At 72.0% G+C, this 56,630-nt stretch carries 55 protein-coding genes and 1 pseudogene (1 of these 56 running past the window's edge); 23 read left to right on the plus strand and 33 right to left on the minus strand.

The window, feature by feature from the left end; all coding sequences use genetic code 11:
• Positions 1-519: glycosyltransferase (locus G569_RS49360; protein WP_037497430.1), on the plus strand; the 519-nt coding region annotated here is incomplete at its 5' end.
• A gap of 35 nt (positions 520-554) precedes the next feature.
• Here G569_RS49360 and polX read toward each other — a convergent pair.
• Positions 555-2,303, minus strand: a complete 1,749-nt coding sequence (polX, locus tag G569_RS0117575; RefSeq protein ID WP_028064374.1) for a DNA polymerase/3'-5' exonuclease PolX — start codon at positions 2,301-2,303, stop codon at positions 555-557.
• Positions 2,304-2,330: 27 nt separating this feature from the next.
• On the opposite strand from polX, the gene G569_RS49365 reads away from it, so the two are divergent.
• The 4 genes from G569_RS49365 to G569_RS0117595 all read left to right on the plus strand — a co-directional run bounded on the left by G569_RS49365 (position 2,331) and on the right by G569_RS0117595 (position 7,386).
• A complete protein-coding gene (locus G569_RS49365) occupies positions 2,331-3,086 on the plus strand; it encodes a polyprenol monophosphomannose synthase (protein ID WP_053226535.1) in 756 nt (251 codons plus the stop codon).
• Positions 3,076-3,777, plus strand: a complete 702-nt coding sequence (locus G569_RS0117585) for a stage II sporulation protein M (protein WP_028064375.1) — start codon at positions 3,076-3,078, stop codon at positions 3,775-3,777. Before G569_RS49365 ends, G569_RS0117585 begins: the two co-directional genes overlap by 11 nt.
• Before the next feature lie 39 nt (positions 3,778-3,816).
• Positions 3,817-4,143 (plus strand): thioredoxin, encoded by a 327-nt coding sequence (trxA, locus tag G569_RS0117590; protein WP_028064376.1) that lies wholly within the window; start codon positions 3,817-3,819, stop codon positions 4,141-4,143.
• Between the two features lie 72 nt (positions 4,144-4,215).
• Positions 4,216-7,386 (plus strand): ATP-binding protein, encoded by a 3,171-nt coding sequence (locus G569_RS0117595; RefSeq protein WP_028064377.1) that lies wholly within the window; start codon positions 4,216-4,218, stop codon positions 7,384-7,386.
• On the opposite strand, the gene G569_RS0117600 is transcribed toward G569_RS0117595, so the two are convergent.
• The 6 genes from G569_RS0117600 to ileS are packed head-to-tail and all read right to left on the minus strand — an operon-like array spanning position 7,369 to position 13,169.
• Positions 7,369-7,575, minus strand: a complete 207-nt coding sequence (locus G569_RS0117600) for a hypothetical protein (protein ID WP_157592114.1) — start codon at positions 7,573-7,575, stop codon at positions 7,369-7,371. The two genes, G569_RS0117595 and G569_RS0117600, sit on opposite strands and share 18 nt — an antisense overlap.
• A gap of 46 nt (positions 7,576-7,621) precedes the next feature.
• Positions 7,622-8,215, minus strand: a complete 594-nt coding sequence (locus G569_RS0117605) for an immunoglobulin-like domain-containing protein (RefSeq protein WP_028064379.1) — start codon at positions 8,213-8,215, stop codon at positions 7,622-7,624.
• Between the two features lie 10 nt (positions 8,216-8,225).
• Entirely contained in the window at positions 8,226-8,867 is a 642-nt protein-coding gene (locus tag G569_RS0117610; protein ID WP_028064380.1) for an alpha/beta hydrolase, read from the minus strand.
• A complete protein-coding gene (locus G569_RS0117615) occupies positions 8,864-9,772 on the minus strand; it encodes a VOC family protein (protein ID WP_028064381.1) in 909 nt (302 codons plus the stop codon). Before G569_RS0117615 ends, G569_RS0117610 begins: the two co-directional genes overlap by 4 nt.
• 36 nt (positions 9,773-9,808) lie before the next feature.
• Entirely contained in the window at positions 9,809-10,063 is a 255-nt protein-coding gene (locus G569_RS0117620; protein WP_028064382.1) for a hypothetical protein, read from the minus strand.
• 22 nt (positions 10,064-10,085) lie between these two features.
• Complete coding sequence (gene ileS / locus G569_RS0117625; RefSeq protein ID WP_028064383.1) at positions 10,086-13,169, minus strand: isoleucine--tRNA ligase; 3,084 nt, start codon at positions 13,167-13,169, stop codon at positions 10,086-10,088.
• A gap of 34 nt (positions 13,170-13,203) precedes the next feature.
• On the opposite strand from ileS, the gene G569_RS0117630 reads away from it, so the two are divergent.
• On the plus strand, positions 13,204-13,659 hold the full coding sequence (locus G569_RS0117630) for a hypothetical protein (protein WP_037497432.1): 456 nt from the start codon (positions 13,204-13,206) through the stop codon (positions 13,657-13,659).
• Positions 13,660-13,718: 59 nt separating this feature from the next.
• Here G569_RS0117630 and G569_RS0117635 read toward each other — a convergent pair whose 3' ends face one another.
• The 6 genes from G569_RS0117635 to G569_RS0117660 are packed head-to-tail and all read right to left on the minus strand — an operon-like array spanning position 13,719 to position 18,834.
• Positions 13,719-14,102 carry a hypothetical protein gene (locus G569_RS0117635; protein WP_028064385.1) on the minus strand — a complete coding sequence of 128 codons (384 nt, stop codon included), beginning with the start codon at positions 14,100-14,102 and terminating at the stop codon, positions 13,719-13,721.
• Positions 14,103-14,119: 17 nt separating this feature from the next.
• Entirely contained in the window at positions 14,120-15,418 is a 1,299-nt protein-coding gene (locus G569_RS0117640) for an MATE family efflux transporter (protein ID WP_028064386.1), read from the minus strand.
• On the minus strand, positions 15,415-15,840 hold the full coding sequence (locus G569_RS0117645) for a (2Fe-2S)-binding protein (protein WP_028064387.1): 426 nt from the start codon (positions 15,838-15,840) through the stop codon (positions 15,415-15,417). The genes G569_RS0117640 and G569_RS0117645 overlap by 4 nt, the downstream gene beginning before the upstream one ends.
• Positions 15,837-16,565, minus strand: a complete 729-nt coding sequence (locus G569_RS49370; RefSeq protein ID WP_169542169.1) for an FAD binding domain-containing protein — start codon at positions 16,563-16,565, stop codon at positions 15,837-15,839. Before G569_RS49370 ends, G569_RS0117645 begins: the two co-directional genes overlap by 4 nt.
• Positions 16,562-16,774: a hypothetical protein gene (locus tag G569_RS63820; RefSeq protein WP_028064388.1), complete on the minus strand. Its 213-nt coding sequence runs from the start codon at positions 16,772-16,774 to the stop codon at positions 16,562-16,564. The genes G569_RS49370 and G569_RS63820 overlap by 4 nt, the downstream gene beginning before the upstream one ends.
• The gene (locus G569_RS0117660) at positions 16,771-18,834 is read right to left on the minus strand and encodes a xanthine dehydrogenase family protein molybdopterin-binding subunit (RefSeq protein ID WP_028064389.1); all 2,064 of its coding nucleotides are present in this window, start codon (positions 18,832-18,834) and stop codon (positions 16,771-16,773) included. The genes G569_RS63820 and G569_RS0117660 overlap by 4 nt, the downstream gene beginning before the upstream one ends.
• 36 nt (positions 18,835-18,870) lie before the next feature.
• On the opposite strand from G569_RS0117660, the gene G569_RS0117665 reads away from it, so the two are divergent.
• The 4 genes and pseudogenes from G569_RS0117665 (at position 18,871) to G569_RS66400 (ending at position 20,977) form a co-directional block, all read left to right on the plus strand.
• Entirely contained in the window at positions 18,871-19,710 is an 840-nt protein-coding gene (locus G569_RS0117665; RefSeq protein WP_028064390.1) for an alpha/beta fold hydrolase, read from the plus strand.
• A 23-nt stretch (positions 19,711-19,733) separates the two neighbouring features.
• A complete protein-coding gene (locus G569_RS49375; RefSeq protein WP_053226537.1) occupies positions 19,734-20,207 on the plus strand; it encodes a winged helix-turn-helix transcriptional regulator in 474 nt (157 codons plus the stop codon).
• Between the two features lie 169 nt (positions 20,208-20,376).
• A pseudogene (locus G569_RS66395) lies at positions 20,377-20,692 on the plus strand (DUF4394 domain-containing protein); the annotation flags it as partial.
• 12 nt (positions 20,693-20,704) lie between these two features.
• On the plus strand, positions 20,705-20,977 hold the full coding sequence (locus G569_RS66400) for an anti-sigma factor (RefSeq protein ID WP_371683476.1): 273 nt from the start codon (positions 20,705-20,707) through the stop codon (positions 20,975-20,977).
• Here the strand turns inward: G569_RS66400 and G569_RS49380 are convergent.
• Both G569_RS49380 and G569_RS65990 read right to left on the minus strand, forming a co-directional pair.
• Positions 20,974-22,380, minus strand: coding sequence for an SPFH domain-containing protein (locus tag G569_RS49380; RefSeq protein WP_211233018.1), 1,407 nt, complete (start codon positions 22,378-22,380; stop codon positions 20,974-20,976). The genes G569_RS66400 and G569_RS49380 overlap by 4 nt on opposite strands.
• A gap of 1 nt (position 22,381) precedes the next feature.
• Positions 22,382-22,570: an NfeD C-terminal domain-containing protein gene (locus tag G569_RS65990; RefSeq protein WP_503473924.1), complete on the minus strand. Its 189-nt coding sequence runs from the start codon at positions 22,568-22,570 to the stop codon at positions 22,382-22,384.
• Positions 22,571-22,659: 89 nt separating this feature from the next.
• Between G569_RS65990 and G569_RS0117690 the strand changes: the two genes are divergently transcribed.
• From G569_RS0117690 to mmuM, 3 genes are all read left to right on the plus strand, one after another.
• Entirely contained in the window at positions 22,660-23,988 is a 1,329-nt protein-coding gene (locus G569_RS0117690) for a class II fumarate hydratase (RefSeq protein WP_028064393.1), read from the plus strand.
• Positions 23,978-24,760 carry a GNAT family N-acetyltransferase gene (locus tag G569_RS0117695; RefSeq protein WP_028064394.1) on the plus strand — a complete coding sequence of 261 codons (783 nt, stop codon included), beginning with the start codon at positions 23,978-23,980 and terminating at the stop codon, positions 24,758-24,760. The genes G569_RS0117690 and G569_RS0117695 overlap by 11 nt, the downstream gene beginning before the upstream one ends.
• A gap of 135 nt (positions 24,761-24,895) precedes the next feature.
• Positions 24,896-25,681 (plus strand): homocysteine S-methyltransferase, encoded by a 786-nt coding sequence (mmuM, locus tag G569_RS0117700; protein WP_053226538.1) that lies wholly within the window; start codon positions 24,896-24,898, stop codon positions 25,679-25,681.
• A 9-nt stretch (positions 25,682-25,690) separates the two neighbouring features.
• Here the strand turns inward: mmuM and pdxH are convergent, their stop codons facing one another.
• Genes pdxH through G569_RS0117715 form a run of 3 tightly spaced genes read right to left on the minus strand, consistent with a single transcriptional unit; the run spans position 25,691 to position 29,366 of the window.
• Positions 25,691-26,263, minus strand: coding sequence for a pyridoxamine 5'-phosphate oxidase (gene pdxH / locus G569_RS0117705; protein WP_245602507.1), 573 nt, complete (start codon positions 26,261-26,263; stop codon positions 25,691-25,693).
• The gene (locus G569_RS0117710; protein ID WP_028064397.1) at positions 26,260-27,723 is read right to left on the minus strand and encodes an NAD-dependent succinate-semialdehyde dehydrogenase; all 1,464 of its coding nucleotides are present in this window, start codon (positions 27,721-27,723) and stop codon (positions 26,260-26,262) included. Before G569_RS0117710 ends, pdxH begins: the two co-directional genes overlap by 4 nt.
• Positions 27,720-29,366 carry an acetolactate synthase large subunit gene (locus G569_RS0117715; RefSeq protein WP_028064398.1) on the minus strand — a complete coding sequence of 549 codons (1,647 nt, stop codon included), beginning with the start codon at positions 29,364-29,366 and terminating at the stop codon, positions 27,720-27,722. The genes G569_RS0117710 and G569_RS0117715 overlap by 4 nt, the downstream gene beginning before the upstream one ends.
• Positions 29,367-29,432: 66 nt before the next feature.
• Between G569_RS0117715 and G569_RS0117720 the strand changes: the two genes are divergently transcribed.
• Complete coding sequence (locus G569_RS0117720; RefSeq protein WP_028064399.1) at positions 29,433-30,800, plus strand: SpoIID/LytB domain-containing protein; 1,368 nt, start codon at positions 29,433-29,435, stop codon at positions 30,798-30,800.
• On the opposite strand, the gene G569_RS0117725 is transcribed toward G569_RS0117720, so the two are convergent.
• Positions 30,797-31,252 (minus strand): MaoC family dehydratase, encoded by a 456-nt coding sequence (locus tag G569_RS0117725; RefSeq protein ID WP_028064400.1) that lies wholly within the window; start codon positions 31,250-31,252, stop codon positions 30,797-30,799. The two genes, G569_RS0117720 and G569_RS0117725, sit on opposite strands and share 4 nt — an antisense overlap.
• A 23-nt stretch (positions 31,253-31,275) precedes the next feature.
• Between G569_RS0117725 and G569_RS0117730 the strand changes: the two genes are divergently transcribed.
• Complete coding sequence (locus G569_RS0117730) at positions 31,276-32,139, plus strand: 5'-3' exonuclease (RefSeq protein WP_169542171.1); 864 nt, start codon at positions 31,276-31,278, stop codon at positions 32,137-32,139.
• Here the strand turns inward: G569_RS0117730 and G569_RS0117735 are convergent.
• Genes G569_RS0117735 through mce form a run of 5 tightly spaced genes read right to left on the minus strand, consistent with a single transcriptional unit; the run spans position 32,114 to position 34,703 of the window.
• Positions 32,114-32,473, minus strand: a complete 360-nt coding sequence (locus G569_RS0117735) for a diguanylate cyclase domain-containing protein (RefSeq protein ID WP_084285128.1) — start codon at positions 32,471-32,473, stop codon at positions 32,114-32,116. The genes G569_RS0117730 and G569_RS0117735 overlap by 26 nt on opposite strands.
• A 17-nt stretch (positions 32,474-32,490) precedes the next feature.
• Positions 32,491-33,573 carry a redox-regulated ATPase YchF gene (gene ychF, locus G569_RS0117740; protein WP_028064403.1) on the minus strand — a complete coding sequence of 361 codons (1,083 nt, stop codon included), beginning with the start codon at positions 33,571-33,573 and terminating at the stop codon, positions 32,491-32,493.
• Positions 33,573-34,109 carry a phosphatase PAP2 family protein gene (locus G569_RS49385; protein WP_169542172.1) on the minus strand — a complete coding sequence of 179 codons (537 nt, stop codon included), beginning with the start codon at positions 34,107-34,109 and terminating at the stop codon, positions 33,573-33,575. Before G569_RS49385 ends, ychF begins: the two co-directional genes overlap by 1 nt.
• Positions 34,075-34,296: a hypothetical protein gene (locus tag G569_RS0117750; RefSeq protein ID WP_028064404.1), complete on the minus strand. Its 222-nt coding sequence runs from the start codon at positions 34,294-34,296 to the stop codon at positions 34,075-34,077. Before G569_RS0117750 ends, G569_RS49385 begins: the two co-directional genes overlap by 35 nt.
• Positions 34,293-34,703, minus strand: coding sequence for a methylmalonyl-CoA epimerase (gene mce / locus G569_RS0117755; RefSeq protein WP_028064405.1), 411 nt, complete (start codon positions 34,701-34,703; stop codon positions 34,293-34,295). The genes G569_RS0117750 and mce overlap by 4 nt, the downstream gene beginning before the upstream one ends.
• 25 nt (positions 34,704-34,728) lie before the next feature.
• On the opposite strand from mce, the gene G569_RS49390 reads away from it, so the two are divergent.
• Positions 34,729-35,562 (plus strand): diacylglycerol/lipid kinase family protein, encoded by an 834-nt coding sequence (locus tag G569_RS49390; protein ID WP_169542173.1) that lies wholly within the window; start codon positions 34,729-34,731, stop codon positions 35,560-35,562.
• Between the two features lie 35 nt (positions 35,563-35,597).
• Here the strand turns inward: G569_RS49390 and G569_RS58265 are convergent, their stop codons facing one another.
• Genes G569_RS58265 through G569_RS0117780 form a run of 4 tightly spaced genes read right to left on the minus strand, consistent with a single transcriptional unit; the run spans position 35,598 to position 41,392 of the window.
• Positions 35,598-37,700, minus strand: a complete 2,103-nt coding sequence (locus tag G569_RS58265; protein WP_053226541.1) for an EAL domain-containing protein — start codon at positions 37,698-37,700, stop codon at positions 35,598-35,600.
• A 40-nt stretch (positions 37,701-37,740) separates the two neighbouring features.
• The gene (locus G569_RS49400; RefSeq protein ID WP_053226542.1) at positions 37,741-39,249 is read right to left on the minus strand and encodes an ATP-dependent metallopeptidase FtsH/Yme1/Tma family protein; all 1,509 of its coding nucleotides are present in this window, start codon (positions 39,247-39,249) and stop codon (positions 37,741-37,743) included.
• A 50-nt stretch (positions 39,250-39,299) separates the two neighbouring features.
• The gene (locus G569_RS0117775) at positions 39,300-40,091 is read right to left on the minus strand and encodes a DUF1385 domain-containing protein (protein ID WP_028064406.1); all 792 of its coding nucleotides are present in this window, start codon (positions 40,089-40,091) and stop codon (positions 39,300-39,302) included.
• Complete coding sequence (locus G569_RS0117780) at positions 40,091-41,392, minus strand: M20/M25/M40 family metallo-hydrolase (protein ID WP_037497436.1); 1,302 nt, start codon at positions 41,390-41,392, stop codon at positions 40,091-40,093. The genes G569_RS0117775 and G569_RS0117780 overlap by 1 nt, the downstream gene beginning before the upstream one ends.
• Positions 41,393-41,431: 39 nt before the next feature.
• Between G569_RS0117780 and G569_RS0117785 the strand changes: the two genes are divergently transcribed.
• The 5 genes from G569_RS0117785 to G569_RS58270 all read left to right on the plus strand — a co-directional run bounded on the left by G569_RS0117785 (position 41,432) and on the right by G569_RS58270 (position 49,337).
• Positions 41,432-42,745 (plus strand): replication-associated recombination protein A, encoded by a 1,314-nt coding sequence (locus G569_RS0117785; RefSeq protein WP_028064408.1) that lies wholly within the window; start codon positions 41,432-41,434, stop codon positions 42,743-42,745.
• Between the two features lie 59 nt (positions 42,746-42,804).
• Positions 42,805-44,094 (plus strand): aldehyde dehydrogenase family protein, encoded by a 1,290-nt coding sequence (locus G569_RS0117790; RefSeq protein WP_169542174.1) that lies wholly within the window; start codon positions 42,805-42,807, stop codon positions 44,092-44,094.
• Between the two features lie 192 nt (positions 44,095-44,286).
• Complete coding sequence (locus G569_RS0117795; protein ID WP_037497500.1) at positions 44,287-45,450, plus strand: NAD(P)/FAD-dependent oxidoreductase; 1,164 nt, start codon at positions 44,287-44,289, stop codon at positions 45,448-45,450.
• Entirely contained in the window at positions 45,447-45,686 is a 240-nt protein-coding gene (locus tag G569_RS0117800; RefSeq protein WP_028064411.1) for a (2Fe-2S)-binding protein, read from the plus strand. The genes G569_RS0117795 and G569_RS0117800 overlap by 4 nt, the downstream gene beginning before the upstream one ends.
• Before the next feature lie 186 nt (positions 45,687-45,872).
• Entirely contained in the window at positions 45,873-49,337 is a 3,465-nt protein-coding gene (locus G569_RS58270) for an amidase family protein (RefSeq protein WP_169542175.1), read from the plus strand.
• Here the strand turns inward: G569_RS58270 and G569_RS0117810 are convergent.
• Positions 49,324-50,685 carry an FAD-dependent oxidoreductase gene (locus tag G569_RS0117810; RefSeq protein WP_028064412.1) on the minus strand — a complete coding sequence of 454 codons (1,362 nt, stop codon included), beginning with the start codon at positions 50,683-50,685 and terminating at the stop codon, positions 49,324-49,326. The two genes, G569_RS58270 and G569_RS0117810, sit on opposite strands and share 14 nt — an antisense overlap.
• Before the next feature lie 249 nt (positions 50,686-50,934).
• On the opposite strand from G569_RS0117810, the gene G569_RS49410 reads away from it, so the two are divergent.
• Complete coding sequence (locus G569_RS49410; protein WP_053226544.1) at positions 50,935-53,391, plus strand: CocE/NonD family hydrolase; 2,457 nt, start codon at positions 50,935-50,937, stop codon at positions 53,389-53,391.
• Between the two features lie 78 nt (positions 53,392-53,469).
• A complete protein-coding gene (locus G569_RS0117820; protein ID WP_157592116.1) occupies positions 53,470-54,879 on the plus strand; it encodes a calcium-binding protein in 1,410 nt (469 codons plus the stop codon).
• A gap of 16 nt (positions 54,880-54,895) precedes the next feature.
• Here G569_RS0117820 and G569_RS49415 read toward each other — a convergent pair whose 3' ends face one another.
• The 4 genes in view from G569_RS49415 to G569_RS58280 are tightly spaced (at most 58 nt apart) and all read right to left on the minus strand, a layout consistent with a single transcriptional unit that may run on beyond the window.
• Positions 54,896-55,309, minus strand: coding sequence for a DUF6941 family protein (locus G569_RS49415; protein WP_157592117.1), 414 nt, complete (start codon positions 55,307-55,309; stop codon positions 54,896-54,898).
• Positions 55,310-55,330: 21 nt separating this feature from the next.
• Entirely contained in the window at positions 55,331-55,873 is a 543-nt protein-coding gene (locus tag G569_RS58275; RefSeq protein WP_053226546.1) for a TlpA family protein disulfide reductase, read from the minus strand.
• A complete protein-coding gene (locus G569_RS63825; protein ID WP_028064414.1) occupies positions 55,870-56,253 on the minus strand; it encodes a hypothetical protein in 384 nt (127 codons plus the stop codon). Before G569_RS63825 ends, G569_RS58275 begins: the two co-directional genes overlap by 4 nt.
• A 58-nt stretch (positions 56,254-56,311) precedes the next feature.
• A protein-coding gene (locus tag G569_RS58280; protein ID WP_157592118.1) for a peptidase M6 crosses the window boundary here: on the minus strand, positions 56,312-56,630 show its 3' end. Its footprint extends 2,285 nt past the window's final position; the window shows 319 of its 2,604 coding nt (coding positions 2,286-2,604); its start codon lies beyond the right edge, outside the window; the stop codon is at positions 56,312-56,314.

The raw sequence follows: 56,630 nt of genomic DNA on the forward strand, positions 1-56,630 counted from the left end.
GGCGCGGGCGGCGCGGCCGGCGCGGGCGGCGCGGCCGGCGCGGGCGGCGCGGCCGGCGCGGGCGGCGCGGCCGGCGCGGGTGGCGCGGCAGGGGCCGCGGGCGCGGGCGGCGCGAGCCCCGCGGGCGGCGCCGGGCGGCCCCTTCCCCCCGTGGGGCGGGGGCGCGTGCGGTTCGCCGGGCTCATCCCGCGCGACGACTATCGCGCCCTCCTGCGGCGCGCCCGCGTCTTCGTGTCCGTGCCGCGGCGGGAGGACTACGGGATCGCGCAGCTGGAGGCGCTCGCGGACGGGTGCGTGCTCGTCACCACGGACGCGCCCGGGCCGTACGTCGCCGCGCCGATCGCGCGGCGGCTCGACAATCGGCTCGTCGGGCCGCGGCTCGCGATCCGCGCGGCGCTCGACTCGCCCCGCGCCGACTACGCCGAGCGCGCCGCCGCGGCGCTCGCGCCCTTCTCGCCCGCAGCGGTCGACCGCGTCGTCGCCGACGAGCTCCTCCCGCGCCTGCTCGCGAGCAGGTGAGCCGGTTTGGTCGCGGAAAACGCGACCAAACCGGCTCACCTCGCGCGGGCGCGCTTGCGCAGCGGCGCGAAGTCCTCCCACGAGCGGGTGTTCGCGACCTGGTCCGCCGTCAACCACGCGCGACGGGCGGTCGCGATGCCGTACTGGAGCAGGTCGAAGTTGCGGGCGGAGTGGGCGTCGGAGTCGACCAGCACCATCACCCCCGCCTCGGCGGCAGCGCGGGCGTGGCTCTCGTTCATGTCGCGGCGGTCCGGGGCCGCGTTGATCTCGATCATCGTCCCGTTCTTGGCCGCGGCGGCGATCACGGCGGCCATGTCGATCGCGTAGGGCGGGCGGGTCTCGATCTTGCGGCCCGTGGGGTGACCGATCGCGTCCAGCCACGGGTGCTCGATCGCGGCGATCATGCGCTCGGTCATCGCGGCCTCGTCCATGGCGAACGACGTGTGGATCGAGCCGATCACCCAATCGAGTCGCGAAAGCAGCTCGTCGGGGTAGTCGAGCGAGCCGTCCGGGAGGATGTTGGACTCGGTCCCGGCCAGCACGCGCAACCGCCCTTCCAGGCGCGCGTTCAGCGCCGCGATCTCCTCGATGCGCGCTTCCAAGGCCTCCGGCGTGACGTGGTCGCCGAACCCGTGTGACGCCGAGTGGTCGGTGACCGCGAGGTACTCCCACCCGCGCCGCAGCGCCTCCTCCGCCATCTGGTCCAACGTCTGGCGACCGTCCGAGAGCGTCGTGTGGCAGTGCAGGTCGCCCCGCAGGTCGGACAGCTCGATCAGCCGCGGCAGCGAGCCGTTGCGCGCCGCTTCGAGCTCCCCGCGCCCCTCGCGCAGCTCCGGCGGGATCCACGCGTAGCCGAGCCGCTCGTAGACCTCCTCCTCGGTCGCGCAGCGCAGCGTCTCGCCGGTCTCGCGATCGAGGATCCCGTACTCGGACACGCTCAGCCCGGCGCGGACCGCGGCCTCGCGCAACTGCACGTTGTGCGCCTTGGACCCCGTGAAGTGCTGCAGGACGTTGCCGAACTGGTCGGGCTCGACCACCCGCAGGTCGACCTTGACGCCCGAGTGGGTCTTCACGCGCGCTCCGGCGTCCCCCGAAGCGGCGACGCTCTCCACCAATTCCAGCTCGGACAACGTGGCGATCAGCGCGCCCACGTCGTCGGCGGTGGCGATGATGTCGATGTCCTTGGCCGTGTCGCCGCGCCGGCGAACGCTGCCCGCGATCTCGACCCGGTGCGCCGCGGGGTGGTCGCGCAGCGCGCCCGCGATCTGCTCCGCCACCGGAATCGCCCGCGACAGCAGGATCCGGGGCGCGGGACCGCCGCCCTCGTCCTGCTCGGCCAGCACCCGCAACAGGTTCTCCTCGACCTTCTTGCCGAGCCCGCGGATGCCGCGGATCTGCTCCGCCTCGGCCGCCTCGCGCAACTTCTCGAGCGAGTCGATCCCGAGCTCGTCGTACAGGAGCTTCGCCCGCTTGGCCCCGAACCCCGGCAGGTGCATGATCGCGATCAGCCCGCTCGGGAACTTCGCGCGCAGCTTGACCGCCGACGGGATGTCGCCCGTCTCGTCGAGCGCGATCAGCTTCTCCTCGAGCGTCTTCCCGATCCCGGGCACGGTCGTGACCTTGCCTTCGCGGGTGAGCTGCATGATCGACACGGAAGCGTCGCGCACGGCCTTCGCCGCGGTGTGGTAGGCGATGACGCGGTAGGACACCGCGCCGTCGAGCTCGTACAGGTCCCCCAGCTCGTCGAAGGCGGCGGCGATCTCGGCGTTGGTCTTGGTGGCCATGGGTCCTCGTTAACCTACGCGCCCTCAATGGCCGACGGCTCCGTCTGGGTGATCCTGCCGACTTACAACGAGGCCGAGAACATCGAGGCCGTCGTCGGTGGGATCCGCGCCGCGGCACCCGAGGTGAAGATCCTCGTGGTCGACGACAACTCGCGCGACGGGACCGGGGCACTCGCCGACCAACTCGCCGACGACGTCCTGCACCGCCCGGGCAAGCAGGGACTCGGCCGCGCCTACACGGCCGGCTTCGCGCGGGCGCTGAAGAACCGCGCCGAGTACGTCTGCGAGATGGACGCCGACCTCTCGCACGACCCCGCCGACCTCCCACGGCTGATCGCGCCCGCGCAAGAGGGCGCCGACCTCGTCCTCGGCTCGCGCTACGTCCACGGCGGCGGCGTCGAGAACTGGGACCTGACGCGCCGCTTCATCTCGCTCGCCGGCTGCGAGTACGCCCGCCGCGTGCTCGGCGTGCAGATCCGCGATCTCACCGGCGGCTTCAAGTGCTTCCGCGCCGCGACGCTGGAGCGCATCAACGCGCAGACGGCGGGCGCTCAGGGCTACGCGTTCCAGGTCGAGCTCACCTACCGCACGCTCTGCCTCGGCCTGCGCGTCGCCGAGGTGCCGATCCGCTTCCGCGAGCGCCGGCTCGGCGAGTCCAAGATGTCCGCGCAGATCGCCCTCGAGGCGGCCTGGCGCGTTCCGGCCCTCCGCTACGGGCCGCGGCGGTGGCGTCCGCTGGAGGCGGACGGCCTGCCTGCCGATCCATTGACACATGAAGGCTGAAGAACTGGCGGTCGTCCAGGGCTGGGACGACACGCGCGCCACGCTGCGGCGCTGGAACGCGAATCCCGGCCCTGTGGCGCGGAGCTGGGCGCTCGGCTCGCTCGCCGTGACCGCGACCCTGCTGACCCTGACCTGGATCGTCGCGGCGACCACCCGCGCCGACCCCACGCAGTACGGCTATCCGGGGCTGACCCGCCCGGCCTTCTGGAGCGACTTCTTCTTCCTGCTCTACCGCAACGGCCTCGTGCTGGCGCTGCACGCGGCCGCCTGTGTCGCCGGGTTCATCGCGGGGTCGCAGCTGCCGACCGCGGCCAAGGACTACTCCGGCCTGGTGCGCAAGGTCCACGACCGCGCCGGCACCGCCGCGATCGCGTTCGTCGCCGGCGCCACGCTGTTCTCGCTCGGCACCCAGGCCTACGCGCTCGGCAACGGCGCCGCGTCGCTCTCCGCGCGCCTCGACGTCTCCCCCGCGGTCCTGCTGATCGCGCTCCTCCCCCACGCGCTGCCGGAGCTGTTCGCCCTCTTCCTGCCGCTCGCGGCCTGGTCGCTGGCGAGCGCTCGCGGCGCCTGGGACGAGCTCCTCGCCGCGACGTTCGCGACGACCGCGGTTGCGGTACCACTGCTGGTATTGGCCGCGGCGATCGAGACCTGGATCACCCCTGACATCCTCCGCTGGGTCTACCACCACTAGCTATACTTTTTGAAGCGACCCGACTGAGGAAGGACCACCATGGCAGGCAAGATCACCGACGTCTCAGACAACAGCTTCCAGGCCGAAGTCCTGGAGAACGACACGCCGGTGCTGGTGGACTTCTGGGCGCCCTGGTGCGGCCCGTGCCGCGTCGTCGCCCCCGCGCTCGAGGAGATCGCCGAGGCGCGTGACGACCTGCGGATCGTCAAGCTCAACGTCGACGACAACCAGCAGACCGCCGCGCAGTACCAGGTGCTGGCCATCCCGACGATGATCCTGTTCCGCAACGGCCAGGAGGCCAAGCGCATCCAGGGCGCGATGCCCAAGAAGCGCATCGAGGCCGAGCTGGAGCCCGCTCTCGCTTAATGACCCTGCCGCCGGGTAGGTTCCCGGCGGTCAGTGAGCCGTTGGTCCATTCATCTGTGTGGCGAGCTCCGCGTGGAGCTCGCTGGTGCGCGCCGTGACGCGCAGCTGCGCGGGCGCCAAGGCCGGCTCGCGTTCGCCTATCTGATCCTGCACCGCGCGCGTCCCGTCCGCCGCGACGAGCTGATCGAGGCGCTGTGGGCGCACGAGGGCGCCCCGCCGAGCGATACCGCGCTGGCCCCGGTGCTCTCGCGACTGCGCCGCGCGATCGAGCCGGCGACGCTCGAAGGGCGGGACACGCTGCGGATCGTGTTCCCCGAGCCCGTGTGGGTGGACGTCGAGGCCGTCGGCGAGCTGATGATGCGGGCGCGCGACTCGGACGACATGGAGCTCGCGCTCGAGGCGGCGGCGCTGGCCGAGCCGGGGCTGCTGCCGCACGTCGACGCGGATTGGCTCGCCGCGCCGCGCTCGCACCTCGAGGACCTGCGGATCGAGGCGCTCGAGCTCGCCGCCCGCGCGGCGCTCAAGCGGGGACGCGGCGCATTGCCGGCGGCGGAACGGGTGGCACGCGCCGCGATCGCCGCCGCGCCGTTCCGGGAGTCCGCACGCGCGGCGCTGATCGCCGTCCTGATGGCGCGCGGGAACGTCGCCGAGGCCGTCCGCGCGTACGACGAGATCCGCGTGCTGCTGCGGGAGGAGCTCGGCACGACGCCCGGCCCCGAGCTCGTCGCGCTGCACGAGCGGATGCTCGCTCCGGCGCCTGTCGCCGCGCCGAAGCCGAACGGGCTGCTGGAGCGCGAGGACGAGCTGGCCGAGATCGGCGCCGCGCTGGGGCGGGTGGCGATGGGCGAGGGCGGCGTACTGGCCTTCGAAGGCCCGGCCGGGATCGGCAAGACCCGGCTGCTCGGCGTCCTGCGCGAGCGGGCGCTCGACGCCGGCGCGGAGGTGCTCGACGCCCGCGCGGGCGTGCTCGAGCGCGAGTTCGGCTTCGGCGTCGTCCGCCAGCTGTTCGAGGCCGTGGCCGCCACTGAGCCCCCGCCCGCCGGCGCCCGCGCGGTGTTCGGTGAGTCGCCGTCCGGCGACGGCCTGTTCGCCGCGCTGAACGCGCTCTTCCAGTACACGGCCACGCTCGCCTCGCGACGCCCGCTGGTCCTGTGCGTCGACGACCTGCAGTGGAGCGACACCGCCTCGCTGCGCTTCGTCGCCTACCTCGCGCGGCGGATCGCGGGCCTGCCGGTCCTCGTGGCGACGACGATCCGCACCGGCGAGCCCGACTCGGACGAACTGCTGCTGGGCGAGCTCGGCCAGGACCCGGCGACGGTCGCCGTCCAGCCGCGGCCGCTGACCGAGGACGGGACCGCGGGGATGGTCTCCGACGTGCTCGGCGACGCCGACGAGGCGTTCGCCGCCGCGTGCCTGGAGGTGACCGGCGGGAATCCGCTGCTCTTGCGCCAGCTGCTGACGGCGCTGGCGGTGGAGAAGGTCGTGCCGGACGCGGCGCACGCCCAGTCGGTGCGGGCGATCGGGCCGCGGGCCGTGTCGCGCACGGTGCTGTTGCGGCTCGCCCGGCTTCCGGCGCCGGCCGCCGCGGTGGCGCGCGCGGTCGCGGTGCTGGGCGAGCAGCCCGGGCTGCAGGCGATCGCCGGGCTGGCGGGGATCGACGAGGCCGCCGCCGCGGAGACGATCGACGCGCTCGTGCGGGCGGAGATCCTGCGCGCCGACGAGCCGCTCGGCTTCGTCCACCCGCTCGTACGCGACGCCGTCTACACCGAGCTGCCCGCCGCGCGGCGCGGGCTCGAGCACGCCCGCGCGGCGCGGCTGCTGGCCGAGCTCGACGCGTCGCCTGAGCGGGTCGCGGCGCAGCTGATGGCGGCGCCGCCGCGCGGCGACGCGTGGGTGGTGGAGCGGCTGCGGGCCGCGGCGGCGATCGCGATCGAGCGCGGCGCGCCCGAGGCCGCCCTGTCGCACCTGCAGCGCGCGCAGGCCGAGCCGCCCGCGGCTGAGCTGCGCTCCGAACTCACCCTGGAGCTCGGAACGGCGGCCGAGTTCGTCCGCGGCACGGCGGCGGCCGTGGCGCTCGCGCAGGCCCACGCCTCGCTCACCGACCCCGAGGCACGTGCGATGGCGGCCCTGATGCTCGCCCGCACGCTGCTGTTCATGGAGAACCCGGTCCGCGCGGTGGCGGTCGTCGACGCGGCGCGCGCCGAGCTGTCACCCGAGCAGGCCGACCTGGACCTGGCGCTGCGCGCGGTCCGGGCCGTCGGCGCGTTCTTCGGCTTCTCGGACCCGTCGAGCATGGCCGAGCTGGAGGCCTGGCGGGCGGGACCACGCTCTCAGGGTCCGGGGGCGAAGACGCTCACTGGCATCACCGCGCTCGCCGTCGCCGTGCAGAACGGCCCGGCGGAGGAGGCGGCGGCACTCGCCGCGGAGTCGCTCGACGGCGACGAGATGCCCGAGTTCGACCGCGGCACGTTCACCGTCACGCCCGCGACCGCGCTCGCGCTGGCCGAGCCCGCGCGCGCGGAGCCGCAATGGCGGCGCTTCCTCGCGCTCGCCGCTCGGCGCGGGTCCGTGCTCGACGCGATCGGCGCGGATCTGTGGGGCGGATGGTCGGCGATCTGGATGGGCGACCTGGTGCGCGCGATCGAGCTGCTCGAGCGGGCACAGGAGGGTGAGGCGCTGTTCGGCAGCGCGGGCAACGCCCACATGGCGTACTCGTCCGCGTTCCTGGCCCTGGCGTGGCATGAGCGCGGCGACCGCGAGCGGGCGTGGGCGGCGCTGCGGCACGCCGGCGAGCCGGGTGGCTCCTCCGACGGCAGGCGCTTCTGGATGATCAGCCACGCCGAACTGCTGCTGGGCGACTCCGCGTACGCGCCGGTGCGCGAGATCGCCGACGAGCTCGCGGCGACGCGGCCGCCCGGCACGCATCCGATCTTCTCGCCGTGGCGCAGTCTGCTGGCACGGGCGGAGGACGATCTGGAGACTGCGTCGCGCCTCGCGGGCGAAGAGCTGGAGCTCGCTCGCCGCAGCGGGGCGCCGTGGGTCGTGGGGCGCTCGCTGCGGCAGCTGGGAGAGCTGACGGGCGACGGCGACACGTTGCGCGAGGCGGTGACGCTGCTCGACGGGACGTCGGCGCGGCTGGAACGGGCCAAGGCGCACGCGGCGCTGGGCGACGCGGCGACCGCGCTGGCGCTGGCCCGCGAGTGCGGGGCCGACGGGCTCGCGGCGTCACTGCTCGCCCCCTGACGGCGCCGCCACGCGGGCCCCCGCCTCTCCGGGCGCTGCCCCTGAGGCGATGATCGCGTCGAGCGCCGCCAGCAGCTCGACCCACCCGCTGAACGGACGCTCCGGCTGGCCATCCGTGGCCGCGCGGCCCTCGACGTCCCCACCTGTGACGTGGAGGTCGAGATCGATGTGGAGCGTTCCGTCGGCCATCGTGAGAGGCATGGTGCCTCCCGGCCGTTGCCGCGATGTTGCCGCGCTAGGCGGTCACGTCGAACTCGGCGGCAACACCGTCGATCAGCCGGAATCGTCCCGGCTCGACGTCGGCGGGGATCCGCGCGGTCTTGGCCCGCGTGCCGCCGGGCGCGACGGCGAACGCGACCGCCGGGAAGACCCACGGAAGCGGCACGGCGGCCCAGGTGCCGTCGGCCGCCTGGCGCTCCAGCCGGTACGAGAGCCCGGTGAAGCTGCAGTCCTTGCCGGTGTTCTCGAAGTCGTACGGCAGCGTGCCGCCGCGCTGGACCGTCGCCGCCTTCAGCGTCAGCGCGGTGGTCTTCGCCGTCGCCTGGACGCAGTCCGTCCACACGCCGTCGATCCGGTGCTGCCAATGCCGGCGGCCGGCGCTGACGCGGAGCGCGTGCCGGCCGGCCGGGATGCGGACCGTGAACGTGCCGGTGCGTAGGGTCTTGCGCTTGATGGTGCGCATGACCGTGCCGGCTGTGGTCACGCGCACGAGCGTGGCTTTGACCGGCTGGTCGGAGGCGATCCGCACGGTGACCCTCGTCCCCGGGTTCACGACGTCCGCCTTCGGGAAGGTGACGATCGCCGCGGCCGCGAGGATGAGGGGCAGCACTACTTGACGTCTACCCGGAGACGGCGCGGGCGTACAACCAATCGATCACACCCGGCACGTGCGAGGGGTCGATGTGGTGGGCGGCGCCGGACTCCTGATAGGTGACGTCCATGCCCGCGTCGGTGAGCAGGTCACGGGCGTCGCGGGCGAAGTGGACGTCCATGATCGGGTCGTTGCGGCCGTGCGCGATCGTGACGCGGGTGTCGCGCGGGATGTCCGGGTGCCAGCCATCGACCGTCGGGATGAAACCGCTGAAGGCCATGATCCCGGCCGGCGCGGGGCGGTCCGGCCCGAGACCGAGCGAGTAGCTCATCACCGAGCCCATGCTGAAGCCGCCGAACACCGTGTTCTCCGGCGTGGTGCCGGTGCGCTCCCAGGTCTCGTCATGGAACTGCGCCAGCGCCTTGTACGCCGCGTGGAACGTGTCGGGGTCCGGGAAGCCGACGCGCGGGACGACGTACCAGTGCTTCCCCTGCCAGCCCGGGATCTGGAGCGGGCCGCCGGGGGTGACGACGTGCAGCCGGCGCTCCGGATCCAGGACGTCGGCGAGGCCGAGCAGGTCGTGCTCGTCGGCGCCGCGGCCGTGGTGGAGGACCAGCAGGCCCTCGGGCGTTCCCGCCGCGGGCCGCTCCCGGTAGACGAGCGCGCTCATGCCAGGACCCTCGGGTTGTTCACGGGACGCAGCGTGGACTCCAGCTGCGCGCGCAGGTGCTCGTGCTGCTTCGGGAGCTTGAGCGCCTCGCCGAGATGGTCGGCGTCCTCGTCGACGGCGAAGCCGGGGCTCAGCGTCGCGATCTCGAACAGCACGCCGCTCGGAACGCGGAAGTAGATCGACTTGAAGTAGTCGCGGTCGCGGACGTCTGTGACGAAGCCGCCCGCTTGCGCGATCCGCTCCTGCCAGGCGAGGTGGTCCTCGTCGGTCGAGGCCCACGCGATGTGGTGGACGCTGCCGGCGCCCTGATGGTCGTTGTGGGTGGGTGCGTCGTAGGCGAAGCGGAACCTGCGGTCGGAGCCGTTGAGCACGTACTCGCCGCCGCCCTCGGACGTGAAGCCGAGCAGGTCGGTGAGGATCGTGTCCTCGACGCTGTGGAAGGCCGCGTAGGCGCGCGCACCGTGTAGGCCCTGGATCGCGTGCTCCTCCGGGACGTCCGGATGGGTCGCGACCAGCGGCGCGTTGCCGAGGTCCGAGATCAGCAGCTCGAGCTTGAGCCCGTCGTAGTCCGCGAAGCGCAGCACGCCCGGCTCACGAGACGTCGTGCATCCGGCGAGCCGCTGCTCCCAGAAATCGAGCGCCGCCTCGTCGGCGACCGCGAGCTGCAGCGTGTGGATCGATCCCGCGCCGGCGCGGCCCTTCGCCGCCCCGGGGAACTCGAACCACGTGAGGATCGAGCCGGGCGCCCCGGTCTCGTCCCCGAAATAGAGGTGATAGGCCTGCGGCTGGTCGAAGTTGACCGTCTTCTTGACGAGCCGGAGGCCCAGGAGATCCCCGTAGAACGCCGCGTTCTGCTGTGCGTCCCCGGTGATCATCGTGATGTGGTGCAGGCCAGTGAACTCCATGGCCTGAAGTGTAGCGCTAGTTGATTGCGCACGCAACTACTTCACGTCCACCTCCCTCAGAACCGGCCCCCAGCCCGCCTCGGTCGCCTGCTCCCACCCCACCGAGGGCGCATGGTCCACGCCCTGCGGACACCGCCCGGCGTTGCGGATCCGGAGCGCGAGATCCTGGCCCGGGTGCAGGACCGGCTCGACCGTCACCTCCGGCTCGACGCGCGTGCCGCGCTCGCAGGTGATCTGCGGCGGGTTGGCCGGCGGCAGCGCGGCGAGCGCGAGACCGAGAGCGAGGAGCATTCGCTCAGTATGTCGGCGCGCGTCACGTTCGTGACACTGCGATGTGAAGCGGGAGGCCTTCGATCTTCACCGGCTCGACGCCCGCGGCGCCGTCGTAGGCGACCGAGGTCGCAAGCGTTTCGCGGGAAACGTAGGCCTCGTGCTCGCGGGCGGCGTCGAGCAGGCCGGCGTCGCCGCCGAGGACGAGCGCGATGCGGTCCTCGACCTCGAGGCCCGCGGACTTGCGGGCGTTCTGGATCGCGTGGACGATCTCGCGGGCCAGGCCCTCGCGCTTCAGGGTCTCGTCGAGCTCGAGCTCGAGCGCCACCGCGTGGGAGCCCTCGCGCTCGAGCTGGTAGCCGTCCAGCGGCTTCATCGCGAGCATCAGGTCGTCGGTGTCGAGCTCGTGGTCGTGGCCGTCGATCGAGATCCCGACGCGGCCGCCGTTGCGCAGGGCGTCGGCGACGTGGGCGGGGTCCAGCGCGGCGACGGCCGCGGCGACCTGGGGCATCGACTTGCCGAAGCGCGGGCCGAGGGCGCGGTAGTTGGGCTTGACCTCGTAGGAGCCGAGCTCGTCGGCCTGGCTGACGTACCGGAGCTCCTTGACGTTGAGCTCCTCCAGCGCGACGTCGGCGAGCCGCTCGATCGCGGCGCGCTCGGACCCCGCGGCGACGACGACCGCGGCGCGCAGCGGCTGGCGGACCTTGAGCTTCGCTTGGCCGCGGGCGGCGAGCCCCAGCCGGACCGTCTCGCGGACCGTCGCCATCGCGAACTCCAGCGACTCATCGCGCTCGCCGGCCTTCGGCCAGTCGCAGAGGTGCACGGAGCCCTCGGAGCCGTCGAGGTTGTCGTAGATCTCGTCGGCGATGAACGGGGTGAACGGCGCGAGCAGCTTCGTCACCGTGACCAGGCAGGTGCGCAGCGTCGAGAACGCCGCCGGGTCGCCATCCCAGAAGCGGCGGCGCGAGCGGCGCACGTACCAGTTCGAGAGGTCGTCGACGAACGCGGCGATCGCCTGGCCGGCACGGGTCGCGTCGAAGGCGTCGAGTCGCTCGGTGACCGTCTGCACCGTCGCGGCGAGCCGCGAGAGCGCCCAGCGGTCGAGGTCGTTGGCGGGCTCCACGTCGGCGGGCTCGACACCGTTGACGTTGGCATACATCACGTAGAAGCCGTACGTGTTCCACAGTTGCAGCAGGAACTGCCGCAGCGACTCGCCGACGGTGTCCGTGTCGAACTTGTAGCCGTCCCACGGCGTGTTGATGAAGAAGTACCAGCGGAAGGCGTCGGCGCCGTGCCGGTCGATGACGTCCCAGGGCGCGACGACGTTGCCGAGCGACTTGGACATCTTCTTGCCCTGCGGGTCGGCGATGTGGCCGAGGCAGAGCACGGTCTTGTAGGAGCTCTGGTCGAAGAGCAGCGTGGAGATCGCGATCAGCGAGTAGAACCAGCCGCGGGTCTGGTCGATCGCCTCGCAGATGTAGTCCGCGGGGAACTGCTCGTCGAACTTTTCCTGGTTCTCGAACGGCGCGTGCCACTGGGCGAACGGCATCGAGCCCGAGTCGAACCAGACGTCGATCACCTCGGGGACGCGCCGCAGCGGCTCGCCGCCGGTCGGCGACGGGATCACCACGTCGTCGACGTAGGGCCGGTGCGGGTCTTCCAACGTGACGCCGCTCAGCTCCTTGAGCTCCTCGAAGGAGCCGACGGCCAGCGCCTCGCCCGCCTCGTTGCGCCAGATCGGCAGCGGCGTGCCCCAGTAGCGCTCGCGCCCGAGCGCCCAGTCGACGTTGTTCTCCAGCCAGCGGCCGAAGCGCCCGTGCTTGATGTGCTCGGGATGCCAGTCGACGGTCTCGTTGGCCGCCAACAGCCGGTCCTTGACCGCGGACATGCGGATGTACCAGGTCGGCTTGGCGTAGTACAGGAGCGGCGTCCCGCAGCGCCAGCAGTGCGGGTACGAGTGCAGCAGGCGCTCGGAGCGGAACATCCGCCCACGCGCCTCGAGGTCCTTGATCAGGTCCGGGTCGGCGTGCTTGACGAAGACGCCCTCGTACGGGCCGATCCGCTCGTCGTAGGTGCCGTCCGCCCGCACGGGATTGATCACGTTCAGGCCGTTCTCGGCGCCGAGCCGGAAATCGTCCTCGCCGAACGCGATCGCGGTGTGGACGATGCCCGTGCCGTCCTCGGCCGAGACGAAGTCCGCCGGCAGGACCGTGTGGCCCTTCTCGCCGTACTCGCTCGCCGGGATGAACGGGAAGGGCGGCTCGTAGCCGGCGCCGACCATGTCCGCGCCGGTGAAGCGATCCGTGACGACGGCGCCGTCGCCGAGCACCCGCGCCACCAGCGCCTCGGCGAGCACGTAGCCCTCGCTCGACCGCACGTACGTGAGGCCCGGATCGACCGCGACGGCCGCGTTGGAGACCAGCGTCCACGGCGTCGTCGTCCAGACGAGCAGCACGTCGCCCGCGCGCAGGGCGCCGGCGGGCGAGGTGACCGGGTACTTGACGTAGACGCTCGGGTCCTCGACGTCCTTGTAGCCCTGCGAGACCTCGTGGGATGACAGCGACGTGCCGTCCCGCGGGCAATAGGGGACGACCTTGAAGCCCTCGTACAGCAGGTCCTTGTCCCAGAGCTGCTTGAGCGCCCACCAGACGGACTCGACGTAGGGGGTGTCGAGCGTGCGGTACGGATCGTCGAGGTCGACCCAGTAGCCGATGCGCTCGGTCAGCTTCGTCCAGTCCTCGAGGAACGTGAAGACCGACTCGCGGCACTTCTGGTTGAACTCCGCGATCCCGTATTCCTCGATCTGCTGCTTGTTCTCGATCCCGAGCTCGTTCTGGACGGCGATCTCGACGGGCAGCCCGTGGCAGTCCCAGCCGCCCTTGCGGTAGCTGTAGAAGCCCTGCATCGTCTTGTAACGCGGGAAGATGTCCTTGAAGACGCGCGCCAGGACGTGGTGCGAGCCGGGCCGGCCGTTGGCCGTGGGCGGGCCTTCGTAGAAGACGAACGGCGGCGCGCCTTCGCGGCGGCGCATCGACTCGTTGTAGATGTCGCGCTCGCGCCAGCGCTCGAGGATCTGCTCTTCCAGCTGCGGGAAGTTGGCGTCTTTAGGCAGGGGACGATGCGGCATCGCGAGTGAGTCTAGGTAACGTCGAGGGATGCGTATGGGCCGAGTGCTGGCGCTCGTGGCGGGAGCACTCGTGTTCTTCATCGCCGCCTTGGGCCTCGCGGTCTACTTCACCCGCGACGAGGACAACCTGCAGGCCGACAACCTGCTGGCCGAGAACTTCACCAAGGCGGTGACGCAGGCGCCCGACAACGGCAACGTGGTCGCCTTGCCCGAGCTGGCGCGGTTCGACTGGGACCGCGTGCTGATCGTCCAGCCCGGGACGTCACGCGACGCGATCTCGCAAAGGCTCGGCCGCAAGTGGACCGGCATCGACACCGTCGACGGCGGCGAGCTGCTGCTGTTCGTGCACGACGGCAAGGTCGTGCGGTTCGCCGACTATCGGGGTTCGAACACGTTCGAGGGCTTCGAGCAGCCGTTCGCGGAGATTCCGCGGGAGGAAGCGACCTTCACGGTCCGGGACCGCGTGGTGAGACCAGGGCCGAGCAGCTAGGCGCCGAGCGTTCGCGCCTTGAGGTCGGATGATCGGGGTGGGGCGGTGGGGATGCTGCCTTACCGTTTCCGGTGTGCTTTGCGCGCGGCCTTCTGCGCGTGCGTCTTCTTGCGCGCCTTGGCCTTGGCCTGCATCTTGTGCTTGTGCGGACCGGCGTCGCGCAGGCGCGGGCCGGCCAACTCGGGCTCGCCGACGGCACCGCGCGCGTCGCGCAGGATGAACCAGCCCATCACCGCGAAGCCGATGATCAGGACGCCGCCGACGATGAACAGGACGTTGCGGCCGGTCGAGCCGTCATCGGCCGTGGTCGTCTGAACGGCCGGGGTCGGAGTCTCGACCGGGTCCCCGGGGGGAAGCGAGCCGAAGGCGCCGCCCTGCGCTCCCGCCGCGGCGGGGAGGGCGAGGACGAGGAGAGTGGTGATGAGGGCGATGCGACGCGTCATGGGCGGGGAAAGGGTAGTCACGCGGGCGCGCCTGTCAACGCCCAGCGCGATCCGGCGAACCGAATGCCGCACGTAACTAGACGAACGGCGATCAGCGCGACCAGGCCCCACCACACCCCGAGGATGCCCCAGTCGTTGTGCAGCGAGAGCAGGACGATCGGGATGTAGACGGCCGCCGCGGCGATCATGCCGTACATCAAAAACCGTGTGTCACCAGCGCCGATGAGAATCCCGTCGAGCGCGAACACCGCGCCGTTGAACGGCATCATCAGCGCGAACAGCGGCCAGATCTCGTGGGCCTTGGCGACCACCGCGGGATCGTCGGTGAACAGCTTCGGGACGAGATCGCCGAGCGCGAGCAGGATCACACCGAACAGTGCGCCGATCGCGACCGACCAGCCGATCATCCGCACCGCCGCCTCACGTGCCTCCCCCGCCGCGCCCGCACCGAGCATGCGCCCGACCATCACCTGCCCGGCGATCGCGATCGCGTCGAGCAGCAGCGCGAGGAAGACCCAGAGCTGGAACGCGATCTGGTGCGCGCCCAGCGACGCCGCCCCGATCCGCGCCAGCACCGCCGAGCCGAGCAGGAACGAGCCGGTCAGCGCCGTCGTGCGCACGGCGATCTCGGAGCCGATCCGCATCAGCGGGCGCATCTTGTCCGGGTGTGGACGCTCCAGCCCCGCGCGGTACTGGACGACGAAGAACGCGGCCGCCATCCCCGCCTGCGCGATCACCGTTCCCCACGCCGAGCCCTTTAGGCCCCAGTCGAACCCGTAGACGAACAGCAGCTCGAGGGCGACGTTGACGGTGTGGGCGGCGAGCAGGACGTACAGCGGCGTCCGCAGGTCGCCCATCCCGCGCAGGTAGCCCTGGGCGGCGCTGGCGAGGATGAACAGCGGGCCGCCGAGCGCCGAGATCCGCAGGTAGAGGACGGCGCCGTCGGCGACCTCGCCCTCGCCGCCCATCAGCGACACCACCGCCGGCGCCAGCAGCTCGATCAGCACGAGCAGGACGAGCCCGATCCCCACGCCGAGCCACAGGGCCTGCGACCCCAGCGCCGTGGCGTCCTGGTCGCGGCCCGCGCCGTGCAGCCGCGAGACCTGCGCCGTCGTGCCGTAGGTGAGGAAGTTGAAGATCGTGAACGCGGTCGACATCACCGTCGCCGCGATCGCCAGCGACGCGAGCTGCGTGGTTCCCAGGTGGCCGACGATCGCGGTGTCGACGAGCACGTACAGCGGCTCGGCTGCCAGCGCCCCGAGCGCGGGCAGGCCGAGCAGGAGGATCTCGCGGTCGTAGCGGGAGCGGAGCCTCATAGCTCGAGCACCGCCTCGATGATCGGCTTGTAGCCCGTGCAGCGGCAGAGGTTCCCGGCGAGCGCGTCGCGGAGCTCCGGCTCGGTCGGGTCGGGATGCTCCGCGAGGTAGGCGTCGAGCGTCATCAGGAACCCGGCGGTGCAGAACCCGCACTGGAGCGCGTGGTGCTCGTGCAGGCTGCGCTGGAGCCGCCCTGGCGCCAGGCCCTCGATCGTGCGCACGTCACACCCGTCGGCCTGGACGGCGAGCATCAGGCACGACCGGACGGGCTCGCCGTCGACCTGCACCGTGCACGTGCCGCAGACGCCGTCCTCGCACCCGACCTTGGTGCCCGTCAGCCCCTGGTCGCGGATGAAGTCGCTCAGGAGGGTGCGGGCCTCGACCTCGGTCTCGTACGTCGTGCCGTTGATGCGCACCCTCATCGGCGACCCGCCTGTTCGAGCGCGCGGCGGGTGACGTCGGCGACCAACGCGCGCCGGTGGTCGCCTTCGACCAGCTCGGCCGCGATCTCGCCCGCCTCACGCGCGCTCGCCCCCGCCCGCACCGCCGCCTCGGCACGAGCCGCCCGCCCGGTCCCCAGCAGCGCGATCGCCACATGCCCCGGCGCAACCACCACCGCCGCGCCGGCGTCCGGGAACACCCCCCGGGTGCGAGCGAACTGCGCGTACCCACAGCGCGCGGCCTTCGGCATCGGAGGCACCTCAATTTCTAAAAGCAACTTAAACGGGAGCAGGCCGTCTTTCTGTTTGGGGTGGGCGTCGAGGGCCGCCAAAGCCGCTGGTAGAGCCGCGCGCGGGTCGTCGTGCATGAGCGAGCCACCGACCGTTCCGCGCGTGCGGGTCGCAGGTGTGCCGACGTGGGCGGCGGCCAGCGCGAGCAGCGGCCAGCCCTCCAAGACGATCGCCGAGCGCAGCAGCGCGGCCTGGCGAACGGTCGCGCCGAGCGACAGCGCGCCGTCGCGCCGCCGGATGACGCCCAGCCCCGCGTGGTTGATGTCGACGAGCCGCGAAGGACGGACCTCGCGGGCGTTGAGCAGCGGCATCAGCGACTGCCCGCCTGCCAGCACCCGCGCGCCCTCGACCGCCAGCGCCTCGAGGGCCTCGTCGACCGACCGCGCGGCCACGTATTCGAACGCCGCGGGCTTCACGACCACCGACTCGCGGGGACGAAGCGACCGAACACCGGCGGATCGAGGACGACTCGGAGCACCGGCGGGGCGTCCTCGAACGGGCCGTCGGCCGAGAGCGTCACCGACCGGCGACCATGCACGCGGTACGTCGCCGTCCCGGCGTCCTCGTCGACCTCCTCGAGCACGATCGCGCCATCGGCGTCGCGCAGTTGGGTCGGCCACCTCACTGCATCGCCCGCCAGACCTTCTCGGCGGTGAACGGCGGGTCGACGCGCCGCCCGCCCAGGGCGTTCGCGACCGCGTTGGCCACGGCGGCGGGCGCGCCGATCGTCCCGGCCTCCCCGATGCCCTTCGCGCCCAGGGGGTTCAGCGGCGACGGATTCTCCACGAACGCGGTCGAGAACTCGGGGATCTCGGCCGCGGTCAGCAGCGCGTAATCGAGCAGGCTCGACGCCGGCGCCTCCTCGGTGAGGACCGCGCCGAGGCCCTGCACCGCGGCCCCGATCACCTGCCCTTCGGCCAGCATCGGGTTGACGATCCGCCCCGCGTCGTCGACCGCGACCAGCCGCCGGACGCGCACCGCACCGGTGGCGCGCGTGATCTCGACCACCGCCACGTAGGCGCCCGACGAGAACACCTGCGGAGCCTCGAAGCGCGCGTCCCCGGGGCCGCCGGCGAGCAGGTCGTCGACCGCCGCGGCGACCGCCGAGCCGCCCATGACCGTCGTGCGCGCCGCGAACGAGCCCACGCCGTCGGCGAGCGCGTCCGTGTCCCCGGTCACGACCCGCACGCGGGACGCGTCCACGCCGAGCCGGCCCGCGGCGATCTGCGCGAACAGCGTGTGATGCCCCTGCCCGCTCGGCACCGAGCCCACGCACACGACGAACTCCTCACCTGAACGCCGCACGGTCGCGGTCTCGTACAGCCCGCCGCAGCGCGCCACGTAGAGCGCGACGCCGACGCCCGTCAGCACCTCGCGCCGCTCGACGGCGGGCGGCGAGGACCAGGAGTCCGGCGACCGCCGGTCCTGCGCGTCCGGCGCCGCCGTCCAGGAGGCGCCCGGGGACCGCCGGCGCGTCCGCGACAACGCGACCGCCAGGTTCAGGCAGGACTCGTAGTCGCCCGAGTCGTACGTCCAGCCGAGCGCGGTCCGGTGCGGGAACGACCGCACCAGGTTGCGCCGGCGCAGCTCGAGCGCGTCGATCCCGAGCTCGCGCGCGGCCGCGTCGATCGTCGTCTCGATCAGGTACGTCGCCTCCGGCCGCCCCGACCCGCGGTACGGCGCCGTCGGGACGCGGTTGGTCCGCGCGCCGGTGACGATCACCTCGACCGCGGGGATGTCGTAGCTGCCGCTCAATCCCATCGCGGTCGTGTGCGGCGGGATCGCGGTGCTCGGGAGCAGATAGGCGCCGAGGTCGGCCAGGATGCGCCCGCGCAGCCCGAGGATGCGGCCGTCCGCATCGAGCGCCAGCTCGACGGACGCCCGCTGCCCGCGCCCCTGCGGCGCGCACAACAGGTTCTCGCGCCGATCCTCGATCCACTTCACCGGCCGCCCGAGCTCGATCGCCCCCAGCGCGACGACCGGCGTCTCGACGGGCAACGTCCCCTTGGACTCGAACGCGCCGCCGACGTCCGGGACGATCACGCGGATCACGTGCGCCGGGAGGCCGAGGATCTGCCACAGCTGCGTGCGCGAGCGGTGCGCGCTCTGCGACGACGTCCAGACCGTCAGCCGCTCGTCCTCGCGCCGGGCGATCGCGCCGCGGGTCTCCAGCGGGCTCGCCACCAGCCGGGGGATGACGTGCTCGGTCCGGACCACGTGCGCCGCCCGCGCGAACGCGCCCTCGACGTCGCCCGCCCGCTGCTCCCAGCGCGCGAGCTCCTCCCCCGCGCGCGGATCGAGCACCGGCTCGAGCACCTCGTAGTCGACCTCGACCCGGTCGAGCGCGTCCTCGGCCTCGGCGCGCGTCTCGCCGACGACGACCGCGACCGGCTGGCCCTCGTAGCGGACCTCGTCGCCCGCCAGGACCGGGTGCGGCGCGTCGGCCACGATCAGGCCAGGCGGCGGGTCGACGCGAGCCGGGACCGCGAGCCCCACCAGGTCGGCCGCGGTCCACAGCGCCCCGCGCACGGCACGGACCCGCGCGTGGGCGTGCGGACTGCGCACGAACGCCATGTGCAGCATCCCGTCGAGCCGGATGTCGTCCAGGAACTGTGTGTGTCCGGACAGGATCCGCTCGTCCTCGCGACGGCGGACCGGCCGGCCGATCGACCCCGCGGCGCCCACGACATCGAGACTACTTGTGGGAAGCTGCGGCCCGCAGTGAAGCTTCGGCTGTACCACCACTCCGATGGCGCACGGATCGCGTATCGCGAGGCGGGGACCGGACCCGCGCTCGCGCTGTTGCACTCCAAGGGCCTCACCCACCGCGAGTACGAGCCGATCGTCGACGAGCTCGCGCGCCGCTACCGGGTCGTCCTCCCGGACCTGCCGCTGCACGGGGCGTCCGAGGACCGGCCGACGCACCCGTACTCACCCGACTGGCTCACCGAGGTGGTCGCGGGGTTCCTGCTCGACACCTGCGGCCCGCGCCCGCTCGTGGCCGGCCACGGCGTCGGCGCCCAGCTGGCGCTGCGCTCGATCGCCGCCCACACGACCACGCCCGCCAAGCTCGTGCTGCTGCCGAACCCGATGCACACCAAGCCCAACCGCGGCGGGCTGGAGAAGACAGGGCGCATCGTGGTGCGGGCGGCCGCCGTCCCCGGCATCGACCGCCTGCTGGCGCGGACGGCGGCCCTCGCGCTGCGCCCGAGCCACGGCGACAAGCTGACCGTCACCGACGCCCCAGGCGCCCGCGACCTCGTCCGGCACGCGCTGATGGACCTCGGCGGCAACGGCAACCGCGTCCGCTCCTGGGCCAAGGCGGCACGTCGGTGGCCGCGCGGCGCGCAGCGTGACCTGATCGACGCCTACCCCGGCTTCGCGTTCCCCGTGCTGCTGCTGTGGGCGGATGAGGACCCGTTCCACCCGCTCGCGATCGCCGAGGAGGCGCTCGACCTCCTCCCCGACGCGCAGTTGCGGATCCTCAAGCGCACCGGCTACCTGATGGCCTACGACGATCCGGTAGGTCTGGCACGCGAAATTCTTGCCTTTTGTGGGTGAGGAGATCGTTATCGTTTAAGGAGATGTACGAGCTGGACCGGCCGATGACGTGCTCGATCGGGCGCGCCATGGAGATCCTTGGCGAACGGTGGACGTTCCTGATCCTGCGTGAGTCGTTCTACGGCGTCCGCCGGTTCTCGGACATCCAGCGCAATCTCGGGATCGCACGCAACATCCTCTCCACCCGTCTGCAGACCCTGGTCGGCGCGGGAATCCTCGTTCGCGTCCTCTACCAGGAGGAGCCCGAACGCTACGAGTACCGCCTCTCCCAGGCCGGGAAGGACCTCTATCCGGCGATCGTGACCCTGATGCGCTGGGGCGACAAGCACCTGAGCGGCGAGCTCGGGCCGCCGGTGCTCCTGCGCCACAACCCGTGCGGTCACATCGCCGAGCCCACGCTGGTGTGCTCGCACTGCCGCGAGGAGCTCGACCCGCACGAGGTCACGCCCGAGCGCAGCGACGTGACTGAAGGCGCGTCGCCGCTCACCGAAGCATGAACCTTTCGTGAGCCCCGCCCCGAACTCGGGGCCATGTTCACCTCCCCACTGCGCCGCGCCGCGGCGCTCGCCACCGTCCTCACCCTCTCCGCCGCCCGGCACGGCCGCCGCGAAGACCACCCACGGCCAGTCGCGCGAGTTGTTCGCGACGACCGACTCCAATCAGCTGGTGCAGTTCGAGTCCAAGCGGCCGGACCGGATCGAGTCCTACCGGACGATCACCGGGCTGCCCGCGGGCGTGACGCTCGCCGGGATCGACTTCCGCCCCGCCACCGGCGACCTCTACGGCGTCGGCTCGGACTCGGTCGTCTACCGCCTCAACGATCGCCGTGGCCGAGGGCCCGGCCTTCACCCCCGGCCTCAGCGGGCGTTCCTTCGGCGTCGACTTCAACCCGGTCGTCGACAAGATCCGGGTCGTCTCCGACGCGGCCCAGAACGTGCGCCTGAACGTCGACGAGGGCACGCTGCTGAGCGCCGACAAGCTGCTCAACCCCGGGATGCCGCGCATCGTCGGCGCCGGCTACGCGAACATCGACCGCCAGCCCGACCCGCGCCCGAGAGGTCTCTACGAGCTGTGGTTCGTCGCGCCGGACGATCGCCCGGGCCGTCCCCACCGGGTCTCGGCCGGGACGTTCCATCCTGACGCGAACGGCCGCGGCGAGGTCCGCCTGCTCGCGGCGGCGGACCCCAAGGTCTACCCGCGCCTCTCGGTCACCCTCCAGCCGGCCGACGGTGACCCGCGCACCATCGGCCCGGAGGTCCTGCGCTAGGCGGACTTCTCCTCCGGCTTGGCGCCGTTGGTCGCGGCCTTGCTGGTGCGGGCGAGCGCGCTCTGAGCCATCTCGAGCGCCGGGCCGGCCTGCCCGATCACCTGGGCGATGATCTCCGAGATCCCCTGCGCGCCGTTGAGCACCGTGAGGTTGTCGACGTGCTTGAAGGACTCGGCGGCGGCGCGGACGATCTCCGGCAGCTGCTCGGCGATCTGCTGGCCGATGACCGCGTCGGCTTCCTTCTCCAGGGCCTCGGCGCGCTTGGCGATCGACTCCGCCTCGGCCAGGCCCTTGGCCCGGATCGACGCGCCCTCGGCCTCGCCCTTGGCCTTGGTGGCCTCGCCCTCGGCGATGCCGCGCTGGGTGGTGATGCGCGCCTCGGAGGCGCCGATCTGCTCGATCTGCTTGGCCTTGGCCGCCGCGGCGAGCTCGACCTCGCGCGCCTGCGCCTCGGCGATCGAGATGCGGGCGACCCGCTCGGCCTCCGCCTGGACCTGCTTCTCGTAGGCGGCGGCGTCGGCGGGCTTGCGGACCTGCGTGTCCAGGCGCTTCTCCTCGCGCTCGGCCTCGAGCTCGGCGACCGCGGTCTCCTGCACGACGACCTGCTTGCGCGCCTCGGCGTCGGCCAGCGGGCCGGCCTGGGCCGACTGCGCGGCCTGCTTGTCGATCTCCGCCTGGTAGGCGGCGCGCTTGATCTCGGAGTCGCGGCGCGCGGCGGCCTTGAGCGCCTCGGCCTCCTGCTCGCGCTCGGTCGCCTCACGATCGGACGCCGCGGCGGCGATCCGGGCGCGCATCTTCACCTCGGCGGCCCGCGGCTCGCCGAGCGCCCGGATGTAGCCGGTCGGGTCGATGATCTCCTGGATCTGCAGCGAGTCGATGATCAGGCCGAGCTTCTGCATCTCGTCCGCGCTGGCGTCGCGCGTCGCCTGGGCGAGCTCGTTGCGGTTGGCGATCAGGTCCTCGACCGAGAGCCCGCCGATGATCGAGCGCAGGTGGCCGTGGAAGACCTCGCGGACGAGGTCGTGCATCTGACCGGACTGCGCGTCGAGGAAGCGGGTGGCGGCGTTCGTGATCGAGCGCCCGTCGTCGCCGACCTTGAAGATCGCGACGCCGCGTACGCCGACGGGGATCTTCTGGGAGTCGACGCCTTCAACCTCGAGCAGCGCCTTGTCGGCCGACATCCCGAGGTACTGCGCCTTCTGCATCACGGGCACGACGAACGCGCCGCCGCCCGTGACGATCTTGAACGTGCGATCGGCGACCGCCGCGCCCTTGACGCCGAAACCGGTGACGATCAGGGCTTCGTCAGCGGCCGGCACCTTCCACAACACCTTGAACAAGATCGCCAGAACGAGCGGGACGAGCACGATGACGGCGATGACCACGATCAGCGTGGTGTTCACTTCAGGTCTCCTGTGTGAGGGGGGTGACGAGCACGAGCCGAGGCGGTTGGTACTCGACCACCACGACCTCGGTGTACGGCTCGATGGATCCGCCATTCACGTCGCGGGCGAGGAATGCCTCCACGCCGCCCCTTATCGCGACCATGACCTCGCCTGTGCGTCCCGGTGCGATCCCCCCGGTGGAGGTCACCCTGCCGAGGCAGCCAACTGGCGATGAGGCGATGGACAATGCAGCGCTAGCGTAAGGGAACCGGAACCGAATATGTCGCGGAGGAGCCCATGAGCGTGCAGGACACCCCGACGGAGCTGTGGGGCGGCGAGACCACGAAGGCCGTTGCGAACTTCCCTGTTTCGGGAGAACGCGTCCCGCTGCCGGTCGTCCGCTGGCTCGGGCGCATCAAGGGCACCGCGGCACGGGTCAACGCGGAGCTCGGGCTGCTCGACGCGGAGCTGGCCGAGAAGATCGCGGCCGCCGGCGATGAGATCGCCGAGGGCAAGCACGACGCGCAGTTCCCGATCGACGTCTTCCAGACGGGCTCGGGGACGTCGTCGAACATGAACTCCAACGAGGTCATCGCGACGCTGTCCGGTGCGCACCCGAACGACCACGTGAACATGGGGCAGTCGTCCAACGACGTCTTCCCGTCGGCCGTGCACCTGGCCGCGCTGGACGAGGCGACGAACACGCTGCTGCCGGCGCTGGCGCAGCTCGAGGCGTCGTTCTCGGCCAAGGCCGAGGCCTACAAGGACCTCGTGAAGTCCGGCCGCACGCACCTGATGGACGCGGTGCCGGTGACGCTCGGGCAGGAGTTCGCGGGCTACGCGGCGCAGATCCGCCTCGGGCAGAAGCGGATCGCCAACGCGTTGCCGCAGGTCGCGCAGATCCCGCTCGGCGGCACCGCCACGGGCACCGGCCTCAACACCCACCGCGACTTCGCGGCGAAGGTGCGCGAGAAGCTGTCGGCCGACACCGGGCTGACCATCTCCGCTCCGGAGGACCCGTTCGAGGCGCAGGGCAACCGCGACGCGCTGGTCGAGCTGAGCGGCGCGCTGAAGGTCGTCGCGGTCTCGCTGACCAAGATCGCCGGCGACCTCGCGCTGATGGGCTCCGGCCCCCGCGTGGGCATCGGGGAGATCTTCCTGCCCGAGCTGCAGAAGGGCTCGTCGATCATGCCGGGGAAGGTCAACCCGGTCATCCCGGAGGTCGTGCTCCAGGTCTCCGCGCAGGTGATCGGCAACGACACGGCGATCACGGTCGGCGGCCTCCAGGGCCAGTTCGAGCTCAACGTGCGCATCCCGCTGATCGCCCGCAACCTGCTGCAGTCGATCGCGCTGCTGTCCTCGACCGCGAAGATCTTCGCCTCCAAGTGCGTGGACGGGATCGAGCCGAACCTGGCCGGCCTGGAGAACTCGGCCGAGGGCACGCTGGCCGTCGCCACCGCGCTGAACCCATTCATCGGCTACGACCGCGCGGCCGCGATCGTCAAGGAGGCCTCGGCCTCCGGCGGGACGCTGCGCGAGGTCGCCCGCAAGCACGGCGTCGACGAGGAGACCCTCGACAAGGCGCTGGACCTGCGCAAGATCGCCGCGGGAAGCAGTGCTTCCTGAGCTGGAGCGCTACTACGACGCCGCGCCGCGCTTTGCGGCGCGGGTCGAGGAGGTCGGCCCGTTCTCGCTGTTCGTGGGGACGGGCCCGTGGAAGTACTACGTGCGGCCCCGGCTCGGGCTGGAGCACACGTACACCGCTGACGAGGTCCGGGCCGCTCTGGCGCGCAAGCGCGAGCTCGGCCAGCCCGAGAGCTTGGAGTGGGTGCACGAGACGACGCCGTCGCTGCTCGCCGCCGCCCGCGACGCCGCCCTGGACGTCCTCGAGGCGCCGTTGATGGTGCTCGACCGTGGCTCGTGGCGGGCGCCCGAGCCGCCGCCCGGCGTGACGCTGCGCGTGCTCGACGCCGACGACCGTGAGGCGCTGACGATCTCGCGCGCGGTCCAGGACGTCGGCTTCGGCGCCGAGGGGACCTCGGCGGGACCTGAGGGCCGCGGCGAACGCGACGCCGCCGTGAACGACAAGGGCCTCGACTGGCTCGTCGAGCGCACCCGCGCCGGGCTGACCGTCACCGCCGTCGCCGAAGGCGAGTTCGGGATCGTCGCCGCGGGCGCCCATCAGCCGGTCGAAGGCGTCACCGAGGTCGTCGGGATCGCCACGCTGCCGATCGTCCGCCGTCAGGGCATCGGCGGCGCGCTCACCGGTGCGCTGGTCGAGGACGCGATCGCTCGGGGCGTCGAGACCGTGTTCCTGTCCGCGGGCAGCGAGGACATCGCCCGCGTCTACGGTCGCCTGGGCTTCAAGCGGGTCGGCACCGCCTGCATCGTCGGGTGACGCCCGCCACCGCCGCCCTGTACCGGTGGGCGTACGCGCGGGGCGCTGTCGGGCACTACCCGACCTACCTGTCCGTGTTGCAGCTGTGCGGCGTGGCGTTCATCCTGGCGGGAGTGCTCACCGTGGCGGTCCGACGTGCTGCTCCACGACCTGCTGGCTAGCGGTCGCCGCATCCAGCTCGACGGCGGGCTGTCGACCGCGCTCGAGGAGCTCGGCGCCGACCTCGACGACCCGCTCTGGACCGCCCGCATCCTCCGCGACCAGCCGGAGCTCGTCCTCGCCGCCCACCGCGCGTTCGTGGACGCGGGGGCGGAGGTCGTCATCAGCGCCAGCTACCAGGCGCCCTTGGAGCTGCTCGCCGAGAGCGTGCGGATCGCCCGCGCCTCAGGGGCGCTCGTCGCCGCGAGCGTCGCGCCGTACGGAGCGTCTTTGGCCGGCGGGCAGGAGTACACCGGCGACTTCGACGTCCCGGCGGGCTGGCACGAGCGCCGCGTCGCGGCGCTGATCGAGGCGGGTCCGGACTTCCTCGCGATCGAGACCCAGCCGCGCGCCGACGAGGCGGCCCACATCGCCTCGCTCGTCCACGACCTCGACTGCTGGGTGACGTTCACGTGTCGCGACGGCGAGCGCACCGGCCACGGCGAGCGCATCGAGGACGCGGTAGGCGCCGTCGTCGCCCACGACAGCGTCGCCGCGGTCGGCGTCAACTGCACCGCGCCGGAGTTCATGGACGAGCTGCTGAACCGCATCAGGAGCGTCACCGACCTCCCGCTCGTCGCCTACCCGAACGCGGGCCGCGCCTACGACGCGGCGACGAAGACGTGGAGCGGCGCCGCGCAGACGTGGAGCGGCGCCGCGGCGCTCGTCGGCGGCTGCTGCGGGATCGGCCCAGCCGCGCTCAGCGAACCTAAAGGGGCCTGACCCCTTTAACTAAGGCGAGAGGCGGGTGGAGACCCAGCCGCCCTCGGCGCGGGTCCAGAGTTCGCGGTCGTGGAGGCGGTTCGGTTGGCCTTGCCAGAACTCGATCGCGCTCGGGAGGAGCCGGAAACCGCCCCAGTGCGGCGGTCGGGGGACCGTTGCCGGGTACGACGCGTCCAGCTCGCGCAGGCGCGTCTCCAGCCACTCGCGGTCCGGGATCACCTCGGACTGGCGGGATGCCCAGGCGCCGAGCTGCGACCCGCGGGAGCGGGTCGCGAAGTAGGCGTCGGACTCCTCGGGCGAGAGCACCTCGACCGGGCCTTCGAGGCGCACCTGGCGGTGCAGGGGCTTCCACAGCACCGCCAGGGCCGCGCGGGGGTTGGCGATCAGCTCGCGGCCCTTGCGGGACTCGTAGTTGGTGAAGAACTCGACGCCGCGGTCGTCGATGCCCTTGAGCAGCACGAAGCGCACCGCCGGCATGCCGGAGGCGTCGGCCGTGGCGAGCGCCATCGCCTCGGGCTCCAGAACGCCCGCGGCGACCGCGCCCTCATACCAATGGCGAAAGAGCTCGAGCGGTTCGCTCACATCGCCATTGCAACATATTTGGTCTCCAGGTACTCCTCGATGCCCTCCTTGCCGCCCTCGCGGCCGAAGCCGGAGGCCTTGACGCCGCCGAACGGCGCCGCGGCGTTGGAGACCAGACCCTGGTTGAGCCCGACCATGCCGGTCTGGAGCTTCTCGACGACCCGGAACGCCCGCTTGATGTCACTCGTGTAGACGTAGGCGACGAGGCCGTACTCGGTGTCGTTGGCGGCGGCGATCGCCGCCTCCTCGTCGTCGAAGCCGACGACCGGCGCGACCGGGCCGAAGATCTCCTCCTTGAGCAGGCGCGAGTCCGGTGAGACGCCCGCGAGCACGGTCGGGTCGAAGAAGTAGCCCGCGCCGTCACGCTTGGTACCGCCGACGAGGACGCTCGCGCCCTTGCCGGTGGCGTCGTCGACCAGCTCGGCGACCTTGTCGCGCTGCGTGCCGTCGATCAGCGGGCCGACCTTGACGTCGTCCTCGACGCCGCGCCCGACCTTCATCGCGCCGAGCTTCGCCGCCAGCTTCTCCGCGAACTCGTCGGCGACGCGATCGGCCACGTGGAAGCGGTTGGCGGCCGTGCAGGCCTCGCCGATGTTGCGCATCTTGGCGATGATCGCGCCCTCGACGGCCGCGTCGACGTCGGCGTCGGCGAAGACCAGGAACGGCGCGTTGCCGCCGAGCTCCATCGAGGTCCGCAGCAGGCCCTTGGCGCTCTGCTCGACGAGCTTGCGGCCGACCTCGGTCGAGCCCGTGAAGGTCAGCTTGCGCAGCCGGGGATCGTTGACGATCGGCGCCGACACCTCACCTGAGGAGGACGCGGTCAGCACGTTCAACACGCCGTCCGGCAGCCCCGCCTCCTGGAAGATCTTCGCCAGCGCGAGCATGCTCAACGGCGTCTGCTGCGCGGGCTTGATGACCATCGTGCAGCCGGCGGCGATCGCGGGGCCGATCTTGCGCGTGCCCATCGCGGCCGGGAAGTTCCACGGCGTGATCGCGTAACACGGGCCGACCGGCTGCTTCATCGTGATCAGCCGCCCGATGCCGGTCGGCGCGGTCCCGAAGCGACCCTCGATCCGCACGGCCTCCTCGGAGAACCAGCGCAGGAACTCCGCCGCGTAGGCGATCTCGGCCTTGGACTCGGCCACGGGCTTGCCCATCTCGAGCGTCATCACGAGCGCGAGGTCGTCCACGTTCGCGACCATCGCCTCGTACGCGCGGCGCAGGATCTCGCCCCGCTCGCGAGGCGGGTGGACCGCCCACTCGTCCTGCACCGCGCACGCGGCGTCCAACGCGGCGCGCGCGTCGTCGGGCGTCGCGTCCGCGACCGAGGCGATCGCGTCGCCGGTCGAGGGGTCCTCGACGTCCAGCGTCGCGCCGCCGGAAGCGTCGCGCCACTCGCCGCCGATGAACAGCTGCGTCGGGACCGCGTCGACCGCGGTCCGCTCCTGCGTTGCGCTCATACGACCACCGTTTCCGTTCCGAGTTCCTCTGAGATCGACACGTCCAGCGAGTAGTCGATGGGTACCACGATCAGGCTGGGAAGGTCGAGCGAGAGTGCATGTCGCAAGTGCCTGCCGAAGTCCTCGACGGACTCACAGCGCCAGGCCGGCATCCCGAAGGCGTCCGCCAGCTTGACGAAGTCTGGATTGGTGAAGTCTGTACCGAAGTGGCGGCCGAACTTCTTGTCCTGCTTCCAAACGATCGAGCCGAATTGGGAGTTCTCCCAGATGACGTTGACGATCGGGGTCTTCAGCCGCACGGCCGTCTCGAGCTCCTGCACGTTCATGAGGAACCCGCCGTCGCCGTTGACGGTCACCACCCGCCGGCCGGGGTACACGAGCTTGGCCGCGATCGCGGTCGGCAGCGCGATCCCCATCCCCGCCAGGCCGTTGGCGATCAGCACCGTGTTCGGCTCGTGGGCGGGGAACATGCGGGCGATCCACAGCTTGTGCAGCCCGACGTCGGAGATCAGCATGTCGTGACGGCCGAGCGCCTGCCGGATCTCCCACAGCGCGCGGGGGGGTTGCATCGGGAAGGCGTTGTCGGTCTTGGCCGCCTCGAACCGGCCGAGCACGATGTCGTCCAGCCGCGAGCGGGTGACGGTCCGCGGCGAGTGGCGGAGCTCCTCGGCCAGGCGGCTGAGGATGTGATAGAGGTCGCCGATCAGGTCGATCTCGGTGATGAAGTGCTCGTCGACCTCTGACGGGACGCTGTCGATGCAGACGATCTTCTTGTCGCGCTTGGGGTTCCAGTTCGACGGCGAGTGCTCGACGAGGTCGTAGCCGACGGTGATGACCACGTCGGCGTCCTCGAACCCTGCGAGCGCGTAATCGCGCGACTGCAGTCCGACGGTGCCGAGGGCGTGGGGATCCTCGTAGTCGAGCGCGCCCTTGCCCATGAACGTCTCGGCGACCCCGATCCCGGTGGCCCGCGCGAGCTCGCGCAGCGCGCTGGCCGCACCCGCGCGGGCGACCCCGTTGCCGGCCAGGATGATCGGGTTGATCGCGTTGCCGATCAGCTCGGCGGCGGCGAGCAGGTCGGCGGCGCTGGGCTCCAAGCGGCGCGTGTGCGTGGGGGCGGGCAGCGGCTCGGCGTCGAGCGTGTCGCCCATCACGTCCTCGGGCAGCTCGATGTGGGTCGGTCCTGGCTTGGGCTCCTGCGCGACCTTGAAGGCCTTGCGGACGACCTCGGGGATCACGCCCGCCGCGTTGACGCGCGTGTTCCACTTCGTCACCGGCTTGAACATCGAGACGATGTCGATGTGCTGATGCGACTCCTTGTGCATCCGCTGCAGGTCGGCCTGCCCGGTGAGGGCGACGAGCGGCGAGCGGTCCAGGAACGCGTCCGCCACGGCGGTGATCAGGTTCGTCGCGCCCGGGCCGAGCGTGCCCAGGCAGACGCCGGCGCGGCCGGTGAGCCGGCCGTACATGTCGGCCATGTACGCCCCGCCCTGCTCGTGCCGCACGGGCACGAACCGCACCGAGGAGTCCTGCAGGGACTCATTCAGGTCGAGGGTCTCCTCGCCCGGTATGCCGAACACGTACTTGACGCCCTCGGCCTCCAGGCACTCCACGAACAGGTCAGACGCTTTGCGAGAACTCAATGTCCGCAACTCCTCCCCTCGGGACGTGTCCGGCTAACTTAGATGGCGCGCCGCACCGCTGATCCTATGACCCGCTTGCTGACGATCATCACGGCGACGCTCCTGCTCGCCGCCGCGCCCGCCCAGGCCGCGAAGACCACCTTCACGATCAAGGGCGCCGGCTTCGGCCACGGCGTCGGGATGAGCCAGTACGGCGCCATGGGCTACGCGGAGCACGGCTGGTCCGCGAGCCAGATCCTCGCCCACTACTACACCGGCACCGCGCCCGGCACGACCGACCCGAACCGGAAGGTCCGTATCGAGCTCGTCGACGACACGCGCTCGGCCTCGTTCTCCGGTGCCAAGCAGGCCGGCTCGCGCAAGCTCGATCCCACGAAGACCTACACGGTCAAGCGCCGCGGGCTCACGCAGGTCGACCTCTCGAGCGGCGGGAAGAAGCTGGCGACGTTCACCGCCCCGCTGCAGGTCGCCGGGAACCCGGTGACGGCGCTCTCAGGCGTCGGGACCTATCGCGGCGTGCTCGAGTTCACGCCCACGTCGTTCAAGGGCGTCTCGGTGATCAACAGCGTCGGGCTCGACGACTACCTGCAGGGCGTCGTCCCGGCCGAGTCGCCCGCCTCCTGGCCGGCTGAAGCGCTGAAGGCGCAGGCGATCGCCGCCCGCACCTACGCGATCACCACGGCCAAGAGCGCAGAGTTCGACCACTACGCCGACACCCGCTCGCAGGTCTACAAGGGCATCGGGATCGAGACCGCCTCGACCAACGCGGCGGTCGCCGCGACGCGCGGCCAGATCGTGACCTACAACGGCCAGCCGGTCGTCACCTACTTCTTCTCGACCTCCGGCGGCAAGACCGAGGACGTCGAGAACACCACGCTCGGCAACGAGCCGAAGCCGTGGCTGAAGTCCGTCAACGACGAGTACGACAGCGTCTCCCCCCGGCACCGCTGGACGGTGAAGCTGACGATGAAGGCCGCCGCGAAGAAGCTCGGCCCGCTCGTCAAGGGCTCCTTCAAGGGCATCCGGGTCACCAAGCGCGGGGCGTCGCCGCGGATCATGAGCGCCGAGGTCGTCGGCTCGCGCGGCGTGACGACCGTCAACGGCGCGACGCTGCGGGCCCAGCTCGAGCTCTTCGACACGTGGGCGTACTTCACCGCGATCAAGGGCGAGAAGGCTCCGGAGACGGACGCGTCCGGCGGCACCAAAGCCCCGCCGCGCTCGTTCTCGTTCGTGGCGCCGAAGGTCGCCGGCGTCATGCGCGGGACCGTGATCGGCGGCGGCGCCCACGGCACCGTCCAGGAGCGCCGCGACGGGCGCTGGGTCGACGTCGGCGACATCAGGACCCGCGGCGGCGCCTACGAGTACCCCGCGACGCACGCGGGCGTCTACCGCGTGGTCTTCGCCGGCGCCTTCGGGCCGGCCGTGCGGCTCTAGCCGGTGTAGACCCGGACGACGCTCGCCGCGACGCACACCGGCTTCTCGCCGCCCTCGACCTCGAAGGTCGTCTCGAAGACGATCTGCGCCCCGCCCGGCACGTCGGTCACTTCCGCGACCTTCGGCGACGAGCGGACCTTGGAGCCGACCGGGACGGGCGCGGGGAACCGGACCTTGTTGAGGCCGTAGTTGAGGGCGAAGGCGAAGCCCTCGAGCTTGAAGATCTGGTTGTTGAGGTACGGCAGCAGGCTGAGCGTGAAGAAGCCGTGGGCGATCGTGCCGCCGAACGGGGTCTCCTTCGCGCGGTCGACGTCGACGTGGATCCACTGGTGGTCGCCGGTGACGTCGGCGAAGGCGTCGACGTCCTTCTGCGTGATCTGGTGCCAGTCGGAGGTGCCGAGGGTCTCGCCTTCGGCGGCCTTGAGCTCTTCGAGTCCGGTGATCGTCCGCATGGCGGGGCACCATACTTCGCGCCGTGCCTGCTCCGCTTCTGTTGTGCGACACCCCTGGACTGCTCTACCGCGGCTTCTTCGCGCTGCCCGACTCGATCAAGGGCGCGGAGGGCCGCCCGGTCAACGCCCTCGTCGGCTCGGTGAACATGACGCTGTGGTGCATCGAGAAGTACGCACCGCGGGCCGTCGTCATGTGCTTCGGGCAGGAGTCGGCGACGTATCGGACCGACGCCTACCCCGACTACCACGCGGCCCGGCCCGAGATGCCGGACGACCTCGCGTGGCAGTGGGAGCGGGCGCCGGCGCTCTACGAGGCGCTCGGCTGGACCGTGCTCGGCCACGAGTCGCTCGAGGCCGACGACCTGATGGGCTCGTTCGCGGCCTTGGAGACCGAGCACGGCGGGCAGACGCTGATCCTCACCGCGGACCGCGACATGTTCCAGTGCGCGAACGACAGCGTCACGATCCTGCTGCAGAAGGCGCGCCAGCAGGGCCCGGACGAGGTCGGCCCCGACCAGGTGCGCGAGATCTACGGGATCGACCCGGCGCAGGTGCCGGACTTCATCGCGCTGCGCGGGGACCCGTCGGACGGGCTGCCGGGGGCCAAGGGGATCGGCGCGAAGACCGCCGGGGACCTGCTGCGCCGCAAGGGGGACCTCGACCACGTGATCCTCGGGGCGATCCGCGAGACGCCGTCGGTCCGCAAGGCGCTGATCGAGCAGGCCGAGCAGCTGCGCACGTTCAAGGACATCGCGACGCTGCGGATGGTCGCGCTGGAGCGGCCGGAGGATCGGCCGACCGACTACGCGGGCGGTTCTCGAGCCGCGGAGGAGCTCGGGATGGGCCGGCTGTCGAAGCGCCTCAGCGACGCGGCTCAGCCCGGCTGAGCAGGTCATAGGCCGTGTCGCCCACCCAGTGGGCGGCACCGACGGCGATCGGCGTGTCCGACGCCGCGGAGATGCGCTGGGCGGCGCGCTCGGCCCCCGCGCGGTCCGTGGCCGGCAGCAGCGCCAGCAGCTCGTCCGCCTCCCACCGCACGAGCACGTCGGCGTCACGCAGGATCGCGGCCAGCAACGGGGCGATCTCGTCCGCCGTCCCGAGCGGGACGACGATGCGGACGAGCGCGAAATCGCGTCCGTACCGCACGCCTTCGGCGACCAGGCGGTCGAGCAGCAGCCGACCCACATCAGGGCCCGGCAAGACGAAGGGCCGTCGCGTCACGGCGCGACCCTACAGGCCTACGGTGTGAACTTCACGGTGAGGACGTCACCGTCGGTCATCAGGTAGTCGCGGCCCTCGAGGCGCAGCGTGCCCTTGTCGCGAGCACCCGCGTAGCCGCCCGCTTCGACGAGGGCGTCCCAGCCGATCACCTCGGCGCGGACGAAGCCCTTCTGGATGTCCGTGTGGATCTGGCCCGCGGCGTGCCAGGCCGTCAGGCCCTGGCGCAGATGCCAGGTCTGGGCGGGCTTGCCCTCGCCGGCGGTGAAGAACGCGATCAGGTGCAGGAGGCCGAACGCGCCGTTGACGACGCGGTGCAGGCCGGACTCGCCGATGCCGAGCTCCTCGCGCATCGCCGCGGCCTCCTCGTCGTCACCCAGGTCTGACAAGTCGGCCTCGATGCGGGAGGAGATCGCGACCGCGGCGGCGCCCGTGGCGGCGGCGTGGTCGGCGACGACGCTCGGCACCGCATCTTCGCCCTCGTTGACGTTCGCCACGAACAGGACCGGCTTGCCGGTGAGGGGCGACAGGTTGCGAAGCGCGTCGGGCGCGTCCTGTGGAGTCGGGACGGTGCGCGCGGGCTTGCCGGCCTGCAGCGCTTCGATGATCTGGCGCAGCCAGGCCTCCTCGGCGACGGCCGCGCGATCGCCGGAGCGGGCGTCGCGGATGACCTTCGCGTGGCGGCGCTCGGCGGTGTCGAGGTCGGCGAGCAGGAGCTCGGTCTCGATCGTGGCGATGTCGCGCGCCGGGTCGACCGAGCCCTCGGGGTGGATGACGTTGTCGTCGGTGTGGGTGCGGACGACGTGCAGGAGCGCGTCGCACTCGCGGATGTTGGCCAGGAACTTGTTGCCCAGGCCCTCGCCCTTGGAGGCGCCCGCGACGAGGCCCGCGATGTCGTGGAACTCGATCGTGTCCCACACGATGTTCGACGCTTTGACCGTGGCCGCGACCTGCTCCATCCGCTCGTCCTTGACGGGGACGACGGCGACGTTGGGCTCGATCGTCGTGAACGGGTAGTTGGCCGCTTCCGCCCCGGCCTGGGAGAGCGCGTTGAAGAGGCTCGACTTGCCCGCGTTGGGCATGCCGACGAGGCCGACCTTCATCATCGGCCCAGGCTCCCGATCGCGAGGCCGAGCGCGGCGCCGGCGGCGACGTCACTCGGGTAATGGACGCCGAGGTAGAGGCGGGAGAGCCCCATCGCGGCGGCCGCGATCTGCAGCGGCGCACCCGGGATCAGGGCGCCGAACGCGCGCGCGGCGGCGAACGACGAGGTCGTGTGGCTCGACGGGAAGGAGAGTCCGGTGGGTGTGGCCATCAGGTGCGGGAGGTCCTCGATCGCCGGGCGCTTGCGGCCGACGGCGAGCTTGATCGTCGTGGAGGTGGCGTAGGCCGCGCCGATGGACGCGGTGGCGCGCAACCAGCGACGGCGGCGCCGGCGGTCCACTAAAGCAGCCGCGGCGCCCGTCGCCAGCCAGATCCCGCCGTGTTCACCGAGGTGCGAATAGCGGCGGACCCACGTCACCGTCTCCGGTGTGTGGGCAAGCAGCCGCACCCGCCGGTACAGGGCGAGGTCGACCGCATTGAACTGGACCCGCCAGGCGGGCTTAGAAGCCGATTCGGTGCTCGTCGGATTCAACACGCAGGTAGACGACCTGGCCCACATCGACGAGGACCGCGCCGTCGGAGGCGTCGACCTCCACCCAGCGCTCCTTGCCCTCCTTGAGCGTGCTGTTCAGGTTGGCGAGCGCCTCATCGGTGAGGCGGAGTGACAGCACCTGCCCGCCCTGGAACCCGACGGCGGTGCGACGTACGGCGTTGGAACTCAATGTGCCTCCACGGGCTGGACGAGCTCGGTCAGGACACCGCCGGCAGTGGCGGGATGCAGGAACGCGACCTGCGTCCCCCGGATACCGGTGCGCGGCGTCTCGTCGATCAGCCGCAGACCGTTGTCGCGCGCCTCTTGCAGCGCGGCGGCGACGTCCTCCACCTGGTACGCGACATGGTGGAGCCCCGGCCCCTTCTTCGCCAGGAAGCGCCCGACGGGCGTGTCCTCGCTCAACGGGGAGAGCAGCTCGACGTGGCTCTCGCCGACGTCGAGCAGCACGGCCTCGACGCCCTGCTCCGCGATCGTCTCGCGATGCACGAGCGGCATGCCGTAGGCCCGGGTATGGAGCTCGATCGCCGACTCCAAGTCGGCGACCGCGACCCCGATGTGGTCGATGCGGCCGAACACGGCAGCGAGTGTATCTTCGGGCGGCGTGCGGATCGCGTTAGTGGCCAATGAGAAGTCGGGCCGCGGCCTGGACCCTGCGCGGCTGGCTTCGCTGCTGGGCGGGGCGGAGGTCCTCGGCCTCGACGAGCTCGACCGGATCGACGCGGACCGCGTCGTGGTGTGCGGCGGGGACGGGACGATCGCCCCGGTCGCCGACCGGGCCGGGGCGATGGGAGTGCCGCTGGCCGTGATCCCCGGCGGGACGGCCAACGACTTCGCCCGCGCGAACGGCATCCCCTCCGACCTCGAAGCGGCGGTTCGACTCGCGGCCTCCGGGACGCGGACGCGCGCGCTCGAGCTCGGCCGGCTGAGCACAGGGCGCCCGTTCGTCAACGTCGCCAGCGCGGGGTTGTCGTCCGTCGCCGGCCGCCGGGCACAGCCGCTGAAGTCCCGCTTCGGGCCGCTCGCCTACGGGCTCGGCGCGGTCCGCGCGGCCGCCTCCGGCCGCCCGCTCCCCGTCCGAGTGCGCGTCGACGGCTCGGACGCCTTCACCGGCGACGCCTGGCAGCTCATGGTCGCCTGCACCGGCGCGTTCGGCGGCGGCTCCGGCATCGGCACCGCCGACGCGACCGACGGCGAGCTCGACGTCGTGATCGTCCCGGCGGGCTCGCGGGTCGCCTTGGCCCGGCGCGCGTGGGGCCTGCGGACGCGCACGATCGAGCGCCAGCGGGCGGTGTCGCACTTTCAGGGCCGCGTGGTCGAGGTTGCGCTGCCTTCCGGCGCGGAGCTCAACGTGGACGGGGAGTTCGTCGATGGCGGGCTCGAGCGGGTGACCGCGCGGGCGGGGGCGTTCGAGTTGGTGGTGCCGCTCTTGCCGTGATCGGCGTGAGGAACGCCGACAACCGCTCGCGCGCGCTAGGCGACCGCGACGCCGTCCGCGCCCGCGCGCTTCACCGAGTCCAGCGCCACGCCCGCTCGCAGGACGACCGCTTCGCCCGACTCGCCCGACGCACCCACCGCGACGCCCACGGAGACGGTGCGGCCGATCCGCAGCGGGGCCTGGGCGCGCAGTTCCCATCCGATGTGCTCGGCCGCGGAGGCGCGGCGTGGGTCCAGCGTCACGACGAACTCGTCGGCGCCGATCCGGAACGCCTGGGAGCCCGGGGGCATCAGCTCGCGCAGCAATCCGGCGGTGGCGCGGAGGACGTCGTCGCCCGCGGCCTGGCCGCCGACGTCGTTGACGTCGGCCAGGCGGTCGACGTCCACCAGGACGATCCCCGCCTGGTCCGGCAGCGGCGGCAGGGAGGCGCGCAGACCGGTCAGCGGGTCGCGGGAGACGCGCTCGCGCAGCTGGGTGAGCATCGACGCCATCCGCAGCCCGGACGCCGCCTGGAGGGCGAGCAGCTCGAGCAGCTCGACGTCCTCGATCACCGGCCGGCGGTTGCCGCGGTCGGCGACGAGGATCAGCCCGAGGCGGTCGCCCGCGAAGCTCAGGGGGAGGACGATCAGCGAGCCGACGCCGGAGCGGCGCAGCACCTCGTGGCCGACGAACCCGCGGCCCGCGGTGTCGCCGACGGTGTAGCTGGAGGTGCCTTCGTTCACCCAGGACGCCATCGCCGCGAGCTCCTCCGAGGCGAGCTGGCTGAACGCGACCCCGAACGGCCCTTCGGCGAGGTGCGGGTACAGCGCGCCGTGGCCGTCGGCCAGGGCGATCACGCCGGACTCGAAGCCCGAGAGCTCCAGCGCCGCCGACAACGCCTCACGCACGACCCCCTCCGGGTCCTCGGTCGACGCGAGCCGGACCGCGGTGCGCGCCAGTCGCTGCGCCGGGGAGGCGGCGCCGACAGCGCCCACGTCCTCCAACCGCGCGCTCAGCAGCGCGGCGCAGCGCTCGATCTCGGCGACGGTCGCGGTATCGATCGCGGTCAGCGACTCCGCGTCCAGCACACCCACCACGTGGCCGGCGACGACGAGCGGGAAGCAGACCTCGGCGCGCACGCCGGGGACGGCGGGCAGGTAGTCCGGCGCCTCGCCGACGTCCTCGACGATCGCGGCCCGACCGGTGCGGTAGACGCGGCCGACGATCCCGGTGTTGGGCGAGAGCCCGTCGTAGACCTGCCAGAACCCGCGCACCGCCTGGCAGCGCAACCGGCCCTCCTGCCCGAGCAGGACCGCGGGGAGGAGGCCGCGGCGCGCCAGGTGGTCGACGATCGCCTCGCTGGCGTCGCGGGCGGTGCAGGCCTTCTCGAGGTCGCGCTCCAGGCGGCCGGAAACCGTCACGGGACACGGCCTCGCGGGCGTCGCGGGCTGCTCGCGCGGCCACGCCTCGCCGGGACGACCGAACAGCCACCCCTGGCCGTAGTCGATCTCCATCGCGCGCAGCGCCTCGAGCTCCTCGGCCCGCTCGACGCCCTCGGCCACGACCCGCGCGCCCACCTCACGCGCGAACGCGGCGGTCGCGCGCAGGACCGCCTCGCGCGTCGTGTCCTGGTCGACCCCCGCGACCATGCCGCGCGAGAGCTTCAGGAAGTCCGGCCGGATGTCGGCCACGTACTCCAAAGACGTGAACCCGGCCCCGGCGTCGTCGACCGCGACCAGCGCGCCGCGGGCGATCCACGGCCGCAGCCGCTCACGCAACAGGGTGTGATTGAGCACGGTGTCCTGCTCGGTCAGTTCGATGACCAGGCGCGACGGTAGCTTGCCGGCGAGCTCGAGCAGGCCCGGGTGGCCGAGTGCCTCGGGCGAGAGGTTGACCCACAGCAGCCGCCCGTGGGGCGGGACGCCGGCGGCGGCGATCGCCCGCCAGCACGCGACCTCGATGTCGTCGCGGATGCCGGCGCGGGCCGCGGCGGCGAGCGTCACGTCCGGCGGCAGCGCGACCAGGCCCGGCGGCGTGGGAAAGCGCGCCAGGCCCTCGTAGCCGATCGTCTCGAGATCAGAGAGCCGGACGATCGGCTGGAACACGGCGCGGATGGCGCCGGGTTCCAGCAACACCCTGAAGTCGTCTGCGGCGCCCATCAATCCGGATGATCGGCCGCAGCGACTTCATCTGAACCACTCAGGAACCGTGTTGGACGTTCGTTTGGGCGGCTGCGACGCGCAGATGGACCCGACCCTCGCCGGGAAGCTCGACGCCCTGCATGAGCCGCTTGATGTCCTCGCCGTCGAGGACCTCGTGGTGCAGCAGCGCGGCGGCGATCGCGTCCAGCTGCGCGCGGTAGGTGGTGATCAGCGCGACCGCGCGGCGCATCGCCTCGTCGGCGAGGTGCTGCTGCTCGGCGTCGCGCAGCTCGCGTGTGCGATCCGACAGCGCGCCGCCCTCGGCGAGCAGCTGGATCGCGCTGACGGAGGTCCCCATCGCCCACTCGTGGATCATCCGGCGGGAGGTCTCGGCGACCTTGAACAGGTCGCTGGACGCGCCGCTGGTGATCGAGCCGAACACGATCTCCTCGGCCGCGCGCCCGCCCAGCAGCACGACGAGCTCGTTCATCAGCTCCGAGCGCGTCGAGAGGTGGCGGTCCTCCTCGGGCAGGTGGAAGACGTAGCCGAGCGCGGTGCCGCGCGGGACGATCGAGACCCGGTGGGTCTTCGTGGTGCCGGGGAGCAGCTCCGCCAGCAGCGCGTGGCCGGCCTCGTGGAACGCGACGACCTGGCGCTCGTGCTCGTTGAGCGCGTGGCCGTTCTCCATCCCGACCATCACGCGCTCCAGCGCGTAGTCGAAGTCCTGCTGCTCGACGCGCGGGCGCATGCCGCGGGCCGCGGCGATCGCGGCCTCGTTGGCGATGTTGGCCAGCTCCGCGCCGGTCAGGCCGGAGGTCGAGCGGGCGATCTTCTCGAAGTCGACGTCCTTGCCGATCGGCTTGTTGCGCGTGTGCACCTCGAGGATCGACTTGCGGCCCCCCACGTCCGGCGGCGAGACGAAGATCTGGCGGTCGAAGCGGCCCGGGCGCATCAGCGCGGGGTCGAGCTTCTCCAGCAGGTTCGAGGCCGCGATCACGACGACGTCGCCGGAGGAGGCGAAGCCGTCCATCTCGACCAGCAGCTGATTGAGCGTCTGCTCGCGCTCGGAGTTGTTGTCCGAGCCGCGGACGGCGCCGACCGCGTCGATCTCGTCGATGAAGACGATCGCCGGCGCGTGCTTGCGCGCCTCGGCGAAGAGGCGCCGGATCCGCGCGGCGCCGAGGCCGGCGAACATCTCGACGAAGCTCGCCGCCGACTGCCCGAAGAACTTCGCGCCGGACTCGTTGGCGACCGCCTTGGCCAGCAGCGTCTTGCCGGTGCCGGGCGGGCCGTGCAGGACGATGCCCTTCGGGACGGTCGCCCCGAGCTTGCGGAAGCGCTCAGGATCGGCGAGGAAGTCGACGACCTCGCGCAGCTCGGCCTTCGCGTGGTCGACCCCCGCGACCTCGTCCCACTTCACGGAGCCCGCCGAGTCGGGCGTCAGCTCCATCGGCTTGGTCTTCGGCATCAGCTTCATCGTCCGCCACAGGAAGAAGACGATGAGGGCCATGAAGACCAGCGGTCCCCAGGTCAGGAGGTTGTTCGAGATGTGGTCCCACAGGCTCATGTGCGACCAAGTATCGCCACGCCTGCGGGTTTGACTAGAGGGTCTGGACCCTAGTTCGAGTCTTCCACCCTCAGTATTTCGGCCAGAGCCGCTCGGCCGACCTCCAACTGGGTCTCGTTCGGCTCACGCGTGCCGATCAGCCGCTGCAGCTCGTAGCCCGGCTTCTTCAGCGCGCGGGTGACCGGCGAGTCGGCGTGGCGCTCGGTCCACGCGAAGACCTCGACCGCCGCCGCGGTGGACGCCAGCGAGACCGCGCCGCCCATGATCGGCGTCGGCCGCTCGACCGTCCGCTTGAGCAGCAGCGTGCCCGCCAGGTTGGCCGCGAGCATCGGCGCCATCAGGTGCGAGCCGCAGCGCTCGTGCTCCTTGAGCGCATCGCGCGCGTCGTCGTCATCGGCCTCGTAGGCGGCGATCGCCTTGTGCTCGACGCCGTGGTAGGCCGCCAGCTCGCCGCCGCGCAGCGCGAACAGCGCGGGCGCGAGGGCGATGAACGCCGACGCGACCTCACCGGTCGCGCCCGGCGCGCGGCGCCGCAGCAGCGTGCCGGCGATCGACGCGCCCGCGGCGACGCCGAGCACGCTCGGCTGCTCGAACGCGAGCTTGGCCTCGGGCAGGCCCTTCTTGACCAGCGGGATGACGGCGAAGGCCTCGCCGAGCCGGAACAGCCCGCGCAGGCCGGGGATGTCGTCGGCGATCGTCACGCGCGGCTTGGGTCCGGAGGCGACCTTGACGTCGCCGGACTTCGTGCGCACGGCGGCCGCCCAGTGGGTCGGGCCGTGCACGAGCAGGCCGTTGCGCAGGGCCATCCCGCCCAGTCGCAGCTTGTCCTTGGGGACGGGCATCAGGTCAACAGCCTCCCGGGCAGGTCGTGGAAGAACGCGGCGGCGAAGCCGAGGTCGCGGACGTCGATGCGCTCGTCCTTGGCGTGCATCAGCGGCCAGGTCTCATAGATCGTCTGGTGGCGTTGCGGGAAGAAGCCGTACGCGACGCAGTCCGGGAACGCCGTCCGGAACCAGCGGCAGTCGGTGAACGCGGGCAGGACGGTGGGGACCGCCTCGGCGCCGGGGTCGTTCTCGGCCACCCAGTCGCCGATCGCGTCCATCAAACGCGACTCGACGGGCGAGCGGTTGCCGGTCACCTCCTCGGTGAAGGTGATCTGGACGTCGTCGTCCTGGAGCACCTCGCGGGCGCGCTTGCGAGCGACATCGACGCCCATCCCGGGCGGGACGCGGCAGTCGACCCGCACGCGGGCACGCGCCGGGATCACGTTGATCTTCTCCCCCGCGGACACGATCGTCGGCGCGAACGTGCAGCGCATCGCTGCGTCCAGCAGCGGCGCGAGCCGAGGCTCGGTGTCCGCGACGAGCTGCAGCGCCGCCTTCGGCTCGGCGGGGTCGCCGCCGAGCGCGGTGACGAGCGCGCTCGTGGCCTCCATCAGGTCGTAGCGGGGCCGGTTGGAGCCGAGACGCGTGATCAGCGGAGCGAGCTCGAGCAGGGCGTTGCGCGCGAGCGCGGGGACGGACGCGTGCGCCGCGGTTCCGGTGGTGTCGACGTTGAAGCGGAACGTGCCCTTCTCGGCCACGCAGACGCCGTAGAGGCGGCGGTCGCCGTAGGGCATGATCGCGCCCGCCCCTTCGTTGAGCAGGTAGTCGACGCGGCTCAGGTCCGGGCGGTTCTCGGTGATCCACTTGGCGCCGAGCTCGCCGCCGGTCTCCTCGTCGGGGACGGCGATCACCTTCAGCGTCCCCTTGAACCGCGCCCCCGCCCGCGCGAGGCGTGCCGCGGCGACGGCCTCCGCGGCCGTCTGGTTCTTCATGTCGATCGTCCCGCGGCCGTAGAGGAAGCCGTCGCGGATCTCGCCGCCCCACGGGTCGGCGCTCCAGTCCTCGGCGTCGGCCAGCACGGTGTCCACATGGGAGAGGTAGCCCAGGACCGGGCCGTCTTCGCCCCCCTCGTATCTCGCGACGAGGTTCGGGCGCTCAGGCGACGAGCCGTCGAGCTCGACCTCGAGGCCGGCGTCGGAGAGGTAGCTCGCCAGCCACTCGATGCACGCGCGCTCGTTGCCGGGCGGGTTGACGGTCTTGAAGCGGATCAGCTTCGCCAGGACCTCCGCGGTCTCGTCCTGGAGGTCCTCGGGCCGCATCACTAGAGCGTAGTGGCGGGCGCTCCATACTTAGCCGCCATGGGACGGCTGTTCGACGTGCCCGACGAGCCGCCCGGGCGCCCTGAGCCCCCCGCGGCCGACCTGCCGCTGGCCGCGCGCATGCGCCCGCGGACGCTCGAGGACTTCGTCGGCCAGACCCACCTGCTCGGGCCCGCGAGCGCGCTGCGGACCGCGATCCAGTCGGGCGAGCCGCACTCGATGATCCTCTACGGCCCGCCCGGGACCGGGAAGACGACGCTCGCGCGGATGTCGGCCGAGTACGCCGACGCCGCCTTCGAGGAGCTCTCCGCCGTCGAGGCCGGGCGCGCCGAGGTGCGCGAGGTGATCGCGCGGGCGAGGGAACGGCGCCGCGGCGGCCGGCACACGATCTTCTTCCTCGACGAGATCCACCGCTTCAACAAGGCCCAGCAGGACGCGCTGCTCCCCGCGGTCGAGGAGGGCCTCGTCGTGCTCGTGGGCGCGACGACCGAGAACCCGTACTTCGAGGTCAACTCCGCCTTGCTCTCGCGCTCGCAGGTCTACGAGCTGCAGGAGCTCACGCAGGAGGAGATCGCGGGGCTGCTGCGGCGGGCGCTGGACACGGTCGGGCGCAGCGTGTCCGACGAGGTCATCGACTTCATCTCGGGTCGCTCAGGCGGCGACGCGCGCTCGTCGTTGAACGCCCTGGAGCTGGCGCTGGACACCGCGGAGCGGACCGGCCAGGAAGTGACGTTGGCCGACGCCGAGGACGCGATGCAGCGCAAGGCCGTCCGCTACGACAAGGGCGGCGACCAGCACTACGACTACATCTCGGCCTGGATCAAGTCCACCCGCGGGTCGGACCCGGACGCGTCGCTGTACTACCTGGCGGCGATGCTCGAGGGCGGCGAGGACGCCCGGTTCATCGCCCGCCGGATGGTGATCCTGGCGAGCGAGGACATCGGCAACGCCGCGCCGCAGGCCCTGCAGGTCGCGGTGTCCGCCGCCCACGCGGTCGAGCACGTCGGCATGCCCGAGGCGCACTTCGCGCTCGCGCAGGCCGCCGTCTACCTCGCGCTGGCGCCGAAGTCCAACGCGAGCGGCACGGCCTTGTCCGCCGCCCGTGCCCACATCCGCCAGCACGGCGCCGGAGCGCCGCCCGCCGCCCTGCGCGACGCCCACTACCCGGGCGCGAAGGCGCTGGGCCGCGGCAAGGGCTACGACTACCCGCACGACCACCCCGGCAACGTGAACGACCAGGAGCACATGCCCGCGGGCCTGGAGTCGGTGCGCTTCTACGACCCGGGCGACACCGAGCCGACGATGCGCGAACGGCTCGCGGCCGCGCGCGCGGCGAGGCGGCGCGATGCTTGAGGTGCGCGGGTGGGCGGGCGCGGCGCGGCGCGGCGACGCGACGCACGCGGGGCGGGCGCGTGGCTGAGCCCCTTCAGGTGCGCGCCCCCGCCAGCGGCGCGGTGCTCGGCAGCGTCGCGCCCGTCGACCTCGCCGAGGCCGCGCTCCAGGCCAAGGTCGCGCAGCCGCTGTGGTCGCTCGTCCCCGTCGCCTCGCGGGCGCGCTACATCCGCCGGACCGCGGTCGCGATGCTCGACGAGCTCGACGACCTCGCGCGCCGGCTCGCGGACGAGACCGGGTGGCCGAAGCGTCACATCGTGCTGTCGGAGCTGCTGCCCGCGGTCGAGGGCCTGCACGCGCTGGCGTCCGACGGGCCGCGCGCGCTCGCCGACCGGCGGCTCGCGCCGCGCGCGGCGCTGCTGACCGGCCGCAGCACGCGATTGGTGCAGTCCCCGGTGGGCGTGATCGGGCTCGAGGGCCCGTCCGCCTCGCCGTGGGCCGAGCCGGCGCTCGAGGCCGCCGCCGCGCTGCTCGCCGGCAACGCGGTGCTGCTGGCCGCCGGCGCGCCGCTCGCCGCCCAGCGCCTGCGACAGGTCTTCCTGCGCGCCGGGCTGCCTGGCGAGGTGCTGGCCACGGTGCCGGGCGCCGACGGCCTCGATGCGGTCTGCCGCCGCGTGCACCGCCTCCAGCCGCCCTCGCGCCGCGGGACCCTGCTGGTGCTCGAGGGCGCGCCGAAGGAGCAGCTCGTCGAGGCCGCGCTGTGGGCCGCGTTCGCGGGCTCAGGCCACCACCCCGCGGCCGCCGGGCGGCTCGTGGTGGTGGAGGGCGCGGTGCCGGGGCTGGTCGAGGCGCTGCGCAAGGGCTCGGCGGACCTGACGGTCGGGGACCCACAGGCCGAGGACACCGATATCGGCCCGGTCGCTCCCGACACGTTCGCGCAGCCGCAGATCCTCGACGGGATCAGCGCCGACGACCCGCGCTTCACGCACCCCGAAGGCCTGACGCTCGCGGTGGTCGAGGTGCCGGACGCCGACACCGCCGTCCGCGTTGCCGCCCGCGACGGCCGGGACGGCCCGATCTCCGTCTGGGCCCGCGACCGCTACAAGGGCGAGCGCGTCTCGCGCCGCCTGCCGTCGCAGACGACCTGGTTCGGCCGCCACGGCCTCGCGCCCACCGCGGTCGAGGTGCGGATCGCCCGCCACGTCGTCGCGCGCCAGCTGGAGTGGCGCGCGCCGTGGGCGCCCGGGACGCCGAGCCTCGAAGCGAAGGGCGTGCCGTTCCTCACCGCGCTCGCCGAGTTCCGGCACGGGCGCGAGTCACGTCGCTGGCCGGCGCTGAAGGAGCTGGTGAAGACTCGGCGCAACCGGTGAGTGGCGGGGCCCCTCCGCTCACACCACTCACCGTCGCGCACACACCCCTCTGCGTGGACCCAGGGTCCCCCTTGCCCGGCATTCTCCGTCTCCCCGGAGAGCCCCTCAATGGCGATATGTCGAAGGGCCACGGGTCGTCTATGCAGCGATTGTCGGAAGGCAGCGCAGTGATGAGCCCCTAGGGTGGGATTCATGGGTCGCAGTCCTGACGTCGTCGTCGTTGGAGCCGGCGTTGTCGGCGCGTCGTGCGCCTATTTCCTCGCCTCGGCCGGCGTGCGGGTGCGGCTCTACGACCGCTCCTTCATCGCCTCCGGGAGCTCCGGATCGTGCGAGGGGAACGTCCTCGCCTGGGACAAGGAGCTCGAGCGCGAGCTGCCGCTGGCGCTGCGCTCGGCCGACCTCTGGCAAGGCCTCTCCGAGCAGCTCGACGACGACTTCGAGTACGACCGCAAGGGCAGCGTCGTGGTCGCCGAGACCGACGACGAGCTGCTGGCCTGCGCGGAGCGCAACCGGGTGCTCGCCGGCCTCGGGGTCGAGGGGATCGTGCTCGACGCCGACGGGCTGCGCCGCGAGGAGCCCTACGCGGCGCACGACCTCCCGGGCGGCGTCCTCTATCCCGGCGACGCGCAGCTCGAGCCGCGGCTCGCGACCGCCGCGCTGGTCCGCGGCGCGGTCGCGCGCGGAGCGGAGCTGTGCACCGACGTCGACGTCACCGCGATCGTCCGCGGCGCCGACGGGCGGGCGACCGGCGTCGAGACGACCGCGGGCCGCGTCGGCGCGGACATGGTGGTCGTCGCCGCGGGCGTGTGGACGCCGAAGCTGCTGGCGACCGCCGGACTGTCGGTTCCGGTCACGCCCCGCAAGGGCCAGATCGTCGTGCTCGAGCGCTCGCCGGTCGTGTTCCGGCGCAAGCTGAGCGAGGCGGGCTACGTCGCCGCCGTCGAGGCCGACGACGCGGAGCTGCAGATCGCGATGGTCGTCGAGTCGACGCCCTCCGGCACCGCGCTGCTGGGCTCCAGCCGTCAGCACGTGGGCTTCGACCGCACGGTCGAGCTCGGCGTCGCGGGCGCGATCGCCCGCCGCGCGGCGCGTTTCTTCCCGATCCTCAACGACGCCCGCGCGCTGCGCGTCTACGCCGGCCTGCGGCCGCTGACGCCCGACCACGTGCCGATCATCGGCCCCTTCCACGACGCGCCGAACATCTGCGTCGCGACCGGCCACGAGGGCGCCGGCATCGGCCTCGCCCCCGCGACCGGGGAGCTCGTCACCGCCTGGCACACCGGCGCGCCCTCGCCCGTGCCGATCGAATGGTTCTCGCCCGACCGCTTCGCGCCCGTCGAGCTGGCGGCGTCGTGATCGAGCTCACCGTCGACGGCCGGGCGCTGAACGCGCCCGCCGGCCAGAGCCTGGCCGCGGTGCTGCTGAACGCCGGCCAGACGGTCCTGCGCGACAGCCCCGCGGGCGACCCGCGCGCCCTCTATTGCGGCATCGGCGTCTGCCAGGAATGCCGCGTCGTCGTTGACGGTGTCGTCGTGCGCTCCTGCGTGACCCCGGTCACCGCGGGCATGCGCGTGACCACCGGTCACACATAAGGGGTCCGCTGACGAATACCGGTACGCCCGATGCGGCGCATCCGCAGCGCCTCGTGCCACCCACGCTGCTCACGTCCTAGAAGGACGCATCGCGAGCGCGGGCGACCCGAGCCACTGGCGGCTGCACCACCTCGGTCGGACCGACCATTCGTCAACGAACCCCGGGCACAGCGAGAGGGGGAATCGATGGGTCGTATACGGACCGCGGCGATCGCCGCGGCGCTCGTCGTCGGGGTAGGGGCGGCGCCTGCACAGGCCGCGGTGCCGGATCTGGAGCGGACGTCGGCGACGGAGCTCGCCGCGATGCTCAAGGCGGGTCAGCTGACGAGCGTCGAGCTGACGAAGGCGTACATCGACCGCATCGCCGCGGTCAACCAGCGCGGGCCGGCGCTCAACGCCGTGCGCTCGCTCAATCCGAACGCGCTCAAAGAGGCGCGGGTGTCGGACCTGGCGAGAAGGACGCACAGCGTGCGCGGGCCGCTGGAGGGACTGCCCGTGCTGCTCAAGGACAACATCGACGTCGCCGGGATGCCGACGACGGCGTCCTCGATCGTGCTCGAGCACTCGGTGCCCGACAAGGACGCGTTCGTCGTTCAGCGGCTGAAGGCCGCGGGCGCGGTGATCCTCGGCAAGGTCAACCTGACCGAGTTCGCCGCGTGGGTCTCCAACAACCAGTCCAGCGGCAACGGGTCGCTGCACGGTCAGGTGCTCAACCCGTACGACACGTCTGCGGACCCGGGCGGCTCGAGCGCCGGGTCCGGCGTCGCCGCGGCGTCCGGCCTTGCCGCTCTGGTGCTCGGCTCGGACACCGAGGGCTCGATCCTCTCGCCCGCGACCCAGAACGGCGTGGTCGGCATCCGGCCGACGACGGGCCTGTGGAGCCGCACCGGCGTCGTGCCGATCTCCGAGTCCCAGGACACGCTCGGCCCGCTCGTGCAGACGACGAGCGACGCCGCACTGCTGCTGAACGCGCTGACGGCGGTCGACCCGGAGGACCCGCACACCGCGGACACGGCGCAGGTCGCCGGCACCGACTACACCGCCGGGCTCACCGCGAACGCCCTCCAGGGCGCGCGGATCGCGGTCTCGAACTCCACGAACGCGCAGTACGTCGCGGCGCGCAACGCGCTCCAGAGCCTCGGGGCGACGATCGTGCAGATCAACATCCCGAACTTCGCGACGGCGCAGTCGCTGCAGACCCGCGAGTTCCGCCGCGACCTCAACAAGTACCTGTCGCGGCTGCCCGCGAACGCCCCGATCAAGAGCTATGACGAGGCCAACGCCTACTTCCACAACCACCCCGAGGAAGGGCTGAAGTACGGCGACTCGCGCTTCGGGCCGCCCGCTCAGTACCACCTCGAGAACCCGGACGAGCAGGCTGAGTACGAGGGCGTCAAGACCTTCGAGATCAACCGCGCGCGGACGTACCTCGACGGACTGCTCAACGGCGTCGACGCCGTCCTGCAGACCCAGCTCGGGCTGATCTCGCCCGCCGCGTTCGCGGGCTACCCGATCGTCTCCGTGCCCGGCGGCTTCCCCGCCGACACCGGCCGCCCGGTCAACATCACGTTCGTCGGGCGCCGCTTCTCGGAGGCCAAGCTGCTCGGGTTCGCCTACGCGTACGAGCAGGCGACCAAGCTCCGCAAGCCGCCGTCGGAGATCAACCCGGCGACGTGGCGCTGCGTGACGGCCGACGCGGTCGGCTGCGGCCCGTTCGCCGGCTTCGCGGGCCCGCTGACCGACGCGCTGATCCCGCCGGCGCTCGACCTCGAGCACCTGAGCATCAACGACATCCAGCGGCGCTTCGCCAACAACACCCTGACGCCGTCGCAGCTGGTGAAGGCGTACATCGACCGCATCCACTTCGTCAACAATCAGGGCCCGGGCATGAACCCGGTGCGGGCGCTGAACCCGAACGCCGCCGCCGAGGCCGCGGCACCCAAGCCCGGGCCGCTCTCCGGCATCCCGGTGCTGGTGAGCGACACGATCGACGTGGCGGGGATGCCGACGACCGGGGGCTCACTCGCGCTCGCCGACGTCGTCCCGGCCAAGGACGCCGCGATCGTCACGCGGTTGAAGGCCGCCGGAGCGATCATCCTCGGCAAGGTCAACGTGACCGAGCTCAACGGCATGGTCGCGACCGGCATGCCCGCGGGCTACGGCTCGCTGCACGGCCAGGTGCTCAACCCGTACGACGTGCGCACGTCGACCAACGGCTCGTCCGCGGGCGCGGTCGCGGCTGCCGCGGCCGGCCTCGCCGCCGCCACCGTGGGCGTCGAGACCGACGCGACCACGAACGGGACCAACAACGCGACGAACTCCGCCTCGATCGACGCCCTGGCACCCGCCGCGGCGACCGGCGTGGCCGCGTTCCGGCCGACGTTCGGGCTCGTCTCGCGCACCGGCGTGCTGCCGGTGGCGCGCTCGCAGGACATCCCCGCGCCGGTCGGCAAGTCGGTCGCGGACATCGCCGCGGTGCTGTCGGGCCTGGTGGGCGAGGACGACTCCGACGCGACGACCGCCAACGCCCCGGCGACCGCCCCCGACTACGCCGCCGGGCTGACCAAGTCGGCGCTCTCCGGCAAGCGGATCGGCGTGATCGCGCCGACGTCCGGCAACTCGCTGACGCCGTTCAATGACGCGGTGGCCGAGATCACCTCGCTCGGCGCGACGGCCGTCCCGCTGACCGCACCCAGCCGGCCGACGACGGCGAAGATCGTCGACCGCGAGTTCAAGCGCGACCTCGACGCGTACCTCGCTCCGTACGGGAAGTCGACCGCCGGGATCGTCGCGTTCAACGACGCCCACGCGGCCGACACGCTCAAGTTCGGCCAGGCGCGCCTGCGGGCCGCGGCGGCGATCGACCTCAACGATCCCGCGACGGCGACGTCCTACAACAACGATCTCGCCAACGGCCGCGCCGAGTCGAAGGCGTACATCGACACGCTGCTGGCCAACGCCGGCGCGCCGGTCGACGCGATCCTCTCGCTGACGGCGACGATGGCCGAGGTCGGCGTCCGCGCCGGCTACCCGCAGGTGTCGATCCCGGCCGGGTATGACCCGACGGCGCGGCGCCCGCAGTCGATCTCGTTCACCGGCACCGCCGGCGACGACGCGAAGCTGCTCGGGTTCGGGTACGCCTACGAGCGCGCGGCGCTCGTGCGGCAGACGCCGTCCGAGGTGATGCCGCAGACGTGGCACTGCGTCGCGCCGATCGTCTACATCGACCGCTCGTCCTCCTGCGGGCCGGGCGAGGTCGCACCGGCCGACGTGCCGGACGCGGTCAGCGTGCCCGCCCCGGTCGGCGGCGCCGTGGGCGCCACGCTCTCACTGACGCTGGGCGCGCCGGCGACCTTCGGCGCGTTCACGCCCGGCGTCACCAAGGAATACACGGCCTCGACGACCGCCAACGTGCTGAGCACCGCGCTCGACGCCACGTTGACCGTGTCCGACCCCGGCCACCTGATGAACGGGACGTTCGCGCTCCCGGAGCCCCTGCAGGTGAGCTTCAGCAAGGCCGCCTGGACCGCACCGGTGTCAAACGACCCGGTGACGATCGGCTTCAAGCAGACGGTGAAGGCGTCCGACGCGCTGCGGACCGGCGCCTACAGCAAGACGCTGACGTTCACGCTGAGCACTACGAATCCGTAGCTTCGGCCATCAGCAGGCCGAGCGGGATCGGCCGGATCGGAGCCCGGGCGCTGAAGCGCTCGGGCTCCGGGACGCGGGCGGCGACGAGCCGCTCGCACACCCGGCCCTGACACGGGCCCTGGCCGCAGCGGGTCACGACCTTCAGCGCCGAGAGCGTGGTGGCGCCGCCGTTGACGGCGGCGTCGACCGCGCCGGCGGTGACGTCCTCGCAGCGGCACAGCGTCGTGTCGGCGTCGGCGAGCTTCAACAGGCCCGGCCGGGGATCGAAGAGGTCCGAGAGGATGCCGGCGAAGTTCGCGAGCTTCTCGCGGCGGACGCGGAGCGGGGCGAGGTCGCGCGCGGGCGCGAGCGCGCCGTTGCCGTTGGCGCGCGGCCGGGCCGCATGGGCGGCGGCCGCGAAGCCCGCCAGCTCGCCCTCGGCGAGCGCGAGCTCGGCGCCGCCGACACCCGTCGCCTCACCCGCCACGAACACGCCCGTCACGGAGGTCTGCATGTCCTCGTTGTGGGCGACCGCGTCACCGGCGAGCTCGCAGCCGAGCGCGCGGGCGAGGTCGACGGACGGAAGGAAGCCGTAGGCGGTGCAGACCGCGTCGACCGCGAACGACTTCTCGGCCCCCGAAGGAGACCAGTCCGGACCCGCCGCGGCGATCGTCGCGCGCTGCACGCGGCCCTCGCCCTCGGCGCGCACGATCACGTGACCCCAGACGATCCGGCGCACCTTCGTGCGGTATTTGGCGTACTCGACCAGGCGCTGCGGGTGGGCGGCCATCCGCGGGCCGACGCCCATCCACTCGCGCCGGCGCGTCGCCTCGACCACGGCGACCACATCGGCGCCCAACGACGCCAGTTGCGAGGCGACCGGGAGCAGGAACGGCCCCGCGCCCGCCAGCAGCACCCGCTTGCCCGGCAGCACGCCCTGGCCCTTCGCCAATGCCTGCGCCCCACCGGCGGTGAGCACGCCGGGGAGCGTCCAGCCCGGGAACGCGACGGGACGGTCGTACGCGCCGGTGCAGAGCACGATCGCCTTCGCGCGCACCCGCGCCGGGCCGGACCCGGTGAGCATGAGGACGCCCGGCTCGGGCGTCCCCCAGACCGAGCGGCCGGCGAGCACCTCCGCGCCGGAGTCGCGCAACGCGCGCACCCGCGACCGGGCCTCCGGCGGGAGCGAGGGCGGAGCGGCGGAGTCGACCTCGTCGAACCGGCGGCGCCAGATCTGTCCTCCCGGCGCTGCGTACTCGTCGATCACGACCACCGACGACCCTGCCTGACGGGCGGCGATGGCAGCGGCCATCCCCGCCGGCCCGCCGCCGACTATGGCGACGTCGACCAACTTCGACGCTTCGGTCACGGCCCCACACCCGGGACGCCCGAAATCGATCGGTTGGTCCCTCGAAGGCGGTCGCCGGGCTCGCTCACCCGACGAGCGTACGGACGGTCACACGAGCCACCTACCGCCAATTGTCGAGGGTTGCCCGCACGCGCTTGCGTTGACTGCCGGAACTCTCACACGCGCGATTGACCGCGATCGACCGCCCGAGCAGACTTCTCATGAGAACTCCAGGAGGGACGGGGAATGAGATCACGGTCAGTCCGGCGAGTGGGCCTCGCCGCGGTCGTTGCAGCCTGCGCATGGACGTCGAGCGCGCACGCCCAGGCACCGCCGGTCATCGACACGACGGGCGGGAAGACACAGCCCGTCTTCGGGTACGCGGACGCGATCCGCGAGCGCGTGTTCATCGAGTCGCCCTATGACTCGGACAAGAACAACGTCAAGGACATCATCGCCATCGACGTCAAGCGTCCCAAGGCCACGAACGAGGGCCTGAAGGCGCCGGTGATCATGGATCCGAGCCCGTACTACTCGACGCTCGGGCGCGGCAACGAGTCCCAGCTCAAGCGCGACTACGACAACGACGGCCTGCTCGACCTGTGGCCGCTGTTCTACGACAACTGGTTCGTCCCGCGCGGCTACGCCGTGATCCTCATGGACATGATCGGGACCAACAACTCGACCGGCTGTCCGACCGTCCACGACGAGCCCGACAACTTGAGCGCGAAGGTCGTGATCGACTGGCTCAACGGGCGGACCAAGGGCGTCGACAAGAACGGGGTGGAGGTCAAGGCGCCGTGGCACAACGGCAAGACCGGCCTGATCGGCAAGTCCTATGACGGCACGCTGGCCAACGCCGTCGCGGCGTCCGGCGTCGAGGGACTGACCACGATCGTCCCGATCTCCGCGATCGCCTCCTACTACGACTACACGCGCACCAACGGCGTCATCCAGCGCGGCAACCACTATCTGGCGAGCCTCTCGAGCACCGTCACCAACCCGGAGCGCCGCGACTACTGCCTGCCGGTGCGCAATGAGCTGAGTGCCAATGACGGCGACGCGACCGGCGACTACAGCGACTTCTGGGCGGTCCGCGACTACCTGAAGGACCTCGACAAGGTCAAGGCGAGCGTCTTCATCACCCACGGCGTCCAGGACGAGAACGTCCGCGCCGACCACTTCTCCAAGTGGTGGTACGGGCTGAAGGAGCGCAACGTCCCGCGCAAGCTGTGGATCCTTCGCCAGGGCCACGTCGATCCATTCGACGGCCGCCGCGCCGTGTGGGTGGACACGATCCACCGCTGGTTCGACTACTGGCTCCAGGGTGTCCAGAACGGGATCATGAGCGAGCCCGCGGTGGACATCGAGGAGTCCCGCGACAACTGGAAGAGCTACGCCGACTGGCCGATCCCGGGCACGAAGATGACCGACGTCTTCCTGCGCGGCACGACCGCCACCACCAACGGCGAGCTCGGCGGCGCGTCCGGCGGCGCGACGGACAGCCTCACCTTCCGCGACGCGAACCTGAGCGAGAACAACATGCTCAGCCTGACCAACGGGCAGACGAACAAGAAGTCGTTCATCTCGGCGCCGCTCAAGCAGCCGCTGCGGATGTCCGGCACCGCGATCATCGACCTGCAGGCGTCGCTGAGCAAGACCCAGTCGAACCTGACCGCGCTGATCGTCGACTACGGCAACTCGACGCAGACGAACCGCAACGGCGACGGCGTCGCCAACTCCAACCCGGTCGTCCGCAGTTGCTGGGGCGAGTCCGTGCCCGACGACACGCCGTGCTTCATCGAGACCACCAAGCCGCAGCAGACCGTCACCCAGTGGCGCGTCACCAAGGGCATGATGGATTCCTCCAACCGCAACTCGCTGCGGGTCGCCGAGCCGGTCACGATCGGCTCCAAGTACCGCTTCACGTTCCCGGAGCTGCCCGAGGACTACACGTTCGCGGCCGGCCACCGGATCGGGATCGTCATCGGCGCGAACTTCTCCGCCTACGGATCGACCAACGGCATGACGCAGACCGACATCACGCTCGACACGAAGCTGAGCAAGGTCTCGCTGCCGATCGTCGGCGGCTACGACGCGGCGGTCGCCGCCGGAGCGTTCGTGCCCGAGACGGTCGCGCCGGAGATCGGCGCCGCCCCGGACATCACCGTGGACTCCGCGAGCCCGACGACGACCGTCACCTACGCCACGCCGGCCGTCACCGACAACGAGGACCCGTCGCCGGACATCAGCTGCACGCCGGCGTCCGGCACGACGTTCCACGTCGGTCAGACGATCGTCACCTGCACCGCCTCCGACGCCAACGGCAACACGTCGACCAAGTCGTTCACGGTCACGGTCCGCGGGACGCTCGCCGTCGGCGCCTCGGTCCCGGCGACCCTGGCCCTGACGCTCGGCGCGCCGGCCACGTTCGGCGCGTTCACCGCGGGCGTGCAGAAGGAGTACACCGCGGCCACCAGCGCCAACGTCATCTCGACGGCGGGCGACGCGGCGCTGAAGGTCGCCGACCCCGGCCGCCTGATGAACGGGGCCTTCGCGCTCCCCGAGCCGCTCCAGGTGAGCTTCAGCAAGTCGGCCTGGACCGCGCCCGTCTCCAACGACGCGGTCGCGATCACGTTCAAGCAGCTGATCAAGGCGACCGATGCGCTCCGCACCGGCGCCTACTCCAAGACGCTCACCTTCACGCTGAGCACGACCTCGCCGTAAGGGATCGGCACTCGCTACTGGACCTCACCGAAGGTCCAGTAGCGAGGATTCCTTGATCAAACATATGCTCCCCACACGATGAGGAGTACGCATGCAGCCATCGCGCTGCTCACGCTGGGTCTCGTGCCGGTCGCCACCGCTTCGGCGGGCGTTGTCCAGTCGGTCTCTGGACAGCCAGCGTTCCAAGCGGCCTCGGGAGAGGTCAACGCCGTCCTGCTGACGAGGCTGCCCGGCGGCGCCTGGGGATGGTTCGACTACCTCTCGCCGCTCACGGCCGGGCCCGGTTGCTCGGGCATCGGGCCGGTCACTTGCATGTACACCGGCGGCGATGCCCACCTCGGCAACGGCGACGACAAGGCGTACGTCGACTCGGCAACGCTGAGTTACGGGATCGTGTACGGCGACGCCGGTGACGACGACTTCCACGCCGGCGGCTCGACCGACGGAGCCGGGTACGGAGGGCCTGGAAACGACACCATCACGCTCGCCTCCGGCGGGGGTGTGCTGGGCGACGGCGGCTCCGGCGACGATCGGATCTACGGCTACGAGGCGACGCAGGGCAAGCTCGACGGCGGCCCCGACGACGACGTGCTGATCTCGACCAACGCCGTCTCGACGATCAACGGCGACGGTGGCAACGACACCATCCTCTACGGCGGTCTCGCCACGACCATCTCGGGCGGTGCCGGAGACGACACGGTCAAGTTCCTGCGCGGCACCTCCAGCCGGGCCACGATCACCACGGGCGCCGGCGACGACGTGATCCGCGACTACAGGCAGGTCAGCAAGATCGACTCCGGCACCGACAACGATCAGATCGACGTCTCCGGCGGCGGGGATCCCGACGAGGTCACCTGCGGCACCGGCTTCGACACCGTGTGGGCGGACCCCGACGACGTCGTCGCCGCGAGCTGCGAAGAGCGGTTCGCGGGGCCGTCGCCGCAACTCCCGCGCATCGACGCGGCGAACGCCGCCGCGGAGCGGCTCGTCGGCCACCAGGTGGACCTGACGGCCGGCCTCGCCGACGTGCTCGGCTCGGACGAGATCGGGCCCGGCGTCAGCACGCTCGACCCCGGCCTCCCCGAGGCCTACCGCGCGATCGCGTCCACAGCGGCCACCGTCGACCACGTCAGCCTGCGCGTCGCCGCCGGCACCACCGCCTCCCGGCTGGTGATCGGCGTCTACGCCGACAACAACGGCCACCCGGGCCAGCTGCTCACCACCGGCGAGCTGGCCGCCCCCACGCCCGACGCCTGGAACGAGGTCAGCGTCGCGCCCACCGCCCTCGCCGCCGGGCTGCCGTATTGGATCGCGGTGATGGGGACCGGCGGCGCGCTGCGCATCGCCAACCACGACGGCGGGACCGGCAACTCGCCCAGCGAGACCGGACGCTTCGCCGCCGGCCAGGACCCCGGCCAGCTCCCCGCGACCTGGCGCACCCTGACCCGCTACCCGCGCGACGGCCTGCTCTCCGCCTTCGCGCGATAGCCGAACCCGCTGGCGTTCAGCGCGTGCTGAACGCCAGCCGCCAGTCGTCGCGCGACTCGCCGTCGATCGTGAAGCGCCACTCGTAGCGCTTGCCCGACTCGAGCGGAAGCGGGCTGAGGTTCAATGCCAGCGGCAAGCCGATCGGGGTGCCGTGCGGGGTGCCGGGCGGGCGGCCGACCTCGAACTCCCCGCCCATCAGGATCGCGTTCTCGCCGCCTTCGCCGTCACCGGTCATCACCGGGTAGCCGTCGGAGTCGACGAGCTCCAGCGACCATTCGAGCCGGCGGTTCGTCTGGTCCCACGGGACCTCGACCAGCAGGGCGATCGCGGACGGGGCGGGCGGGCCGGTGATGCTCCACCCGCCGCCGAGGATGTACAGCTTGCCGTCGGCCACCTGCGCCGAATCGGCCAGCATCAAAGTCACTCGCATTGCGAGGAGAGGATCGCAGGGTCAGCGCTTGACCAGACGCGCGAGCTCGCCGCCGAGGACGTCCTCGGTCACGCCGCCCGGCCAGCCGCGCTCGAGCTTGCCGCCCGGCGCGATCAGGATCACCGCCGGCGGGGTGCGGATGGCGTAGCGCCGCCAGGTGTCCATCCCGCCGTCGATCCCCACGGGATACGTGACGTCGTGGGCGTCCAGCCACGACTTCACCGCCGGCGCCTTGTCCTGCCCGCCGACGCCGACGAACGTCACGACGTCGCGGTACTTGGACGCAAGCGGCGCGAGCGCCTTCTGCTGGGTCGCGCAGCGACTGCACCAGGACGCGAAGAAGAACACCACGACCGGGCGCTGCTTCCACAGCGCCGCCGCGTCCACCCGCGTGCCGTCGAGCAGCGACAGCGAGAACGGCGGCGCCGCGGCGGTCGAGGTGGCGGGCGCGAACGTCACCCCGTCCGGGAGCGCACCCGGCAGCGTGTCGCGGCCGCCGTCATGCGCCGCCGAGCCGCCGCAAGCGGCCAGCAGCACCAGCAGGGCCAGAGCGAGCCGCCTCAATCCAGCACCACCGTCGCGCGGCCGCGCTCGAGCGCGAACGGCCGCGGGGGACCTTCGGGCAGGATGAGCCGGTACTTCGCGCCCGCCTTGATGTTGGCGTGCACCTCGAAGCGGCAGAACGTCGGCACGCGCGGCACCCCTGGATCATGGTTGAAGGCGGCGATCGCCTTCCCCTCGGGCAGGTCGCCCTTGGAGATGACCTTGCCCGACGACGCGTCCTCCACGCGCCACGCGGCGGTCGCGTGGGCGTAGAGGTACGGCTCGCCGCCCGAGCAGGCCTCGCCCAGCGCCCGCAGGACCGTGTCCGGGGCGATGATCGCGACCGTGGGGCCGGAGGCGCCGCCGCCGCAGCTGGAGAGCGCTGCGGCGGCGGCGATCACGACGACGGGGTACAGAGCCCGTCGAAGAATTCCGGTCCGACCATTCTTCAACGAACTCTTAGGGAGTCGTCGTCGCGAGTGTGAACGTGAGGGTCTTGCTGTACGCACCGGTGCGCAGCGCGTCCGACGCGCCGATGTGCTGGCGGAACGTGATCGTCGAGGAGTCATTCGACGCCGGCCCGTTCCAGGTGGACTTCGAGAACTCGACCCGCAGGGCCTCGGGCAGGGAGAACGCGCCGTTGGTCAGGTGGCCGGGATCGGACGACGTCAGCGTCGCGTCGCCGGCCGTCGAGGTGACGGTCGCCGTCGTGGACGCGGCGTAGTCCTTCGCCACGCCCGGCTGGAAGGCGCCGAACGAGGCCGGAGCGCCGAGCGTC

The sequence above is a fragment of the Solirubrobacter soli DSM 22325 genome, assembly GCF_000423665.1.
Taxonomy (GTDB): Bacteria; Actinomycetota; Thermoleophilia; order Solirubrobacterales; family Solirubrobacteraceae; genus Solirubrobacter; species Solirubrobacter soli.

Coding starts and splice junctions, on each gene's coding strand:
- ileS (WP_028064383.1), bottom strand. CDS start 13,169: ATGCCGCATCGTCCCCTGCCTAAAGACGCCAACTTCCCGCAGCTGGAA.
- G569_RS0117620 (WP_028064382.1), bottom strand. CDS start 10,063: ATGCTCCTCGCTCTCGGTCTCGCGCTCGCCGCGCTGCCGCCGGCCAAC.
- G569_RS49375 (WP_053226537.1), top strand. CDS start 19,734: ATGTACGAGCTGGACCGGCCGATGACGTGCTCGATCGGGCGCGCCATG.
- G569_RS0117785 (WP_028064408.1), top strand. CDS start 41,432: ATGGGACGGCTGTTCGACGTGCCCGACGAGCCGCCCGGGCGCCCTGAG.
- trxA (WP_028064376.1), top strand. CDS start 3,817: ATGGCAGGCAAGATCACCGACGTCTCAGACAACAGCTTCCAGGCCGAA.
- G569_RS49365 (WP_053226535.1), top strand. CDS start 2,331: ATGGCCGACGGCTCCGTCTGGGTGATCCTGCCGACTTACAACGAGGCC.
- G569_RS66400 (WP_371683476.1), top strand. CDS start 20,705: ATGCCGCGCATCGTCGGCGCCGGCTACGCGAACATCGACCGCCAGCCC.
- G569_RS0117640 (WP_028064386.1), bottom strand. CDS start 15,418: ATGAGGCTCCGCTCCCGCTACGACCGCGAGATCCTCCTGCTCGGCCTG.
- G569_RS0117690 (WP_028064393.1), top strand. CDS start 22,660: ATGAGCGTGCAGGACACCCCGACGGAGCTGTGGGGCGGCGAGACCACG.
- G569_RS0117635 (WP_028064385.1), bottom strand. CDS start 14,102: ATGACGCGTCGCATCGCCCTCATCACCACTCTCCTCGTCCTCGCCCTC.
- G569_RS0117795 (WP_037497500.1), top strand. CDS start 44,287: ATGGGTCGCAGTCCTGACGTCGTCGTCGTTGGAGCCGGCGTTGTCGGC.
- G569_RS0117610 (WP_028064380.1), bottom strand. CDS start 8,867: ATGAGCGCGCTCGTCTACCGGGAGCGGCCCGCGGCGGGAACGCCCGAG.
- G569_RS0117615 (WP_028064381.1), bottom strand. CDS start 9,772: ATGGAGTTCACTGGCCTGCACCACATCACGATGATCACCGGGGACGCA.
- G569_RS0117725 (WP_028064400.1), bottom strand. CDS start 31,252: ATGCGGACGATCACCGGACTCGAAGAGCTCAAGGCCGCCGAAGGCGAG.
- G569_RS58265 (WP_053226541.1), bottom strand. CDS start 37,700: ATGGGCGCCGCAGACGACTTCAGGGTGTTGCTGGAACCCGGCGCCATC.
- polX (WP_028064374.1), bottom strand. CDS start 2,303: ATGGCCACCAAGACCAACGCCGAGATCGCCGCCGCCTTCGACGAGCTG.
- G569_RS0117775 (WP_028064406.1), bottom strand. CDS start 40,091: ATGCCCGTCCCCAAGGACAAGCTGCGACTGGGCGGGATGGCCCTGCGC.
- G569_RS0117710 (WP_028064397.1), bottom strand. CDS start 27,723: ATGAGCGCAACGCAGGAGCGGACCGCGGTCGACGCGGTCCCGACGCAG.
- G569_RS49415 (WP_157592117.1), bottom strand. CDS start 55,309: ATGCGAGTGACTTTGATGCTGGCCGATTCGGCGCAGGTGGCCGACGGC.
- ychF (WP_028064403.1), bottom strand. CDS start 33,573: ATGAAGGTCGGCCTCGTCGGCATGCCCAACGCGGGCAAGTCGAGCCTC.
- G569_RS0117585 (WP_028064375.1), top strand. CDS start 3,076: ATGAAGGCTGAAGAACTGGCGGTCGTCCAGGGCTGGGACGACACGCGC.
- G569_RS0117600 (WP_157592114.1), bottom strand. CDS start 7,575: ATGGCCGACGGAACGCTCCACATCGATCTCGACCTCCACGTCACAGGT.
- G569_RS0117820 (WP_157592116.1), top strand. CDS start 53,470: ATGAGGAGTACGCATGCAGCCATCGCGCTGCTCACGCTGGGTCTCGTG.
- G569_RS0117630 (WP_037497432.1), top strand. CDS start 13,204: ATGGGCCGAGTGCTGGCGCTCGTGGCGGGAGCACTCGTGTTCTTCATC.
- G569_RS0117780 (WP_037497436.1), bottom strand. CDS start 41,392: ATGCGGCCCGAGGACCTCCAGGACGAGACCGCGGAGGTCCTGGCGAAG.
- G569_RS58270 (WP_169542175.1), top strand. CDS start 45,873: ATGGGTCGTATACGGACCGCGGCGATCGCCGCGGCGCTCGTCGTCGGG.
- G569_RS49400 (WP_053226542.1), bottom strand. CDS start 39,249: ATGAGCCTGTGGGACCACATCTCGAACAACCTCCTGACCTGGGGACCG.
- G569_RS0117645 (WP_028064387.1), bottom strand. CDS start 15,840: ATGAGGGTGCGCATCAACGGCACGACGTACGAGACCGAGGTCGAGGCC.
- G569_RS0117720 (WP_028064399.1), top strand. CDS start 29,433: ATGACCCGCTTGCTGACGATCATCACGGCGACGCTCCTGCTCGCCGCC.